Consider the following 48,900-nt stretch of genomic DNA (forward strand, 5'->3'; position numbering starts at 1 on the left):
GGCAAGACGGTATCTACAAGGTCTCGGGTGGGAGGTCAGAACAACCAGCGATACAGCAGGTACGCAACCACCACCGCCAGCACCGGCCGCAAAATGCGGTAGGCCTTCGGGTTGCTGCGCTTGAACTGCTTCACCCGGCTGCTGATCACGTTGCTGAAGCGCTTGCTCCAGGCATACGCCTGGTTGATCCCGCCGACACGCTCATCATCGGTATTCTGCGGCGCAGTCGCCCGGCCGAGGAACGCACTGACCTTGCGGTTGATACGGGTCATCAACGGGCTGCTCAGCGGCCGCTCGATGTCACAGAACAGGATCACCCGGGTCACGTCGGTCTCGTTCTTCACCCAGTGCACGTAGGTTTCGTCGAACATCACGTCCTCACCGTCGCGCCACGCATACACCTGGCCATCGACATAGATGCGGCAATCGTCCGAATTCGGCGTCGACAACCCCAGGTGATAACGCAACGACCCGGCAAACGGGTCACGGTGCGGGTTCAGGTGGCTACCGCCAGGCAGCAGCGCGAACATTGCGCCCTTGACGTTGGGAATGCGGCTCACCAGCTCTACGGTCTTCGGGCACAGGGCCTCGGCCGAGGGCAGTGGCTTGTCGTACCACTTGAGGTAAAAGCGCTTCCAGCCCTTCTTGAAGAACGAACCGAAGCCGGCGTCGTTGTCCTTTTCGGCAGCGCGGATGTAGCCCTCGTCAAACAGGTGCATGGCCTCTTCGCGAATGACTTCCCAGTTGTCCTTGAGTACATCCAGCTCCGGGAACTTGCTGCGGTCCAGGTACGGCTTGGACGGCACCGCGGAAAACAGGTACATCAAGGCGTTATAGGGGGCAAACAGCGCCGAATGGTTGACGAATTGCCGCAACAGCGGCAACCGCGCCTTGCCGCGCAGGTGCACGTACAGCGTGCTGCCGATAAACAGCAGCAGGACACCCGCCTTGGCGACAAAGGAAAAGGTCATGCAACACTCCTTGAATTTCGACCTGGCCATCACTGCCAGATATAGAGTCGGCCATGATAAACCGAACAGGCCCCGGTAAAAACAACCGGGGCCTGACATTCAGTGTTGAAAATTGTGCAACAACCAACCCGCGCAGATATTGCTGCGGGTCAGGTAAACCGGCACTTGCCGGGGTTACTGGGTGGTTTCCTGCTCGGTGAACAGGCTGCTGAACAGCGGGCTCGACAGGTAACGCTCGCCCGAGTCCGGCATGATCACCACGATCGTCTTGCCCTGCATCTCCGGTTTTTCGGCCAGGCGCACGGCTGCCACCATCGCCGCACCGCAGGAAATCCCGCAGAGGATGCCTTCTTCCTGCATCAGGCGCAGGGCCATGGCCTTGGACTCTTCGTCACCAACCTGCTCGACCTGGTCAACCATCGACAGATCGAGGTTGTTTGGCACAAAACCGGCGCCAATGCCCTGGATCTGGTGGGAACCCGGCTTGATCTCCTGGCCGGCCAAGGTCTGGGAAATCACTGGCGAGAGCAGCGGCTCGACCGCCACCGAGAGAATCGACTTGCCCTGGGTGTTCTTGATGTAGCGCGACACGCCGGTGATGGTGCCACCGGTACCGACACCCGCCACCAGCACATCGACCGCGCCGTCGGTGTCGTTCCAGATTTCCGGGCCGGTGGTCTTCTCGTGGATCGCCGGGTTGGCCGGGTTGTCGAACTGCGCCGGCATGAAGTACTTGGCCGGGTCGCTGGCGAGGATCTCGCTGGCCTTCTCGATGGCGCCCTTCATGCCCTTGGCCGGCTCGGTGAGTACCAGCTCGGCACCCAGCGCCTTGAGCACCTTGCGCCGCTCGATGCTCATCGACGCCGACATGGTCAGCATCAGCTTGTAGCCGCGCGCGGCGGCAACAAACGCCAGGCCGATACCGGTATTGCCCGAGGTCGGCTCGATGATGGTCATGCCCGGCTTGAGCTTGCCGCTGCTTTCGGCGTCCCAGATCATGTTCGCGCCAATTCGGCATTTGACCGAATAACCCGGGTTGCGCCCTTCGATCTTGGCCAGGATGGTCACGCCGCGCGGGGCGATGCGGTTGATCTGCACCAGCGGCGTGTTGCCGATGGAGTGCGCGTTGTCAGCATAGATACGGCTCATGACGGGGTCCTTTTGGCACCAGGCGGAAAACCTCAAGGGTAAGCCTGCCCTGTGGGTGCGTCCACCCCGGACCAACGGTCGGAAACAAAACCTCACACGATCTGACCAGGTCACGCCGTGACGGCCCATTCAGAGACTGAATAGAGCGTCTGCGTTCCCAGTCATGCGGGGGCCGCGTTATAGTCGTGCATGACAATTTTTCCGCCGGGGCCACGTATCCCGGCGCATCGTACTGAGGATGGGCACATGAAGTTCGAAGGCACCCGCGCATACGTCGCCACCGACGACCTGAAACTGGCAGTCAACGCGGCGATCACCCTGGAGCGCCCGCTGCTGGTCAAGGGCGAACCCGGCACCGGCAAGACCATGCTCGCCGAGCAACTGGCCGAGTCCTTCGGCGCCAAGCTGATCACCTGGCACATCAAGTCCACCACCAAGGCCCACCAGGGCCTCTACGAGTACGATGCGGTCAGCCGCCTGCGCGACTCGCAGCTGGGCGTGGACAAGGTCCACGATGTGCGCAACTACCTGAAGAAAGGCAAGCTGTGGGAAGCCTTCGAGGCAGATGAGCGGGTCATCCTGCTGATCGACGAAATCGACAAGGCCGACATCGAGTTCCCCAACGACCTGTTGCAGGAACTCGACAAGATGGAGTTCTACGTTTACGAGACCGACGAGACGATCAAGGCCAGGCACCGCCCGATCATCATCATTACCTCGAACAACGAGAAGGAACTGCCGGACGCCTTCCTGCGCCGCTGCTTCTTCCACTACATCGCCTTCCCGGACCGCGACACCCTGCAGCAGATCGTCGACGTGCATTACCCGAACATCAAGAAGGACCTGGTCAGCGAAGCGCTCGACGTGTTCTTCGATGTGCGCAAGGTGCCGGGCCTGAAGAAGAAGCCGTCGACTTCCGAACTGGTCGACTGGCTGAAGCTGCTGATGGCCGACAATATCGGTGAAGCGGTGCTGCGCGAGCGCGATCCGACCAAGGCCATCCCGCCGCTGGCCGGCGCCCTGGTGAAGAACGAGCAGGACGTGCAGTTGCTTGAGCGCCTGGCGTTCATGAGCCGTCGCGGCAACCGCTGAGCCAACGAGGGCGATTGCCATGCTGCTCAACCTGTTCAATGAAATGCGCGCGGCCAAGGTGCCGGTGTCGGTGCGTGAGCTGCTCGACCTGCTCAATGCCCTGAAGCAGCGGGTCACCTTTGCCGACATGGACGAGTTCTACTACTTGTCGCGGGCGATCCTGGTCAAGGACGAACGGCATTTCGACAAGTTCGACCGGGCGTTCTCGGCCTACTTCAAGGGCCTGGAGAACCTCGACCGGCACCTGGAGGCGCTGATCCCGGAAGACTGGCTGCGCAAGGAGTTCGAGCGCTCGCTGAGCGATGAAGAGCGCGCGCAGATCCAGTCCCTGGGCGGGCTGGACAAGCTGATCGAAGAATTCAAGAAGCGCCTGGAAGAACAGAAGGAACGCCATGCCGGCGGCAACAAGTGGATCGGCACTGGCGGCACCAGCCCGTTCGGCTCGGGTGGTTTCAACCCGGAAGGGATTCGCGTCGGTGATGCCGGCAAGCGCCAGGGCAAGGCGGTGAAGGTCTGGGACCAGCGCGAGTACAAGAACCTCGATGATCAGGTCGAGCTGGGCACGCGCAACATCAAGCTGGCCTTGCGCCGGCTGCGCAAGTTTGCTCGCCAGGGCGCAGCGGACGAACTGGACATCGATGGCACCATCGACCATACCGCGCGTGATGCCGGGTTGCTCAATATCCAGATGCGTCCGGAGCGGCGCAACAGCGTGAAGTTGCTGTTGCTGTTCGACATCGGCGGTTCGATGGATGCGCACGTGAAAACCTGCGAGGAGCTGTTCTCGGCCTGCAAGACCGAATTCAAGCACCTGGAGTATTACTACTTCCACAACTGCGTGTACGAGTCGGTGTGGAAGAACAACATGCGCCGCACCTCGGAGCGCACCTCGACCATGGACCTGCTGCACAAGTACGGCGCGGACTACAAGGTGGTGTTCGTCGGTGATGCGGCAATGGCGCCTTATGAGATCACCCAGCCGGGGGGCAGTGTCGAGCACTGGAACGAAGAGGCCGGGTATGTGTGGATGCAGCGCTTCATGGAGAAGTACAAGAAGCTCATCTGGATCAACCCGTACCCGAAGGAGACCTGGGGTTATACCGCGTCGACCAATATCGTTCGTGAGCTGGTCGAGGACCGGATGTTCCCGCTGACCTTGCGTGGGCTGGAAGAAGGGATGCGCTTCCTGTCCAAGTAAGGCATCGCGGGACTAGCCCGCTCCCACAGAGATCGCTGCTAACCACCCAAATTGATGTAGAACACAATCCCTGTGGGAGCGGGCCTTGCCCGCGATCAGGCGCTAAAAATCAGCAAACCGCTGCAAATACTGCCGATGTTCTTCCCACGCCAATGCCTGTACCACCGCCCTGAACCGCACCTGCGCGCCTGGTAAACACTGCGCCAGGCGCGCCAGCGAAAGCGGCGTCAGCGCGCCTAGGCGTGGGTACCCGCCAATCGTCTGGCGATCGTTGAGCAGCACGATCGGCTGCCCATCCGGCGGCACCTGCACCGCCCCCAGCGGGATACCCTCGGAAATCATCGGCGCCCCCTGATACTTCAAGGCCGGGCCCAACAGGCGTATCCCCATGCGGTCCGCCCGACTGTCCAACGTGAATGCTCGGTTGAACGCCTCGAACAGGCTCTGCCCGGCAAAATCACCAATCTGCGCACCCACGATCAGGTCCAATACCCCATCGCCACACAGCGACGGTCGCAACGCTGGTGGCACCTCGCGCACGCCAGGCGCCGCCCCCGCCCAGCTCAAACGCTCGCCCTTGGCCAGCGCCTTGCCCTGCCCGTCCAGCCCGCCCAGTTCCTCGCGCACCACGCTGGCACAACTGCCCAGCACCTGTGGCGCATCAAACCCGCCCGGCGCCGCCAGATATGCACGCGCGCCTGACAACGGCTGGGACAACTGCAAGCGCTGGCCTTTGCGCAAAACGAAGCTGCGCCACGGCTTCAGCGGCTGCCCGTCTATTCGCGCATCCAGGTCGCCCCCCGCCAGCGCCAGCACGCAATCGGCCTCAGCTACCACGCCAAAACCACCCAGGGTGACCTCTACCACGGCCGCCCCCGGGGCATTGCCCAGCAGCCCGTTGGCCCAACGCATCGACACCCAGTCCAGCGCCCCACCCTGGGTCACGCCCAAATGGCGCACGCCAAAGCGCCCGGCATCCTGCAGCAGGCACAGCGGGTTGCTGGCCTCGATCAACAAGCCGCTCATGGCGGACACTCCAGCGGCGTATCGTCCCCGCCAAGGTTGACGAACGTCGCCCGGTCCACCGCGACAAACCGCACCCGGTCGCCAGGCTGCAGCAGGCTGAAGCCCTCGCGCTGGCGGTCAAACAGTGTGCTCGGCGTGCGCCCGATCAGGTTCCAGCCACCGGGCGAGGCAGCCGGATAGGCCGCCGTCTGGCGCTCGGCAATCCCCACGCTACCCGCCGCCACGCGCTTGCGCGGGGTGGCCAGGCGTGGTGCGGCCAACGACTCATCGACCAGCCCCATAAAGGCAAAACCGGGGGCAAAGCCCAGGGCAAACACCTGGTACTCGTGCGCGCAATGCCGACGGATCACCTCGGCCTGTGGCAGGCCACTGCGCCCGGCCAGCAAGGCCAGCTCCGGGCCGACGCTGAGGTCGTACCACACGGGGATTTCGTGGCTTTGGCCCGCGCCAGCGCTGTCTGGCTGCAAGTCAGTGAGCGCTTCGGCGATCAGCCCGCGTGCCTCGTTCGGCGACAAGACCAGCAGGTCGAATTGCACCATCAAGGTGGTGTAGGACGGCACCAGATCCACCAGATTCCCGGCAAATACGGCGCGCAAGCGCTGACTGGCAGCGAGCAGCCAAGGCATGTTGGATTCTTCGATCACCTCGAACAGGCGCACCATCAGGCAGTCGATGGCCACCACTTCGATGCGTGCATTCATGACCCTGGCAGCGCATCGAGCGCCTGGCGGATTTGCCGGACGGCAGCCACCGAGCTGGCGTTGTCACCGTGCACACACAGCGTATGCGCCTTCAGCCGCAAGGCACTGCCATCGCTGGCAATCAGCGCCTCGCCGCGCGCCAGGCGCAGGGCCTGCTCGACAATCTGTGCCGGGTCATGATGCACCGCGCCTGGCAAGCGCCGCGACAGCAAGCGCCCGGCGCCGTCATAGGCACGGTCGGCAAAGGCTTCGAACCACAGCGTCACGCCGAATTCATCGCCCAACGCCTGCGCGGCGCTGTCGTCTGCGGTGGCCATCAGCATCAAGGGCAGTTGTGGGTCGTACTCGGCCACCGCGCCCAACACCGCGCGCAGCTTCTGCGGGTCGGCCATCATGTCGTTGTACAGCGCACCATGGGGTTTGACGTAGGCCACGCGCGTGCCCTGGGTGCGGCAAATGCCATCCAGCGCGCCAATCTGGTAATGCAGCAGGTCGCGGATCTCTTCGTTGCTGCAGGCCATCGAGCGCCGGCCGAAACCGGCCAGGTCCTGATAGGCAGGGTGGGCACCCACCGTGACCCCGTGGGCCGATGCCAGCGCCACGGTATGGCGCATGATCCCTGGGTCACCGGCGTGAAAGCCGCAGGCAATGTTGGCGCAGTCGACAAAGGGCATGACCTCGGCATCCAGGCCCATGGTCCAGCTGCCAAAACTCTCACCCATGTCGCAGTTCAATAGCAGACGGCTCACGCGAGTCCCCTTGCGGTGTGCGGTATGACGATTCTAGCGCCAGCTGGGCGCAACCGGCTTGCGCCGCCCGCCGAGGATCACCCAACCGATCAGCAACAAGGCGCTTTCGACCAGCAGCGCCAGCAGCATCGCGCAGCCCAGGCCCCAGGCGACGGCTTCCGGGGCCAGGAGGATCTGGTAGCTGTAGCCCTTGAGGGTTTCCTCGCGCAGCGCCGGGTCGGCCGCCACCAGCACATGCCAGGTGCGGGTAGCCCAGGAACCCTGGAGCATCGCCCATTCGTGCTCGAACAGCGCATTGCGGATCTGCAGGCTTTCGATGCTGTTGGCATCGCTGTTGAACACCGGGTCGTCACTGGCGCGGTAATGCTTGACCAACGCCTGCAAATCGCCGTTGAAGAAACGCTGGGCGGTCTGGTTGAAGCCCTTGAGACCTTCGCGGGACTCCAGCAGGTGCGCTTCGACGCGCTGGCCATACGCATTGATCAGGCCAGGGACTTGCACCCCGACCAGCAAACCAAAGGTGAACAGCAACAACCGCAGGTAACTTCTGAACATGAAGCCGTTCCTTAGCGCAACTTAGCGTTCCTGACCCTGGGCAATGCACTCGCCACGTCGCCACAGGCCCCATTGGCCGGGCTGGTAACGCTGCCAGGTTTCGTTTTCGGTGAGGGCCTCGGTGGCGATCACCGTGACCACGTCGTTGGGCGTGGTCTCGGCCTGGAAGTCGACGATCATGTCGACGTCCTTGAGCCGGGCCGGGCCAAACGGCGCACGCCGGGTAATGTGTACCAGCTTGGTCGAACAGAAGCAGAACAGCCAGTCGCCATCGCTGAGCAGGCAGTTGAACACGCCCTTGCCGCGGTACTCGGCGCAGGCCTGAACCAGCACCGGCAGCAGCTCTTCAACGTCGACAGGCTCGGGGAACGCCGCCCGTATCCGATTGAGCAGGTCGCAGAACGCCGCTTCGCTGTCGGTATCGCCAACCGGCCGATAGAAACTGCGCAAGCCCTGCAAGTCAGCCAGTTGGCCATTGTGCGCAAAGCACCAGTTGCGGCCCCACAGTTCGCGTACAAACGGGTGGGTGTTGGTCAGGCAGACCTGGCCGACGTTGGCCTGACGGATATGGCCAATGACCACTTCACTCTTGATTGGGTAACGCTGCACCAGGTTGGCCACTTCCGACTCGCAGCTCGCGGCCGGGTCCTGGAACAGGCGCAGGCCGCGCCCTTCATAAAAGCCGATGCCCCAGCCATCGCGGTGCGGGCCGGTGCGCCCACCACGCTGCATCAGCCCGGTAAAGCTGAAAACGATGTCGGTTGGCACGTTGGCGCTCATGCCCAGCAATTCACACATGGTCGCTCTCTCGCTTCAGGGCAGGCTCGGGGTATTACAAACGGGGTTCGAGGCGCTCACGGCTGCCACCGGCCGGTGGCTCGGGCGGCTCGTTGCGGTAGCGGTCGCGGCTGTCGGCGGCAAACGGCTCGTCAGCCAGCACTTCTGCCGCTTCACGCTTATTGGCCGCATCGGCTTTTTCGCGGCGCTCGCGGGCGCGTTTTTCCAGCGGCCAGCGGATCAGCACGAACAACGCATACAGGGCGAAGGCGATGATCCCGTACATGACCAGGTCGGAGACGGCACGCCAGACATTACTGCCGACCTTGAACAACAGGTCCAGGGCAGTGATGGCGATGGCCGGGGCGAACTTGTCCTTGACCGGGTCGATGATGGTCGGGGTCAGCAGCAGCACGGCCATCACCACCCGCAGGGGTTCACGCAGCCAGCGCCACATCCAGCTGGTCAGGCGAAAGCCGACCCATAGGCAACCCAGGGCGGCCAGGGCATAGAGGCCCCAGGCGAGCAGATAGTCGTTCTCGGTCATGGTGTCCGTGGCAAGCTAGGCAAATAGGCGCTTATGATAACGACTTTTCAGCGCGCAGGCGCCCCCTAGCCAAGAGAACCCCGCATGTCCGCCACTGCCAACGCTCCCCGTGCCCCGATCGCCCGCCAGGATGCGGGCAGCGACCCGTATGCCTGGCTCCAGGAACGCGACGCGCCCGAGGTAATGGATTACCTGAAGGCGGAGAACGCTTATCAGGAAGCCCAGCTGGCCGACCAGGCCGAACTGCGCGAACAGCTGTTCCAGGAGATCAAGGGGCGCATCCTCGAGACCGACCTGTCGCTGGCCTCACCCTGGGGCCCGTACCTCTACTACCCCCGCACCACCGCCGGTGACGAATACCCGCGTCACTACCGCTGCCCGCGCCCGGCCGACGACTCGGCAACGGTCGACGAAAGCCACGAAGAGCTGCTGCTGGACCCGAACGTGCTGGCCAATGGGGGCTTCCTCAGCCTCGGCGCCTTCAACGTCAGCCCCGACCACCAGCGCCTGGCCTACAGCCTGGACACCAACGGCGACGAGATCTACACCCTGTTCGTCAAGGAACTGGCCAGCGGCGCAATCAGCGAACTGCCGTTCGAGGACTGCGACGGCAGCATGACCTGGGCCAACGACAGCCAGACGCTGTTCTTCGCCGAACTGGACGACACCCATCGCCCGCACAAGCTGCTGCGCCACCGCCTGGGCAGCGACACCGCCGAGCTGGTGTTCGAGGAGCCGGACGGGCGCTTCTTCCTGCATTGCTACCGCGCCAGCTCCGAGCGCCAGTTGATCCTGCTGCTCAACAGCAAGACCACCAGCGAAGCCTGGGTTCTGGATGCCGAGCACCCCGAGCAGGCCTTCACCTGCTTGGCGCCGCGCGTTGAAGACCATGAGTACTACCCAGACCACGGCCAGCTCGACGGCCAGTGGCGCTGGTTTATCCGCAGCAACCAGGACGGCATCAACTTCGCCCTGTATCACGCGCCATCCGATAGCGTGCCGCGCCGTGAGCAGTGGCAGGTGCTGGTGCCACACCGCGAGCAGATCATGCTCGAAGGCATGACCCTCAACGCGGCGGCACTGACCCTGAGCCTGCGCGAAGGCGGCCTGCCGATCATCGAAGTGCACCCGCAGGGGCTGGCGGCCTACCGCGTCGAGCTGCCCGATGCGGCCTACAGCCTGTATGTGTCGGACAGCCTGGAGTTCGTCAGCCAGCGCATCCGCCTGCGCTATGAAGCGCTGAATCGCCCGGCCCAGGTACGCCAGCTGGAGCTGCTGAACGGCGAGCAAAAGGTGCTCAAGCAGACCCCGGTACTTGGCCCGTTCGACGCCGACGCCTATGTCAGCCAGCGCCTGTGGGCGACGGCGGCCGATGGCACCCAGGTGCCGATCAGCCTGGTGCAGCGGCGTGAAGACCTGGGCAAGCCGGTGCCGCTGTACCTGTATGGCTACGGCGCTTATGGCGAAAGCCTCGACCCGTGGTTCTCGCATGCCCGCCTGAGCCTATTGGAGCGTGGCGTGGCGTTTGCCATTGCGCATGTGCGTGGCGGCGGCGAGCTGGGCGAGGCCTGGTACCGCGCCGGCAAGCAGGAACACAAGACCAACACCTTCGGCGACTTCATCGCCTGCGCCGAGCACTTGATCGCCAATGGCGTGACCCGCGCCGAGCAACTGGCGATCAGTGGCGGCAGTGCCGGTGGCCTGTTGATCGGCGCGGTGCTGAACCAGCGCCCGGACCTGTTCAAGGCGGCGATTGCCGAGGTGCCGTTCGTCGACGTGCTCAACACCATGCTCGACCCCGATCTGCCGCTGACCGTCACCGAGTACGACGAGTGGGGCAACCCGGCAGACCCCGAGGTGTATGCGCGGATCAAGGCCTATGCACCGTACGAGAACGTCAAGGCTCAGGCCTACCCTGCCCTGCTGGTAGTGGCCGGCTACAACGACAGCCGGGTGCAGTACTGGGAAGCGGCCAAGTGGGTAGCCAAGCTGCGAGTCACCAAGACCGACGACAACCTGCTGCTGCTCAAGACCGAGCTGGGTGCGGGCCATGGCGGCATGAGCGGGCGCTACCAGGGGCTCAAGGATGTGGCGCTGGAATACGGGTTCGTCTTTAAAGTGCTGGGGCTGGTGTAAATCGGGATTTTTGTTGTCTGATCCTTCGATTCGCCGGCAAGGCCGGCTCCCACAGGGATGTGTTATCCATCAAATCCTGTGGGAGCCGGCCTTGCCGGCGAAAAGCAGACACCACACTCTCAAAGAAAAAGACCGACCGCGATGCCCGACCCGAACCTGCTGAACAACGCCATCCGCGACATGCTCATGGACTGCGGCCTCTTCGACCAGCTCCAGCCCGGCGACTTCCAGGCGGCCGCCGGCTATTTCAGCATCAGCAACATGAGCGCCGGTGAGAGCATCTTCAGTGAAGGTGATGCCGGCACCTTCATGTGCATCCTGCACTCCGGGCAAGTCTCGGTACGCAAAAACAATCCGGACGACCAGCCGGTGGAAATCGCCGTCCTGCGCAAAGGCCGGGCCTTTGGCGAAATGGCCGTGCTTGACGGCGAACGGCGCTCGGCCAGTTGCATCGCCGCCACCGACTGCCAACTGCTGAACCTGGGCAAGGACTCCCTGGAGAAAATGCTCAACGACGCCCCGAAAATCGCCGCCAAGATCATCCGCGCCCTGGCCGTGGCGTTGTCGCGGCGATTGCGCATGCTGGACGGCCAGCGCCTGTCGCAGCAGGTCTAGCCTTCGCGCGGTTTGTCTCGGGTGGCGTCTGGCGTCAGCCCGGGCAATGGCTGGTCCTTCGGCGGGCTGGGCAACGGCATTGGCGGCAATAGCGGCGCGCCGGGTTTGCCGGCCCCGGCCTTGGGAATACTCGACGGGGCCACTTGCGGGTACGGGGTTGGCGTCGCGGTGCCGGGGGCGCCGGGGACGGGCGCAATCGGCCGGGGTTGCAGGTCGGCGGCCTGGGCCAAGCCCAGGTGGGCGACGAACAGCAAGGCAATACGGGCAGCACGCATAAGCAGGTTCCTCGAGGGTCCTGGCTACAGGCTACTCCCTGCGCCGGAGGTTTGCCTGTCCGAAGTGCCCATCATGGCGCTAAACTTCAGGGCATAACCGTAGCAAGCCCGAGAAAGGTAATCCCATGAGTTCGCCATCTTCCGCCGCCGCCACCGCGCGGCTCGACCGTATCCTTGCCGACGCCAAGCGCGACAAGGACATGGGCTATCGCGACAAGGCCCTGAGAATGTACCCGCACGTGTGCGGCCGCTGCGCCCGCGAGTTCGCCGGCAAGCGCCTGAGCGAGCTGACCGTGCACCACCGCGACCACAACCACGACAACAACCCCCAGGATGGCTCGAACTGGGAGCTGTTGTGCCTGTACTGCCATGACAACGAGCATTCGCGCTACACCGACCAGCAGTACTTCAGCGACGGCTCGCTGAGCACCCCAAGCATTGCCAAGGCCACGCACAACCCGTTCGCCGGGCTGTCGGGGTTGTTGAAGAAAGACTGATGTTGGCGCCGGCAATGCCGGCCCCCACAGATTCTGCCAAGCCCGTATAATCGCGCCCTTTACTTGCAAAGGGCCCCGGCACGTGGCGAACAAACGGTACAGCTGCATTGGTCTGTTCAACCCCAAGTCAGCAGAGAACGTCGGTTCCGTGATGCGCGCGGCGGGCTGTTATGGCGTCAACTCGGTGTTCTACACCGGCAAGCGTTATGAACGCGCACGTGACTTCGTCACCGACACCAAGCGCGTGCATTACGACATCCCGCTGATCGGCATCGAAGACCTGCAAAAGATCATCCCGCTGGGCTGCACCCCGGTCGCCGTGGAGCTGGTCGAGGGCGCCCGCCCCCTGCCCGAATACACCCACCCCGACCGCGCGATCTACATCTTCGGCCCCGAAGACGGCTCGCTCAGCGATGAAGTGCGCGCTTGGTGCGAAGAAACCATCTACATCCCGACCAACGGCTGCATGAACCTCGCGGCAACCGTCAACGTCGTGCTTTACGACCGTCTGGCCAAGGGCCTGAACACCCGCTCCGGGCCGAAATTCAAGTAAGGGCGGCACATCGCGGGGAACAGCCACGGCGCCACGACGGTCTGCTGACTAATATCGCCCCCAACAGGAGAACCACCATGCGCGAGAACAACACGTCGACCCAGGCTACTGCGCTGCAGCGTGACCCCGAGCACAACGTGCAAGGCTGGGAGCGCGCAGGCTCCGTCGCCACCGGGGTGATCATGGTCGGCAAAGGGCTGCGCAAGGGTGGGTTGTTCGGGCTGATCCAGGTCGCTATCGGCGGGGTTGCCCTGGCCCGTGGCATCACCGGCCACAGCTCGGCGAAAAGCCTGCTGGAGCGCGGTCGCCGCGACCTCGACCAGATCCGCACGAAGATCGAGCGCAGCGGCGAAGAGCTGCAAGCGCTCAAGGCCAGCGCCACGGCGGCAACGCGCACAGCCACGGTGACCGGCAACGACTCGCTGGAAACGCCCAAGCCCTAACGCAGCAGTTTGCTCTGCAGCACCTCGGACTCACGGCCCAGCACGTTTTCGCTGATCCGGATGAATTCGCTGGTACTGACCTGGTTCAGGCGCATTAGCGCCTGGGCCACGTCATCCAGCGAGCGCTGGTTCTTGGTGTGGATACGGATCTCCCGGTCCAGTGCCTGCAACAGCAGCACCGCCCGCGCCACCACCGCATCGTTGACCTGCTCACCACGCAGGCTGGTGACCTTGCCGGCCTGCTTGCCCAGCCGCGCCTGCACGCTCTTGTAGCGCTCGTCGGTCATGCCACCGGCGCGGTGCAACAGTTCGATCGCGTAATATTCGGCCAGCCCTTCACCGATCCAGTCGCTGCGCTCCTTGTCGTTGATCTGGGCAAAGACCCTGACCAGCTCGCGCAACACCGGGCTGCTGCCGGTCTCGCTGACCAACGGCCGCGCGCTATTGATAAAGATCGACTGGTTTGCCGCCCGTGCCCCTCGCCACATCTGCTCATGCGCGCCCACCAGCAGCAGCTTGGGCGGGTTGCGCGGGAACACCGCTTGCAGTTGCGGCCAGACGAACGTCAGCAGGGTCAGCGTGTCCATGCGGCGCAAGCCCTGGCCTTGCGGCCCGGCGACACTCACCTCGGTATCGCCCAGGCGCTCCCGGCGCGTGCCGATGGTGCCGGCGAGCATCCAGCCGGTCGGCCGGTCGAACAGCCGTGAAACGTTGTCGACCCGAAAACGCTGCTTGCCGATGCGCGGCCAGGCCGTCTCGACACTCTTCCAGCCCGTGGGCAACTCGAAGGCCAGGCGAGCAACCAGCTCGGTGCCGTCCTGCTGGTCCAGGCGCGTGGGGGGCACCAGGTCCTCGCCACGGAACAACGCCCAGGTCGGCGTGATGCGGCTGTCGTAGCTGCCGTTCTTGAGGCGATGGTTCAGTTGTACGCGATAGGTGAAGCTGGCCTTGCCCGCCGCCGGCTGCCAAACGCCGCGCTGGCCGTCGGCTTGCACTGCCCACGGGCCATCGGCGTGAAAATCGCCATAGAGACCGTCCTTGCCCAGGTCGAAGTCCAGGCTGCGCACCGCTGCACCGTCGGCCAGGGTCAGGCGCACCTCGGCCTGGCCGTTTTGCGGCAACAGGCGTACGTGGTAGTCCAGGTCGACTTTCTTGGCCCAGGCCGGGCTGCTGGCCAACACCAGCAACAGCCACGCCAGGTGGCGACGCGCACGCATAACCAAACTCCTTGTCCCCCGGTAAGCGCCAGCCGTGGAGGGCTTAGCTGGCGCGGAAAATCAGATAGTCTTCCCAGTCGTCTTCGTCGACGCTGTCTTCACTGAGCATGCGCCCGGACTGGGAAATACGCTGCTTGTGCACCTGCTCGCGATCGCCGCACATCAGGTGGTGCCAGCTTGGCAGGTCCTTGCCTTCACTGACCAGGCGATAGCCGCAGGTCGGTGGCAACCACTTGAATTGATCGGCCTTGCCCGGCGTCAGCTGGATGCAGTCAGGCACATGCTTGAAGCGATTGGGGTAGTCGCTGCACTGGCAGGTCTTGAGGTCCAGCAGTTTGCAGGCAATACGCGTGTAATAGATGCTGTTGTCGTCTTCATCTTCAAGCTTTTGCAGGCAGCACAGGCCGCAGCCGTCGCACAACGACTCCCACTCCTGACGGTCGAGCTGCTCGAGCGTCTTGCGGGTCCAGAAGTGGTCGGTGGTTGCGAGCATGTAACGGGTGTCCTGTTCCAATTCGAGTGTACCGGTGCGGCGGCGCCAGTCTAGGGCGTGTCAGCGGGCATTGCCAGACCGCTTGTCAGGGTTGGTGCGACACAGTAGTTTTGCACCTCTTGTATTCTTCCACCCCTCTCAGGAACACGCCATGAGCGCCAATCCTCGCGTTGCCGAATATGCCATCGACGATCAGTTCATCAAGCGCTGGTCGCCACGGGCATTTACCGCCGAGCCGATTTCCGAAGAAACCCTGCTGAGCTTCCTCGAAGCCGCACGCTGGGCGCCTTCGGCGTACAACTCGCAACCTTGGCGCTTCCTGTTCGCCCGCCGTGACACCCCGAACTGGGAGCGTTACCTGGGCCTGCTCAACGAGTTCAACCGCAGCTGGGCGCAGCATGCCTCGGCGCTGGTGATCATCGTGTCGAAAACCACCTTCACCGCACCAGGCGCCAGCGAAGAGACGCCAGCGCTGTGGCACACCTTCGACACCGGCTCGGCGTGGGGCCACCTGGCGCTGCAGGCAAGCCTGAGCGGCTGGCACACCCATGGCATGGCCGGCTTCGACCAGGAGCTGACCCGCAAGGAGCTGAAGATTCCTGAAGGCTACGCACTGCACGCCGCCGTGGCGATCGGCAAGCTGGGCGACAAGGCCAGCCTGGCCGAAGGCCTGCAAGCCCGCGAAGTGCCAAGCCCGCGTCGGCCGCTGAGCGAGCTGGCGGCTGAGGGTGATTTTACTTTGTAAGTGCTTTGGGGCCGCTGTCGCGGCCCATCGCCGGCAAGGCCGGCTCCCACAGGGGTTTACCCAGCTAGGTATAACCTCTGTGGGAGCCGGCCTTGCCGGCGAGAGGCCCCGGCGACGGGCTCAATAGCCGCGCAAAAAATCCACTTCCCCGCGCAACGCTTCACCCGCCTCAAACGCCCGCACATTCTCGACAAACAAGCGCACCATCGCCGCCGGCGAAGTTGGCGCCGAACTGTGCCCGGTCAGCAGCAAGCCCCAGGCCGTCCAGAACGGGTGGCGCTGCGGCAACGGTTCCTGGCGGCATACATCAATCACCGCCCCCGCCAGATGCCCGACCTTCAACGCCTCGACCAGGTCAGCATCAACCACTGCCACGCCACGCCCGGCATTGATGAACAAAGCCTCGGGGTTGAACCGTGCAAACATCGCCGCGTCGTACAGGTCATGGGTAGCCGGGGTATCCGGCAGCAGATTGACCACATAGTCCACCTCCCCGACCAGACGCCCCAGCTCAGACAACCCGGCAACCTCGATGAACGGCGCCTGCTCCCGCGCGTCGCTGGCAATGCCATACAACTTCACGCCAAACGGCTGCAAGAGCTCCGCGACGCGCTGGCCGATATCACCCGTGCCGACGATCAGCACCCGCCGCCCTTCCAGGCTGCGCCCCACGCGCCCGTCCCACTTGCGCTCGACCTGGCTGACCAGGCGCGCCAACACCTCGCGCTCATGATTGAACAGGTAGGTGAGCACATATTCGGCCATCACCTGGCCGAAAATCCCCACCGCACGGGTCAGGCGGTAATCCCTGGGCAGGCCGTCCGCCAGCAACGGCGTGATGCCCGCCCAGGTCGACTGCAACCAGCGGGCCTGGTGGCCCTGGCGCAACAATGTTGCCAGCAGGTCCGGCTGGCCCAGCCACACAGGGCAATCGGCCGCCAGGCGCGACAGCTCGGCGGAGTCACCGCTGGTCAACACCTCCAGCTCAGGCGCAGCCTCACGCAGCAGATTGGCGTAGAGGGCATGATCCTGTTCGGCGATCAAAACGCGCATGTTTTATACAACCTTGGCAAAAACGACGACGGCGGCCAGGTCAACACACTGGCCGCACGCGGGAACAACGGAGGGCGGATTACATCGCGTCGTTGCGGCGCAACAGCTCTTCAGGCAAATGCTCGATGTACTCGTCCTCGGCTGGCGGCATCTGCAGGTGATAACCCTGCTGCTCGAGGTTTTCCAACACCTTGGTGATGTCCTCGCGGGCCAGCACGCGTTCAGGCGTCAAGACCAGGTCAAAGGCATGCACCGGCTTGCCGAAGAACGGCAACAGGGCCTCTGGTACACGCTCCAGGCCATCGGCCTTGAGCACATAGAGGTACATTTCGTTCTTGCGTGGGCTCTTGTAGATCGAGCAGATTTTCTTCATGGCTGTTCTCCGGCACTGGCGAGACAGTCGAGCAGCGCCTGGCCCATCCGTTCGCGACGCCAGCCGCGCAACGATTCGGGCAGTTGATAAGGCCCGTTGGGATAACCGCTCTTGAGCAGCGCCTCTAGGGTTTTCTTGCGTAGCATCAGTTCCTGGGCGATGTTCAGGCGCTCGCCCTCGGCCTGGCCAATGGCGCGCAGTTGCTTGAGCACGGCCGACGCCTCGATCGGCAGCGGCTCCGGCAGCGCTTCTGGCCATTCGCTCGCTGGCAGGCTGCCAGCTTGCTTGATCATCTCCAGCAGGAACTCACCGTCCTGACGAATGGTACGCGGGTGCATATCCTCGATTTTCGCCAGTGCCGAAAGGTTGTTCGGCTGCGTGCGGGCCATGGGCCACAGGGCGTTCTCCCGCACGATACGGTTGCGTGGTACATCACGGCTGCGCGCTTCGCGCTCGCGCCAGGCGCACAGTTCGCGCAGTACGGCCAACTGGGCGCGGGACAGCTTCCAGGCCAGCTTGGCGTCGCGGTACAAGGCATAGGGGTCGATTTCGCGGCGCATCTGCGCGACCAGCTCGGCGCCATCGTCCAGCACCCAGTCGTTCTTCTCGTCGGACAACTGCGTGCGCAGGCGGCCATAGAGCTCGGCCAGGTGCACGGCATCTTCGGCGGCGTAGCTGACCTGGGTCTCCGACAGCGGGCGTTGCAGCCAGTCGGAACGGGTCTCGCCCTTGGGCAGGTCGATGTCCAGCACTTCCTGGACCAGACGCGAATAGCCCATGGAGAACCCGAGGTTCAGGTAGCCGGCGGCCAATTGGGTGTCGAACAGCGGCGCTGGCAGGCTGCCGGTCAGGCGCAGCAGCACTTCGAGGTCTTCGCTGCAGGCGTGCAGCACCTTGATCACGTTGCGGTCTTCGAGCAGTTCGGCCAGCGGTGCCCACTCGGTGACCTGCAATGGATCAATCAGGTAAGCCCGTACTCCGTCACCGACCTGGATCAAACCGGCTTTCGGATAAAAGGTGTCGACCCGCATGAACTCTGTGTCTAGCGCCACGTAAGGCAGTTGCCGCCACTGAGCACAGTGTTCGGCAAGGCTGCCATCGTCGCAAATCCAGTGTATTTCGATAGCCACAAGGCTCTCCCACAAACAATGGCGCGCAGTATATACGGCACAGGCCACCGTCGGGAAACCGCTCGACGGTGGCCTTGCATGCCTGTTTAGCGTGCTGCCTGGGCCGGATGACAGCCGGCGAACAGGTCCAGTTGCGGGTTGTAGACCTGAGTCTGGACCTGGAGCAGGCCCAGCATCGAGTGGAACAGGTTGTCCTGGCTCAACGGCTGGCTGGTCGACTGTTTCAGGCAGTCAGTATCCACAGCGTAGGCGCGTTTGTAGCCCTCGGAGAACCAGGTCACCAGCGGCACGTGCTTCTGCTGGTCGGGCGCCAACATGTATGGCGTGCCATGCAGGAACAGGTTGTACTCGCCCAGCGACTCGCCATGGTCGGACAGATACAGCATGGCGCTGTCCACCTGGCCCTGCTTGCTGCGTAGCACATCGATCAGCGACGACAGCACATGGTCGGTATAGAGCACGGTGTTGTCGTAGGCATTGATGATGCTTTGCTCGCTGCATTGGTTCAGCGCGTTGCTCTTGCACACCGGGGTGAAACGCTCAAAGGCCTTGGGGTAGCGCTTGTAGTACTCAGGGCCATGGCTGCCCATCTGGTGCAGGACCAGGACAGTGTCCTGCTGCAGGTTGTCGATCATCTCGCCCAGGCCCTGCAGCAGAATCTCGTCATGGCATTCGTTGTTGGCGCACAGCGCAGGGTCGGTCAGGTTGCTCACATCCACGAAGGTCACGCGGTCGCAGGTGCCCTTGCAGCCAGACTGGTTGTCCTTCCAGCGCACATCCAGGCTGGCACGCTTGAGCACGTCCAGCAGCCCTTCCTGGGTCTTGGCCTGGGTGGCGTCGTAGTTCTTGCGGGTGAGATTGGAGAACATGCACGGCACCGAGACGGCGGTTTCCGTGCCGCACGAGTGCACGTCGGAGAAGGCGATCACGCCGTCCTGCTTGCGCAGTTCGGGCGTGGTGTCACGCTCATAACCCAGCAGGCCGAAGTTCTGCGCACGCAGGCTCTCCCCCACCACCAGGACGGTCAGCGACTTGCGTGCATGCTGTTGCGCGGACTTTGCCCGCACCGCGTCTTCGCCAATCAGGCGCATCGGCATACTGGCCGAACCGATTTGCTCGCGGGCATAAGCAACCGTCGCGCCAATATAGTTGCTCGGCACGATCATCAAGCGCAGCTCGTGATGATTGCGAAACAGTGACGCCAGGCCCTGGTAGTTCACCAGGGCGACCCCGCCCAGGGTCGCCACGCAGGCCACGCTGACCACCAGCTTGCTCAGCAGCTCACGGTGCCAGGGGCGGTAGCTGATCGGCAACTTGTAGACAATCAACGCAGGCAGAACACCCAGGAGCAGAATATAAGCGCCCAGTTTAAAAGAGAGCAGGTCGCGCACTTCGGTGGCATTGGTTTCTGCGGTATTGCGCAACATGCCAACATCAATCATTACGCCATATTGGTTCATGAAGTAAGCCACACCGGCACTGACCATGAACAACGTGATCAATAACGGTTTCAATACGGGTTTGAATGCCAGCAAGGTCAGGATGAAGTTGAACGCGCACACCACCAGCAAGGCAAAGGCCAGGCGCAGCAGCAGGCCTTGGCCATCACCCGGAATGACCGAAAACACGTGCTGCCAGAGCACCTGGTTGAACCCGAGCAATAAAAACAGACTGGCAATCAACGTGACCCATTCGGCACGCAGCGGTTTTACCTTGAACATGGCGTTTGGCGTTCCCTGAACCCTGAGTAATGTCGTTGCGACACTTACTGAAAACAGGGCGAACTCTAGGCAGATAGCCATCAATTTTTCGTGAAAAGTTTGCTAACAAATAATTGTTCTGCGCTTGGGGAAATTAACAATGCTTCATGTTCAGCGAGTGTTCAGGAAGCCGGCTCGGTTGCCGCAGGGGAGCGGCTGACAGCCCTGCACTGCCCAAGCGCAGAAAGGCGACTATCCTCAAGGTTCACGAATCCCCGACCAGAACCCAGGAGAGGTGAAGAAATGCCGGTTAAGCACGATTTGCTCGCAGACTTGAACATGACCAGGGATGCGTTCGATGCGCACAAGAAAACCGATGCTCGCTTGAGTACGCTGCACGAACAATACAACGCCAAGGATGCCGAGGTGGTTGAAGCCGAGAATGCATCCGCCGATGACACACGGGTGACCTTGCTACGCAAGGAGCGCCTGAAGATCAAAGACGATATCGTCGCTCACGTGAAACGCTAAAACAGCATCGCCGGCAAGGCAGACTCCTACAGAACGCGATGTCAGCATGTGATGCCCGACACCTGTGGGAACCGACCTTGCCGGCGATGAGGCCAACGCAAAGACTACAACACCTGCCCCGCCCTCCAGGCCTCCAGGGCCTGATAAGGCTCACTGGCCCAATAAGCTATCCGCTCGAGCAGCAACGGCGTTGCTTCCAGATGCTTGCCTTGGCTATCCGGTACAAAGCGCTGCGCGGGCGACTTGGCGTGCTGGCTAGTCGCGGACATCGCCAGGGCGACTTCCTCTGCGCTCAACCCGAAGAACCGCGCCAGGGATCCACTCATTACCCCTGGCAATTCGATGTAGTTGACCGCCAGCGCCTCCTCCGCACGACAGTGCTCAAGCCCACCCTTAAGCAACTCACCCAGCCGTCGCGCGATGTCGTCCTCACGCCCATTGAACGGCTGCCCACCCTCAAGCCGAGCCAGCCCCAACATCCCCGGAATCATCTGCATGCCCGCCCGCCGCAAATGCGACACGGCAATTTCCAGCGGATCGCGATACAGGTACATCCACGGCACCTGCGGGAAGTACTCGCGCAACAACGGCCTGTCGAAGATGTTCCAGGCATCGAGCTTGATCACCAGGGCCCGCTCCGTGCCAGCGCGTACCTGCCCATAGGCAGACAACAGCCCCTCGATAGCGGCCCGACGTTCAACCTCCGGCAGATCGATGCGCAGCAGGGTATCGAGTGCCGGCGGCTCGGAAATCACCACATGGCTGTCGAGTTGCGCCAGCATCTGGCTGATCAGCGTCGAACCACAACGCGAGGCGTGATAGACGAAGGCGCTCGGTGCAATCCCCGGGCTCTGGCGCTGCCAATCGCTCAGTGCAGACAAGGGCGTTTCCCGGCGAAACGCCTGATTGAAAGGCAAGCGCAGCGCATCATCGACAGCATCGCGAAAGAACGGCTGCACCAGGCGCTGGGCACCGAACCAGCACCAGTCAACGCGCCACTGCGCGTTTTCCTGCCAGACGCTGATCGGCAACCAGCCGTGTAGATTCAGACTTTCCATTGGTCACTCCAGCGGCTACGGCCACGACGCATGGCGGCGCGCACCTGCTCCTGGCCAAAGTCCAGGCCCTGCGACGCCGCCAGTGCGACAACCCGCTCAATAAAGGTGTGTTGATCAGTCAGGGCCTGCAACTGCGTGCAGGCCTGCTGGTTGCGCTGCAACCACTGCTGAAAATCGGCGAAGGCCCTGGCCTTGCGCCCCTCGCCGCTTGCCGGGGTAGTGGCCTGGCCGTCAGCCACCGCCTTGAGCAAGGCCGGCGTCGGACGGCAATCGAGCACCAGGTGGATACGCGGGCTGGTGTCATGGTTGTCGACGCAGTGCGGCCGGGCAAGGTCAAGGAACCAGCACTCCCCCGCCTTCATCGGTATCCGCCGCCCCTCGAGCATGAAGTCGACCTGTTCCGGGCTGAGCAATGGAATATGCAGGCGCATGTCCGCATCGGGGCCGCCGAGGTCGTAGTCACGGTGCTCATGAATCTGTGCCCCCGCGCCCAGGCGTAGCAAGCGTGCGCTGCGGATATCCAGGCCCAATGCCTGCAAGCCCAATTGCCAACGGGCATCTTCAAGCCAGGGTTGGCGCAGGGTGGCTGGCCCCTGGCCGTGCGTCAGCTCGCCAATTGCATCTTCGGCCGAGATCAGCGCCACCCCGCTCCAGTCACCGTCGAAATAACGCTGATTGAAATGCGCCTGCCACTGGCTGCTCTCGATGGCCGCCAAGGCGGCCAGCAACGGTGCCAGGTCCACTTTCACCATCAACCGGGAACAGACCGGACGCGGCCCCTCCCCGCTGCAAACCCCTTGGGGCTGCTCGATCGACATGCTGCCTGCTCCCTGCTCGGGTGAACGGAATCAGGCCAGTCTAGGCAAGGCCGTTACGCCGTCAAGCGAAATGCCATCATTGCTCAGATGGCGCTGGCCACTTTCCCCGTTGAGGCCTGCAACAAGGTACGTGGCAAGGCGAACCCCTTGAACGGCTGTTGGGTAATCGGGTTCAACGCTTTCTCCGAAGTCAGTTGGTAACGCATCATGCCGTCGCCGGCCTTGAAGCTGAGGTCGACACCCGTTGCCGTACGGCTATTGAGGGTACCTCGGCTCAGCAGGCGGAACATCGACCAGGGGCCACGGAACTCCAGGCTGCTGTTCCCGCTCAGCCGGACCAGGGTCAGGTTGCTGCGTACCGGGCCGGCCAGGGTGTTTGGCCAGATCAGCCCGGTGACCACACTCGGCCCATGGGTGTAGGGGACAAGCTGGCCGTCGAGGTCCAGAACGCTGGTGCGCTGGTTGGCGCTCAACCCCAACGGGGCAATGCTGAACTGCACGCTGAGGTTGCCGCGGTTGTCGAAGAAGGTCTCGCGAATGCGCTCTGCCGCAGCCAACTGGTCGAGCAGGTCGGTGCGCACCAGATAACGGCCACGGCTTTGGGAATAGAGGGCTTCGAGGTTGTCCTTGAGGAACACCTTCAGGTACTGGTCCTGAAACTGCTGCAAGCGCCCGCTCGGGCCGAAGAACGCCTCGAAGTCGTCCAGCGAGGCATCGACCCCTTGCGGGTTGAACGGATAGCGACCCGCCAGGCGTTGCTGATAGAAGCTGAACACCTCCGTGTCCCAGCGTTTCTCCAGCTCACGCAGCGCCTCGATCACCAGTACTTGCGAGGTCTGCTCGGCAATGTGTTGCACATGTTGAGCGACAGGCTCTGGCAAGCCGCTGGCCATGCGTTGCAAGGTGCCAATCGGGTCGGGGCCGGTCATGGCAAAGCGGTTGAGTACCGCGCTCAGCGCCGCCTTGCCGCGATCGGGGCTGTCTTGCACGGTTTTGGCGTAGTCGTATACGGCGGTCAGTGCGCTGAGTGTTTCATCGTAATAACTGGGCTTCTCGCCCTTGCGGTCGAGCAGTTCGAACAACGACGCAAAGGCCCTGCGAATGCCTGTCGCCTGTTGCTGGTTCGACGTTTGGATGGCAACTGCCTCGCTGGCCTTGCCAAGCGGCTCGGGCGCTGGCGGATAGATCAGCGTGTTGTCGCGCACACTCTCCAGCAGCCGGCGCAGGGGCGCCGGCGGCCCGGTCATCTGCTCAAGTACCGACACGCCATGGGCAAGGTCGCGAAAATCCACGACCGCCAGTGCATTCAACGCACGGCGCCAGCTATCGATGTAGTCGGCACTGTAGAGCGTGCGAATGCGCTCGGTGAGCGCCTGCCTGTCAGCGTCGGAATAGTCCAGGTGCGCACGCTCGCCCAGTGCCCACTGATCCACCATGGCGAGGTCGGTGATGTGCTCGCTGTTGGGCTCGAAATACTCCCTGAAACCCTTGGCCGTCAGCAACGGTGCCAGCACCGTGACGGCCTCGGCTGGCGGCTGGTAGACAAGCGCGAACGCCGGCCCGACCTCGCGCCCCAGGTCGACCCCCGCATGCAATTGCTGTCGCGCCTGCTGCTTGAGTACCTGGTAGATACGCTGCTGCAAGGGCACCTTGCGCAGTATCTGCTGAACCTCGGCAATACGCTGACGGTACTGCGGCAAATCGGTGTCAGCATAGGCCAAGGCATATTGAAGGTGGCGCATCAACTGGCGTTGCACCTGGCCCTGTCCTGGATAAGTGGCCTGCCACTGCCGGGCCATCCACGCCTCGACCATTTTCGGCCGGCGATTGTCGCGATCCTCGATCATCCGGTACACCCGCAGCGCCGCCATTTGCGCCTCGCTGCCGTCAGGCGCGGCATTCATGGCATCCACCGCGCCACCTGCCAGCGCCGGCAGGAACCGACGGGAGAGCAGCGCCAGATACGCTTGGTCAACACTCGGCCCGATCGCCCGCCCCTGATACAGCCCCGCGTCGGCGAGCAACGGCCAGGCCGAGCGATAGTCGCCGAACACCGATACCGCATCACGGATCTGCTCCAGCGGCGCCAGCAGGTTGCGCCCGGTCGGGTCGACCCGCTCATCAATGTCACGCCTGCTGAACTCCTGGCTCTTGGCCAGAACGGCAACGGCCTTGTCACGGTTAGCGTCGAAGTAACGTTGCCATGTACCCAGGCCCACCGCCAGGGCCAGTAAGCCGACACCTGAACCAACCCAGAGCAACCGCCGCTTGCCCTGTGCCACCTTGACGTTGTCGCCTGCCAGACCGGCCTCCGGGTAGACCACCCGCTCAAAGACCTGTTGGGCGAAGTACACCAGCGGGTTGCCAAGCGGCTTGGCATCACCAAGCGGCGGGTGCACTTTGTAGGGCTGCGCGGCTGCTCGCACGAACGTATTGTGCGTTTCACCCTGCTGGTACACCGATGAGAAATACACCCCCCGCACCAATGCAGGCGTGGTGAAACGGTCACTGCCGAGCGTCTCGCTGAAGAAGCGCAGGATGATGGCGCGCAACCCGAACAACTGGGCAGGTAGCGAAACCAACAGCTGGCGCTGCTCCGCGCAGGTGATCGAGCCGACGTGATCGAGCACCTCTTCCTGCACGGCTTGCAGCAGGCGGTCATAGTGCTCGGCAAACGCCTCAAGCCAGGCATCGAACGATGTCACGCCATCGAGATTGAAGACACTGCCGATGATCCGCTCGCGCTGCGACAGCGGTAATTGCGCAAACAATTGCTCGAAGCCTTCGAGCAGATCGAACTTGCTCAGCACCACGTACAGCGGCAGACGCGACCCCAGTTGGCTGCTCAGTTCATGCAGGCGAGCCCGCAGCACATGGGCCAAGGCCATGCGTTGCTCTGGCTCGGCGTGCAACAGCGCCGGCAGGTCAACCACCAGCACCACACCATTGAGCGCGCGCCGACTGCGATGGCTCGAAAGCCAAGCCAGCAGATAGTTCCACAGCCTGGCTTGGGTCCCCGCCGGCAGCTCCGGGCGTTCCTTGTGCTGGCCTCGCTGCCCCACCCCCTGGATGGCCCCCTGGCTGATAAACTCCCCGGGCGGGTCGACAATCACGGCGTCATTGCCAATCCACCAGTCCACCGGGTAGGCCAGCCCATCATCTTCACGTCCACGGGCCTGAGCTTTGCTGACACGGGTCAGGGCAAAGCGCTGGTCAGAACGGGTGATGAAACTGGACTTGCCGACGTTTTCAGTGCCCAGTACCAGGTACCACGGCAACTGATAGAGCGCGCCCCGGCCTCCAGCGTTGTCGAGAAAGCGCGCAAGGTTCTGGTTCAGCGCCGCCTCCTGGGCGTGCACATAGGGCAGGCTGGGGTCGGCTTCGATGGCTGCATCCTGGCGCTGCGCTGCCTGCAGGCGACGGTAACGGGAACGCTGCCCCCACACCCAGAACAGCAACGGCAGAAGAAGGGCCAGCAGGCTGGCGAGAATCCGATGAGGCAGGCCCGCCAATGGCTGCTGCCCGCGCCAGTTCCACTGCGGGCCCAACCACCAAATCGCCACCAGCAACAGCAACGCCCCCAGCAGCAACAGCAACGGCATCGCCCGGCCGGCCCTGCTCAGCCCCGGCAGGCCCCAACGCTTGATATGACCCCAGTACTTCTCCATCGCGGACCCTTGCTCCCTGCTCTGCTAATCAATCAACCGTGACGGGTCGCCACACTGTTTGAGCTTGTGATAAACGTCAGGCTCCCACTGCTCGGCAGTGGTCGCCTGCATGGTCCGGGCGACCCCGGCACTCAGGTCGTCGGCCAACCAGGACAAGCCTCGCGAGGCCAGCAACTGGGCGGCAATGAGCGTGGCGTGGCAGCGCTCACGTGGTGAGCGGTACTCCGCCTGCAAGGCCTGCAATTTCAACAGCACCTGCTCGACTCCTTGCTGCTCAAGCTGGGCCACGAGTTCCTCGCGCAGGCCATGAAACCCATGACCCGCGCCGTCGCTGCCACTCACTTGGTCCGTGCCCTTGAGCCAGGCCAGGCATTGCGCATCGACGAACGCGCTGCCATCGCTGAAACACAACTGCTGCAACGCAGGCAGGCGCCGGACAAAGCGTTCAGTTGCCTGACGAATGGCTTCGGCCACTTCGCCCATGGCCAGGCGGCTGGCAATAGCGGAAGCCAGAAAGCTGCCGCGAATCCAGTACGGTGCGGCGGCCACGCTTTTTTCGATGCGCATCAACAATGCCGGCTCGACACTCGTGGCAGACAGCGCCTCCTGATACCCGGCGGCAATGTCGCCGGGTACCGCCATCAGTTCCGTGCGCTGTTCATGACGCGCCGACGGGGCGGCATGGATGTGCGCCCACAACCCGAATCGGCGAAGCTGATAGCCCGTCGGGTCGTACACGTCCTGTTGATTGATGAATTCGGCCATGCTCAGCAGGGCCTTGCGGGTTTCGCGCTCATTGCCGAGCGACAGGCTGCTTCGAGAGGGCAGTAACGCCTTCGTGAGAGACTCGCCACTGGGTGATTGGGCAACACTCAACGGCTCGTGCTCGGGCACCGCCACGGCCCTATCGCCATGACGAACCAGCAGCCGCTCCAGCTCCAGCAGCACCGGCTGGTCCAGTTGCGCACGCTCTGCCTGCTCTAGCAGGCGCGTCATTGCCTGTTTTGCGCGCTCCAGGCAGGCCGGTGAAAAGCTTGCGCGCTCAAGTATGGGCAGTGCATCGCCAAGGCGTTTGAGTAGCCCCGCCACCAATTTGCGTTTGGTCAGGAAACCGGTAGGGCCCGGCTTGGGATGCCCAGTTTCCCAATACTGTTCGACCATACCGGCAAGCAGCTCAAGCGCATCCCGCCATGCTCCCCAATGGCGCCTGCGCAGCCAAGCGGTGGTCAGGTGGCCGACGATGCGCAGCTGCTTGCAGCGGCTGCCCAGGTACTGCTGCGAGGCTTCTTCGATGTACGACCAGTCAATACTGGCTTCATGCAGGCCACCCAGCTTGACCATTTCCTGGTCGATGGCCTGGTAGGTTTCATCCTCGATATCGAACAATCCGGCGGGCATTTGTGGGTCGATGGCCAGCAACAGTGAAGCGGGCCGCTGATCCGGCGCAGTGTTTACCAACGACATGCTTTACGCGCCTGATCGATCATTGGCGCCAGCCCCTGCGCATCGAACACCAGGCCATCCAGCGCCGGATAGTCGCTGCTGACATGGATGCGCTGGGCGGCACGCAACACCTTGATTGCCTCGATGGCCACCAGGCCTCGCCCGGCATCGACCACATGACCGTCCTCCAGTACCTGCCAGGGCCTGCCTGGCAAGGGCTGTTCGCTCGCACTCAGTTGAACCTGCACACGATTGCGCGACACCGGCGCCAGTGTGAGCAGTTGCAGGCGAGAGATGTTCTGCACACAGCTGATGGCCAGGTACGGTTGCGGCGGCGCCCCCATGGCCGGTGCGGAAATCACGATGCGTTGCTGCCCGCCTTCTGAGCGCTCTGCCCCCACGCTGATGCGAAACCCAAGCTCATCTGGCCCCCGCAGGGCTTCATTGGCCATGACCATCGCCTGGCTCGGGGTACTCGGCCCATTGGCCTGCCTGACCCTGGTCGGCGGGACTACCGCTGGCGTTCGCGCAGCCCGGTCAAAACAGGCCAGGCGCTCCATGTTGGAAATGATCAAGGTGCAGTCGGCTGGCGAATTGGCCAGTGCCTGGTTCAGGCCAAGGCATACCGCACAACCGAGAATCCATTCACTCCGACTTGCCATTGCAACTTAACTCCCGTCTCGCCCGCACAGACTAGTACACGCTAGAAATGCACACTTCAAAGTATCCGTCACTCGCACACAATGGCGAAAAGCGGGCATATAAAACTCAACTTGCGAAGAAGCTTATGCCAGCCTTTCAAAAAACAACAAGTAAATATTTACTTACATCTTATTGCTCGACGATGATGCATTTCCCACTGCATCGTTTTTAAAGGCCAGGCAACAAAAGACCAGCCCACAGAAACCTCCTACATAAAACCAGAAACTTCCCACGCAAAATAAACAAACATCAACTAATTAAACATCAGAGCAAGTAGGAAGTTTCCTTGCACTCAAATAAACATCACAGCATGGAGCTCAATAAAACATGGCCAAACCCTCAAGTTCCGTCGCGCCAAAAGAGCGCATCAACATCAAGTATGTACCCGCCACTGGCGATCAGCAGGCAGAGATCGAGCTGCCGCACAAGATGCTGGTGACCGGTGATTTCGGCCTCGCCGAAACACGCACCCTGGAAGATCGTCAGCTCATGCGCCTGGACAAGCACAGCTTCAACAGCGTGCTCAGCGATGCCGAGGTCCGCCTGCAGATGAACGTGCCGTCGATGCTCAGCCCGACCGCCGATGCCGAGATGGCGCTGCACCTGCAATTCAAGTCGATCAATGATTTTGGCCCGGACTCGATTGCCCGGCAGGTCCCCGAACTGAACCAACTGCTGGCGCTGCGCGAGGCGCTGGTCGCGCTCAAAGGCCCGCTGGGCAACGTTCCGGCCTTTCGCAAGCAACTGCAGCAGTTGCTGAGCGACGATCAGGCCCGCCAGCAACTGGCCCAGGAACTCGATCTGGTTCTGGAAGCACCCCAAGCAGATTAAGGCACATGAAGAGCCCGGCCATGCCGGCCATTGCACAGACAACGGAGCGTCACCCATGCCCACCAAGACCACCCCGACAACATCGCCGGAAACGGCCCTGGACAACACCGGCCTGCTCGACCAACTGATGGCTGAAACCATGCTGCAACCGAGCCAGGAAGGTTATCTGGTTGCCAAGCAGGGCGTTGCCGCGTTCATCTCGGAAATACTGAAGAACGATGAGCGCGATCAACTGATCAACAAACACCGCGTCGATCAGATGATCAGTGAACTGGATCGGGCACTGAGTCGCCAGATGGACGTCATTTTGCACCAGCCCGCCTTCCAGGAACTTGAGTCTGCATGGCGCGGTCTGAAACTACTGGTCGACCGCACCGACTTTCGCGAAAACATCAAGCTCGAAGTCTTGCACATCAGCAAGGACGAACTACTGGAAGACTTCGAGAACGCTGGTGACATCACCAACAGCGGCCTTTAAAAACATGTCTACACCGCAGGCTTCGGCCAGTTTGGCGGCGAACCCGTGGCGGCCATGATCGGCAATTATTCATTCACGCCGGCTTCGAATGACATCAAACTTTTGAGTTACATCGCCTCTGTTTCGGCCATGTCTCACGCCCCGTTTATTTCCGCGCCGGGCCCGGAGTTTTTCAACCTCAACAGTTTCGAGGACTTGCCCAATCTCAAGGAGGTCAAGGACATCTTCGAAGGGCCACGCTTTGCCAAATGGCGTTCGCTGCGCAACTCGGAGGACTCCCGACATATCGGCCTGGTACTGCCACGTTTCATGCTGCGCCAGCCTTATGAGCGCAACGAACAGCCGATTGCCAGCTTCAACTACGACGAGAACATCGACGGCAGGCACGACCACTACCTGTGGGGCAATGCCGCGTTCCTGATGGCCAGCTGCATCAACGACAGCTTCGCCCGCTACCGCTGGTGCCCGAACATCATCGGCCCGCAATCCGGCGGTGCGGTCGATGATCTCCCCGTCCACCTGTACGAGTCCCTCGGCCAGTTGCAGGCCAAGATCCCCACTGAAGTGCTGATCTCCGATCGCAAGGAGTTCGAGCTGGCCGAGGAGGGCTTCATCGCCCTGACCATGCGCAAGGACAGCGACAACGCGGCGTTCTTCTCGGCCAACTCGGCACAACGGCCCAAAGTGTTCCCCAAGACGCCCGAAGGCCAGGAGGCGCAAACCAACTACAAGCTCGGCACGCAACTGCCCTACCTGTTCATCGTCAACCGCCTGGCCCACTACATCAAGGTACTGCAGCGAGAGCAGATCGGCAGCTGGAAGGAACGCCAGGACCTCGAAAGCGAGCTCAACCGCTGGATCAAGCAGTACGTGGCCGACCAGGAGAACCCCTCTGCCGATGTACGCAGCCGTCGCCCGCTGCGCGCGGCGCGGGTCGAGGTAGCGGATGTTGCCGGTGATCCGGGCTGGTACCAGGTCTCGCTCGCGGTGCGGCCGCACTTCAAGTACATGGGCGCGAACTTCGAGATCTCCCTGGTCGGGCGGCTCGACACCCAATGAGCAGCCTGCTCGACCGACTGGAACCGCCGGCAGCTGATCGACACCTCATGTCCAGGCAAGACCAGACCGGCCAGACCTTCGCGGCCATCAAGCGTCATCTGGAGCGCCTGCTCAACACTCGTCAGGGCTGCTCGCAAAGCAGCCCTGATCTTGGCCTGCGTGATTTCAATGGTCATGCCCTGAGTAGCGGCGACCTGCTCGCGCAGGTCAGCGCCGACATACGCCGGACCATCCGGCTGTATGAGCCGCGTATCAGGGTCTGCGGGTTGCAGTGCCAGCCTGACGTCGATGCCCCCCTGCAACTGCACTTTCGCCTCGACTGCGAGGTGATGGTGCAGCGCCAGGCGCAGCTGTTGCAGATCGAATTGCTGGTCAACGGCCAGAACCGCTACACCCGAGTGAGGTAAGCGCATGCCATTGAAAGATCGATTTCGCGAGGAACTCAGCTATTTGCGCGAACTGGGCGCCGAGTTCTCCCAGGACAACCCGCAACTGGCGCGGTTTCTGGGGGAGAAAGGCAGCGACCCGGATGTCGAGCGCCTGCTTGAAGGGTTTGCCTTTCTCACCGCAAAGCTGCGCCTCAAGCTGGATGACGACCTGCCCGAGCTTACCCACTCACTGCTGCAGATGCTCTGGCCCAACTACCTGCGCCCGCTTCCGAGCGCAACCATCGTGCAGTTCGCACCGCTGCCAGAATCAATTAGCGAACAGCAAACCATCCCCAAGGGTTCGCGGCTGTTTTCACACCCGGTGGACGGGGTGTCCTGCGAGTACCGGACCTGTACCGAGGTTCAGTTGCATCCGCTGGCAATCAACCAGGTCAGCACCTCGCTCAGCCGGGAACATTCAGTGGTGCGCATCGACCTGGACACCTTGGCGCGCAGGCCACTGGACAGCCTGGGCTGCGACCAGCTTGCGTTTCACCTGAGCGGCGACGACAGCTGCGCGCAGACCCTCTATCTGTGGTTGTCGCATTACCTCAAGGAGGTGCGGGTGATCATCGCGGGCGAAGTCACCTGCCTGCCTGCCAACGTACTGAGCTTCCCCGGTTTCAGCCCTGATGAAGCGCTGTTGCCGTATCCGCGCAACGTGTTTGATGGCTACCGGATCCTCCAGGAATACTTCGTTTTCCCGCAGCGCTTCTACTTCTTCAACCTGACGCAGTTGAGCCGCGCCTGGCCCGCTCGGGATTGCCCAGAGGTCGGTGTGGAGTTCCACTTTACCCGTCCCCTGCCCAGCACATTGCGCATCACGAAAAGTGATTTCAGCCTGTTCTGCGCACCCGCAGTCAACCTGTTCGAGCACAGTGCCGAGCCGATCGACCTCACCGGCCAGGTAGACGAGGTACGCCTGTCGCCCAGCAGCCAGCGCCCTGATGCCTACGAAATATTCAGTGTCGAGCAGGCCGCCAGCTGGCGCCTGGCCGCCGATGGCAGCCGGGGTGAGCAGTTGCGGGTGTTTCAACCGTTCGAGTCGTTCGCCCACGAGATCGAGACTGCGCAAGGTCGCACCGCCCTGTACTACCGCTGCAAGGTAGAGGAGTCCCTGCGTCTCGATGGCCTGGAACACCGCATCGCCTTTGTCCGGGGTGACGAGACGGCCTACATCGGCGGCCTGGAGACCGTGTCGGTGGACCTGATCTGTACCAACCGCGACCTGCCACGGTCATTGGGCATCGGCGACCTTTGCGTCACCACGCAAGCGACGCCACCCCTGGCGACCTACCACAACCTCAGTCGCCCAACCCGCCCTTACCGGCCGGTGCTGGATGGCCAGTTGCAATGGACGCTGATCTCCAACCTGTCACTCAACTACCTGTCACTGCTCTCGGCAGAACCGCTGAAGTCAGTGATTGCTGCCTATGACTTCGCCGCCCTGCATGACATTCAACAGGCCAGGGCCACGCGCAAGCGCCTCAACGGCATCACCGAGGCCAGCACCGCGCCACTGGACTGGATGGTCGAAGGCCTGCCCGTACGCGGGCTGCACACCCGCCTGCAACTCGATCAGGGCGCCTTTCTGTGCGAGGGCGACCTGTACCTGTTCGGCACCGTGCTTTCGCAGTTCTTCGCCCTGTACGCCAGCATCAATTCCTTCCATCAGTTGGAAGTGATCAATACCACCAACAACGAGCACTACACATGGCCTTTGCTGACCGGCAGACAACCCTTGATCTAGCAGACACGCTGCTCGCCGAGGCCCACCAGCACAATTTCTTCACCCTGCTGGAGCGCTTGCATGGCCTGCACGGCGACAACCTGGAAGCGCATCGCCCGCAGGCCCAGACACGTCAGCGCCTGCGCTTGCGCAGCGATGCGCGCCTGACGTTTCCGGCGGCCGATGTGCTCAAGGCCGAACGCACCAGCGCTGTCGGCAATGCCACGCAGTACAACGTCTGCGCGACTTTTTTCGGCTTGCACGGCACCGACTCGCCACTGCCGGACTACTACCTGGACCGGATGGCCTACGAGCAGGCGCAAGGGCATGGAATTCGCCCGGCGTTCCTGGACTTTTTCAATCATTACCTGCTCAGCCTGCTGCACCGGATCTGGCGCAAGTACCGCTACTACATCCGTTTCCAGGCCCAAGGCCGCGATCACTTTTCGCACTATGTGTTCGCCTTGGTCGGCTTGAACGATGAACAACTGCGGGGCAATACCGCATTGCCGTGGGGGCGCCTGCTGAGCTTTGCCGGGGTGATCGCCAGCCGCAGCCGGGCCCCGGGCACGGTAGCGGGAATCATTGCCCACTGCTTCGACCTTGCCCAGGTACGGATCCGCGAGTTCCAGCCGCGCTCGCTGACCCTCGACCCTCGGCAAAGGGTGAGCCTGGGCACGCGCAACGGCTGCCTGGCGAGCAACTTCATTGTCGGTTCACGGGTGCGTACCCGCAGCAGCAAGTTCGCCATTGTCATTGCCGAGCTGGATCAAGGGCGATTACGTGACTTTCTACCTAGCGGAAAAAGCTTCGACCAACTACGCGCGCTGATCGATTTTCTGTTGCGCGATGGGCTGGCCTACGACCTGGAGCTGATCCTGAAACAGGACGAAGTGCCGCCCTTCTGCCTCGATCGCGCCAAGGGCGCCCACCTGGGCTGGACCAGCTTCATCGACACGACGCGCGCGCAACGCGACGCGGCTGTCTGCATCAAGGTGCGCTCATGAACAGGTTGGCACTGACGGTATGCAACCCCGAGCAGCTTCAGCACGGCATGGATGGCTCTCACCAATTTGACCGACGCGGCGGCACGATCGGTAGCCAGCATACCGGCTGGCTTTTGCAAGACCGCGACCTGCGCGTGCAGGCGCTGCACTGCCAGATTCACTGGGCCGAAGGCAGCTTTTGCGTCATTGACCGCTGCACCCGGACCTACCTCAACGGCCACCAGCTGAGCCTCGATGCAGCCACACCTGTGCGCCTGAAAGACGGTGATGTGCTAAGCGTCGGCGCCTACCGCTTACAGGCACACCTGCTGCTCGACGATGGCAAGCCGCACTTCAGCCGGCGGTCGCTGGTAGAGCTGCTGCACCCTCACGATGGCGTGCTCGATGCCCTGCTCGCCGAGCTGCCCGCTGAAGCGCTGCCGGCTCCAGACGGACACGTGTCGCACCCGTCGTTCGAACTTGATCAGTTGCTGGCTGGCGAGGAAAGCCGGGATCCCCTGACGGCACTCGACGCCCTGGCAAGCCCCCAGCAAGTCGACGATCACTGGGTATTTTCCACCATTCTTCCGGAGCACTCATGAGCCCGCACCTGTACTGGTTCCTCCTGCCGCTGCTGGTAACGCTGGGCGGCTGCACAACGCTCGGCAAAATGAATCAGGTGCTGATGAACCCCTCGATTACCGTAGGTGAACCCAGCGACCAACCGACACAAATCGCCCTGAGCCTTTCTGCCAGTTCGCTGCTCAATGGCAATCCCAGCAGCGTGGTTGCACCGCTCTCAGTCAACCCGCTCGATACCCTGCCCACGCCTTACGCAGTGAGTATCAGCGCTACCGACCCGCACGCCTTGACCGGCAAGCTGCAAGCACTGCTGGGGTACCTGCAAGCCGAGTTCCCCGCCATGTCGCCGGTGCCGGCCGAGCCATCAGAAATCGTCGCGCAATCGCCCATCCCCCCAGGTGATCTCGGCGAGTACGAGGACGCTGGCGTGCAGCTCAGCCTGCCGGCGCCCACGCAAGCACCCAACGCTCAACTGGCCACGCCCATCGCGGTGAAAATCCTGCAATTGCGCGACGACTCGCTGTTGCTCAATGCCACTTTTGCCGCCCTCGAGCAGGCCCCGGACAAAGCCCTGCGCAGCACGTACGTGCGCGATGACGACTACCTGCTGACGCCAGGGCAATTCAAGTTCATTCCGTTCGAGGCCATCGATCCGAGCACTCGCTTCATAGCCGTGATTGCCGACTTCCACGACCAGCAGGATGCCATCTGGAAGCAATCACTGCGCATCGAGCCACGAGGCCGCAAGGTTGCCCTGGCCGTTCAGGTCGAAGAGAAACAGGTCCTGCTGAAGGAGGAAAGCTGATGCGTGACCAGCCTCTTTCACCCTCCCCCCATCGCCACCCGGACGTGCGCCCATGAGCTCTCGAAACCCTGTCATCTGGCGCGAAGGTTTGTTCGTCAAACCGCAGCACTTCCAACAACTGACCCGCGCCACTGAAGCGGCCATGCATCAGCGTTTCATCAGCCTGACCCCGTCGTTCTACGGGTTCAGTGATCTGGTACTGAACCAGGAATACCTGAGCTTCGGCAAGATCGCCGTCACCCATGCGCGCGGCATCCTGCCCGATGGCAGCGTCTTCGATATCCCTGGTGATCTGCCCCCACCACCGCCACTGGAAATCGACGCGCACGCGCTGACCCATCGCGAGGTCTACCTGTGCCTGCCCCTGCGCACCGAGGGCGGGCTGGAAGTGCGTTGGCAAGGCAGCACCAGCAACAGCCGCTACATCGCCCAGGCCCACGAGCTCAAGGACACCCATACCGACGATGGCGACCAGGTCCAGGTAGAGCTTGCCATGCCCAACCTGCAGCTTCGCCTCGACGGTGATGACCGCAGCGCCTACACCCGGCTGGCCCTGGGGCGCATCCTCGACAAGCGTCCCGATGGCAGCCTGCTGATGGACGAAAACTTCTACCCCACCAGCGTTTCAATCCAGGCTATACCGGCACTCAAGCGCTTTCTCGACGAGATCAGCGGCATGCTGCGCGAGCGTGCTCGCAATCTCGCAGCGCGCATCGGCTCGCCCGGTCAGTCAGGGGTCGCCGACGTCACCGACTTCAACCTGCTGCAAGCGCTGAACCGCTGGTTCCCCTACTTCCAGCACCTGGCGCGCCAACCCCATACCCACCCGGAGCAGTTGTACATCGTCTTGAGCCAGGCCTGCGGCGAACTGGTGACCTTCACCGACGAAGGACGTTTACCCCAGGAGTACCCGGCCTACCAGCACAGCGAGCTGCGCACCTCGTTCCGGCCGTTGCAAGAAACGCTGCGCCGGGCACTGAGCACCGTGCTGCAGCCACGGGCGATCTCCCTGCCGATTGTCGAGCAGCAGTACGGCGTGCTCAGCGCCACCCTCGAAGACAGCCGCCTGCTGGACAGCGCCGAGTTCGTGCTGGCAGTGCGCGCAAGCCTGCCGGCTGAAAGCCTGCGCCAGCAGTTCCTGCAAAAAGCCAAAGTCACCGCGCTGGAATCGCTGACTGACCTGGTGCAACTGCAACTCCCCGGCATCCCGCTGGTGCCGTTGCCGGTTGCACCGCGCGACCTGCCCTTCCACGCCGGCTTCAGCTATTTCGAGCTGGACCGACGCAGCCCGGCCTGGCAGGCGCTGAAGGAGAGTGGCGGCTTCGGTTTCCACATCGCCGGGGACTTCCCCGAGCTCGAGTTGCAATTCTGGGCCATCAGGAGCGAATGAAATGAGCGCGACCCCAAACACAGACAGCCCCAAGCCGACCAGCGAGGAGAGCGTGGTACTGGAGCAAACGGCCGGGGATGAGCAGACGGCCAAACCGCCCCCGTACGAAGGGTATGCCGCCGACCCTGATTTCAACTTGCGTGGCGGCTTCGTCAACCCGCTGGTCGATGCGGCCATGCCGCTGTTCGGCCTGGCGATGCGCCTGCGCAAGCTCGATGCCCCTGAAGACATCGCGGCCCTCTACCACGCGGTGCACAAGCAGGTCGGCAACGTCGTCGAAGAGGCCCGCCAGCGCGGGTACGAGCCCGCCCATCACCTGGCCTATTCCTACGCCTTGTGCCTGTACCTGGATGAAACCGCGCTGGCCACCGCCTGGGGCCAAAGCTCCATCTGGAGCCAGAAGCCGCTGCTCAGCGAGTACCACCATGAGACCTGGGGCGGGGAGAAATTCTTCACGCTGCTGTCGCGCATGATGATGGAGCCGGCGCGCTACCAGCAGGTCCTGGAGTTCATGTACCTGTGCCTGTGCATGGGCCTGCGCGGCAAGTACGGCATCCAGCCCAAGGGCGATGAAGCGCTGCAGGCAATCATCGTCAAGTTGCAGCGGATGATCCGGGAGTTGCGCGGCCCGAAACCGGACATGTTCTGCGACACGCTGAACAATGTTGCCCCGCGTGACTACCGCCTCAGCCGGCAATGGCCCTGGTGGAGCCCGCTGCTCATCGCCGCGATTGCGCTGGCCTCGATCTACGGCATCTACGCCTACCGCTTGCATCTGATCACCGCAGAAGTACTGCAGTCGCTGGACGGCATTCTGCGCTTGTAGAGCGCTCACGGCACAACGAGGTGCGGGCCCGGCCTACTGCCGGGCATGCCCTCTTTCCACCGCCATCAATCGATGGCCACGCCCGCAGGCAGTGGGCGTGTTTTCGCGTCAATGCAGGAGTCAATCATGCCAACACCCGCCTATATCTCGATCAACGGCGTCACCCAAGGTGCCATTACCAGTGGTGCTTCCACGTCTGATTCGGTTGGGAACGTGTTTGTCGAGGGTCACGAGGACGAAATCCTGATTCAGGAGGTCCTGCACCAGGTCACGGTGCCGACCGACCCGCAAAGTGGTCAGCCTTCAGGGCCGCGTGTACACAAGCCGTTCATTTTCACCAGCGCCATGAACAAGGCAACACCCTTGATGTACCAGGCGTTGGCTGCCGGGGAGATGCTCGACAGTGTGATGGTGCGCTGGTTCCGCACCTCCACCGAAGGCAAGCAGGAGCATTTCTTCAGCACGGCGTTTGAAGACGCCACCATCGTCGACATCGAGACCGTGCTGCCCCATGCGCAGGTTGCCAGCAACAAGGACTTCACCCAGCTGGTCAAGGTCAGCCTGGCCTACCGAAAAATCACCTGGACCCACGAAGCCTCCGGCACCGAAGGCTCGGATGACTGGCGCAAGCCCATCGAGGCCTGACCTGGTGATCGTCAGCCCGTTGGGCTGACGACGTCCTTGTGCTCCGGGCGGGTTGTTTCTGCCCGGGCACTGCACATGAATTCAGACGCCGACAAGGATTTCAATGTCTCGCCAATCTGACCTGCGTTACACCTTCAAACCTCTAGCCGGGGATGCCGCCTTTGAGGTGGTGTCGTTCGAGCTCAACGAGGGCTTGAGTCGCCCCTTCACCTTGAGCGTCGAGCTGTCCAGCGATGAGCCCGACGTTGACTTCGGCCAGTTGCTCGACTGCCCTGTTCTACTGACGATCTGGCGCGGCGAACGCCCCGTTCGCTACGTCCACGGCCTGGTCAGCAGCTTCACCCAGGGCGACACCGGCTTTCACCGCACCCGCTATCACGCGCTGATCGAGCCGCAACTGGCCCGCGCCCGCCTGCGTTCGAACTGGCGGATCTTCCAACACAAGAGCGTGCCGCAGATCTTCGAGATCCTGTTCAAGGCGCAACACCTGAGCAACGTGGAGCTGGTGGTCTGCTTCGACCACCAGGTGCGCGAATACTGCGTGCAGGCCGGGGAAACCGACCTGGCGTTCATCGAGCGCCTCGCCGCTGAAGAAGGCTTCATCTACGCCTTCGAGCACACCGCCAAGGGCCATCAGCTGATTCTTACGGACCGTTTGCTGGCGCTGGGCTTGATCACCCGCAGCGTGATCAAGCCAGACCCAGAGGACCAGGACTACGAACCAGAAGACGACGGTGGCGACCCTCTCGCCGTGCTCTACAACCCTGTCCCCGGTGGCGATCACCCCGAGCCTGCGCTGCACCACTTTCGCTATAGCGAGCAGGTACGCTCGGCCAAACAGGTGCAGCGCGACTACAGCTTCAAACACCCGGCCTACCGCCAGGAACACAGCGCTACCGCCAGAGACTTGCAGCACCAGTCCCACGACTACGAGCGCTTTGATTTCCCCGGCCGCTACAAACGCGACGAAGTCGGCAAGCCCTTCACCCAAACGCGCATGGCCGCCTTGCGCCACGACGCGCGCATCGCCGAGGTGCAAGGCGACGACACCCGCCTGCAACCGGGCCTGAGCTTCAACCTGATCGAGCATCCGCGCGAAGATTTGAACGTTCACTGGCGGGTGCTGCGCATCCAGCACATCGGCATTCAGCACGCCAGCCAGGAAGACGAAGCTGCGGGTGCCCATCAAGGTACTTCCTACGTGCAGCACGCCGTGCTGATCCCCGGCCGCATCGAGTGGAAGCCTGAATCACTGCCCAAACCGCGCATCGACGGCCCGCAGATGGCAACCGTGGTCGGGCCACCCACCGAGCAGATCTACTGCGATGAATGGGGCCGGGTAAAGCTCAGTTTCCCGTGGGACCGCGAGAGTCAAAGCAACGAGTTCAGCTCTTGCTGGGTGCGGGTATCCCAGGGCTGGGCAGGTGGCAACTGGGGCTCCATGGCGATACCCCGAATCGGTCAGGAAGTCATCGTCAACTACGAAAATTCGGACCCCGATTTACCGATCATCACGGGGCGCACTTATTGCGCCACCCAGCCCCCGCCCTATGAGTTGCCCAAACACAGAACCCGCATGACCATCAAAAGCCAGACCCACAAGGGCGTGGGCTTCAACGAGCTGCGCTTTGAGGATGAACTGGGGCATGAGGAGGTGTTCATCCATGCGCAGAAGGACCAGAACAACCACGTCAAACACGACGAGACCACCTTTGTCGGCAACGACCGCAGCGAGCGTGTCGAGCACGACGAAATCGTCCTGATCGGCCATGACCGCCGTGAGGAGGTGGGCCAGCACGAGTCTGTCAGCATCGGCCAGAACCGTGAGCATCACATCGGCAACGAAGACAGCCTGACCATCGGCCAGACCCACACCATCATCACCGGCCAGGATCGCATCGAGACGGTAGGCAATCACCGCCAGGACAAGACCACGGCCAACCACTGGGTGGAAATCGGCGGGCATCAGGAGCATATCGTTGCCGGGCACAGCTCCCTGCAAAGTGGCGAATTCATTCGTCACCAGACCAAAGTGTATGAAATAGAAGTCACCGACAGCCTGACCATCAAGAGCCCGGCGGGTGCGCTGCGCATCGATGGTGCGGGGGTCACACTGGACGGCGTGGCGCTCGCCTTCAAGGGCCCGATCAGCCAGCAACCCAAAGGCAGCACCCACACCACCTCCGCCTTCGGCGTACCCACGACCGGGGAGCCGATTTGCCTCAGTTGCCTGCTCAAGGCCATTGCCGAACAGCGCAACACCGTGCGAATGGAGGGGGCCGGAGCATGAGCAATCCTTTTCTCACGGCGGTGCTCAATACGCTTCGTGAATCCGGGCGCTATCGGCTGAGCGCCATAATTGAAATGGCTGCCCTCACCCCCACAGACCGCGACAGGCTCAGGGAAGCCTACGCCCAGCGCAGTTGGCCGCTGCTTCATCAAGCGCAATTCAGCAATCTGCGGGACCTGGGCCCTTGGCTGTTTGCCGCACGCCCGGGTGCCGAACTTAGCGGCCAATACGACTTCCAGTGCACCCTGGAGCGCAGTGCCGGCGATGCTGTATGCGGCTGGATCGTCAGTGCCATGCCCCCGGCGCAGTTGGCCAGGCACCTGGCCCAGGCCAACACGGTCATCGGCACCGATGGCCACCCTTACCTTCTGCGTTATCACACGACGTTTGCCCTCAGGGCCCTGCAGGCGCGCCGGGAGCTGCCCGGCATCAACGAGTGGCTGACGCCTATTCGCCACTGGTGGGTGCCGATCGCGTCAGCGAACAAACGGCTGTGGTCCCAGGTGTCCGGTTACGACCGCCCGGAAGCAATAGACATCCCGCCCCTCGAACTCGACCAGGCGTGCTGGGAAGCACTGGCAGGCGAGCCACTGAGCCATTACCTGGCCGAGTTGCTCGGCCGCGCGGAGGTAGGGGATCACTGCCATGGCACGCGCCTGGGCCTGGTTGAGCACTTCCTTGGTCGGGCCCGTGAAGCCGGCTTGAGTCAGCGTGACGACCTTATCCACTACGTATTGATGATGACGCAGGACGCGGCGCGACTCGGCAACGGGTCCGGTTGGGAGCAAGCGCTGGCGGCCACCCGGGACCAGGCCCTCCCCCTTTCGATTGCCGTGAAAACCCACCTGCAACCTTCCCGTTCCGAGGCATGAGCATGAGCGATCTTGAGTGGCTGGACCAACGCCTGGCGCAATGCAAAAAAGCCTGCGACGACTGCGGCCCCCTGCTGAACCACAGCCCGGCCGTCGAGTGCACGCGAGTGTTCGAATTGCTCCCGCTGCGCTACGCGGCGATCGGCGGCAATGCTGCCCAGCGGGCGCGCCTGCCGCAGTTGCCTGAACACCTGCGGCCCTTTCAGGATATCGGCGAGCTCAGCCAGTCGAGCTACGCCATCCGCCCGCTGCGTGAGGGTTTTCTCTATCTGCTGATCAAGCGCAGAAGCGAGCCGGAGTACCAGTGGCATAGCCAATTCCGCATCGCACCGACGGGCCTGCTGCACTACATCATTGCTGAGCAGCCCTGGGAGCCGACCCCTAGCATGAACAGGATCGATGCCATGCAGCTTGGTTTCGGCTGGACGATCACCCTGTTTGACCTTGACGACATCGCAGAGCTTCGACCGCTCTACAGCCCGGACCCGCTGACGCCGCAAATGCTCGACAAGTACCGATTGATTGACGCTGGGTACCGTGCCCAACTGCCGGTGATTGATATCAAGCATTTCATCGAACCCTCTGATGCCCCGCCGCAAGCGCATGTACTCAAATACGATCAGCTCGAGTGGGTCGCCGACTTCACTGCACTGCACGATCCGACGCTGAAGGCACTGCTCACCGCTCAGCCCTTCAACTACCGACAGCTGGTTTCGATGACCGCCTCATATCAGGCACTGATGCCTGATGGCGACCAGCGCAAACCCCGTGGTGCGGCCATCGTGATCGATGACGCCATTGGCATCACCCAGGAGCTCAATGCCTGGCGCAATGCGGCGATTGATGAACTGCGGACCCAGTGGTTGATACGCTCCGTCGAGGCGGACGTGGACAACGAGCGCAAGCTGCTGGTGGCGCAGTCCTTTCTGGAGGTGGAAAAACTCTACCCGCAGATGGTGGCCGACGAGTTGGTGAAGCGGGAGGTGACGGCCGAGAAGATTCGCACGCAGCTGCAGACACCGCCGGAGTTCTATGCCTTTTCCGAGCGGGCAAGACAGGACGCTGACGATCACGACGCACGCATGCAACCGCACCTGGAGCAATTCGAACGTGATGCGCGGGCCAGGGTGCAGGCAAGGCAGGACGCCGGCGAATTCAAGGCAAGGTTCGACAAGAAGTATGGCCCGCTGGTGGATCGCCAGGCCATGCGGGACCACCTTGAGAGTTTCGAGCACACCCTGCGCCAAGCCCAACTGGCATCCGAGGCCCGCGCTGAAGACCATGCGCGCTGGGCTTCCAGTGGGCACTTGCTCAGGGCGTTGGATCGCTATGACAACACAGACCTGATCAATGGTTTGGCCTTCGCCGAGCAGACCGGGCGTTGTGTGCTGGGCATGGAAGTGTGTGCCCCTGGCATGAAGCTGCTGGACCAGTGGTGGCGCAGCGATTCGGCAGCCCGTTCGAATCTGGCGATCCGCGGGGTCACTTACAACCAGGATGATATTCGCGCCGAGCTGACGGCCCTGCGCGACGCGGCACGAGTGCTGCAACCGGCCGACTCGCCCTTTGAGCTCCCCGAGTCACTGGCCAGGCAGGCTCATGCGGCGGCGAACGCCTTTGGCCGGGTCAATACGCTGTACGAACAGCTGCAAACCCACAGCGCCACGGCCAGTGTCGGCCTGTATGCCTGGTATGCGGCCTTGGGTCGCCAGGTGCTGCGAACTGCCACCCCGAACAGCCTGGACCGTGTCTTGCACCACGGCTTGCGTCTGTCGCTATTCGCTTCTGTTCATGAAACAGCGGTGGATGTGCGCATTACCGAAGCGGCCCGCAGTGGCCAGCCCCTGAACCCTAATCGCACCGGTGGCCAGGTGAGCCGCTATCTGGATAAAGCCTGGAGCGAAGGCTTGGTCCAAGCCAACAGGAGCGACTTCTACAAGGTGCGGGCGAGCGCCTTAGTGTGCCTGCTGGAAGGCATGCTGATGGCATTCAAAGCCCGGCAATTGCCGGACAGTAATTTACGCCAAAAAACCGAGCTATTGGCCGCCGCCATGACCACCGCAGCGGCCGGCTTTGAGTTGGGTGCCAGCTTTGTGGAGCAGGTGTTGACCCGGTTTGGCGGGAACAGTGTGACCGGTAAGGGTGCTTCGGTGGCATTGGGACGCTTGAAACTCTGGGGGGCGAGTTTGGCTGGAGTAGGTGGCATGGTAATGGCGTGGTGGGATTTTCAAGATGGGGCTCAGCATCGTAAAGGGGCACACGGCGCTGGTACTAACCAGTCCAAAAAGAAGTCCAATTTATTGGCGACTGCCTATTTCACGCGCGCGATAGCAACCGCAACGCTGGGTGCTGCTGAACTTGGGACTGCAATTGCTATTGCGAAACCCCTTTTTGATCACTTAGCAAAAAACAGAAAAAACACTGCGCTTCGCCTTATGGGCAAGATACTAGGAAAATTTGCGGGGCGACTAGGAACTCAAGCTGCTCGCTTGCTACTGGCCAGAGTAGTACTGGGTGCATTTTGGATTGGCCTGGCCATTACAATAGCAATAGTGATATTCGATGACGACGCACTGGAGAAATGGTGTAAACGATGCGTATACAGAATAAATAAAAGCACCGAACTATTTAGTGAAGAAAATGAGCTGCCTAGCCTATATTCAGCGCTCAGCGAGGTAGTCTAATGTACTTGATAGAATGGTGCTTGTGGCAAATGAACAAAGAGTCTGCGGCCAAACGCCAAGTGTTTGAGTCTCAGCAGACACGTGCTCAGCGGCGTTCCTTCAAGGACACCTACGAGGATGACCTAATCGCGGACGTCCATTTCAATTCGGTCAGTGAGAACCCGCGCCACCGTGGCCCCGTATTTGCCTTCAACGATACGTATCTTGAATTGCGCTGTGGCGGCTCAGAGGAAAAACGCGGGCTAATAACCCTCGCGACAGTTGGTTTCTTGCTGCCGATGTCGCAGGCCTGGGTAGATATAACGTTTGGCTTCTTCCAGATGATTGTTGCTGAGCTACCAAACTTCGACATCGTGACAAGCCTATTGTTCATATACATGCTGTCACTGGGGTCTGCCATCTATTACTTCTATGCTAGATATGGCTTTCGCTTCAGCCGTTTGGAGATGCTCACCAGTCGCCACCTGCTAATTCGCTTCAATCGAAAAACCCAGCAAGTTCACTTACATCGACCGAGTCACTGTGGTGGCATTGTCACCCTTCCCTGGCGGTCGACATGTAGCACCGCGATCGATCCCCGTGATGACACCTTGAGCATCGGCATGCGCCTTGGCCTGATTTGGCATCCTCGCCTCACCGGGCTGCCACACATCGAAATGGCAATGCTTGGCAAACAAGGCCAAGGCGGCAGCGAACTACGTGACGAATGGGAGTACATCCGCCGCTACATGGAAGAAGGCCCTGACTCAGTCCCACGCCCACGCCTGAGCACTCAACTACCCTCCCCCCTCCAGGCCTTTTCCGCCCAGTTCGAAGGCCTGGGCCGCTTCCTGCGCAAAAGCAGTTGGCTGATGAAAGTAGTGCTGCTGATGGTCTGGCCGGCCTTCGTCGTGGTCGGCGGCTCACACTGGCTCAGCCTGATGCTCTGCTGGCGCCCGCGCTGGCCCAAGGTCATCCGTGAAGCCGGGCAACCTGGCAAGCCGATTCCACCGCTGACCACTCTGGAAGACTACCCGCCGAAAGTCCGCGAACGGCTGCTCGCCAACGCCGACCGTTGGCACCTCAAACCGGGCAAGCGCCCCGAAAAAAAGCCTCGTGCGCCCTCTCGCCGCGCAAAAAAAATAGAAGAGACCCCAACTTCATGAAACTTACAGGGTATGGGCGAGCACCTGGATGTGCATACTGATGGCATTCAAAGCCCGGCATTTGCCGGACGGCGTTTTACGCCAGAGAACCGAGCTACTGGTCGCAGCCAGGAACGACCTTGCTGGAGCCATGGGGACGCAAACAGCCCGCTTACTCTTGGCACGCGTGGTACTTGGGGCATTCTGGATTGGATTGGCCATCACCATTTTAATCTTGACACTCGATGACGACGCACTTGAAAGATGGTGCAAGCACTGCACTTATCGCTTAGATAAGCAGCTCTCTCTCCTTGGAGATAAAGATGAACTGACCTTATTATTTAAATTTTTGTGCGAGGTAGTCTAATGTATCTCATCGAATGGGGGTGGTGGCAGATGCAAAAGATGTCTGCCAAAAAACGCAAAGAAATAGACTCATCCAAAACACCGGCACAACGCCGTGCAGCCACTGACTACTACGAAGGGGACTTTGACTCCGAAACTCACTTCAACACGGTAAGTGACAATCCTGCCCCAAGAGGCCCCATATACTCACTCAACAACACCTACATGGAAATGCGCTGTGGTGGGTCGGAGGAAAAGCGCGGACTGATAACGCTCATGACCATTGGCTTTTTACTCCCAATGACCAGTACCTGGATAGAAATAACATCTGGCTTTTTCTATGACATCGCCACACAGCTACCAGATTTCAGCGTCGTGACAATCCTATTAAGCATATATATGTTATCGCTCGGCATCACCTTCTATTATTTGTATGCCAAATATGGATTTCGCATTACTCGCTTGGAAATACTCACCAGTCGCCACCTGCTTATCCGCTTTAATCGAAAAACCCAGCAAGTTCACTTACACCGACCGAATTACTGCGGTGGCATTGTGACGTTCCCATGGAGGGCGACAGGCAGTACCGCGATAGATCCGGGTGAGGACCCTCTAAGCATGGGCATGCGGCTTTGCCTGCTTTGGCATCCGCGCTTCACCGGGCTGCCACACATCGAAATGGCAATGCTTGGCAAACAAGGCCAAGGCGGCAGCGAACTACGTGACGAATGGGAGTACATCCGCCGCTACATGGAGGAAGGCCCCGACTCAGTCCCGCGTCCACGCCTGAGCACTCAACTACCCTCCCCCCTCCAGGCCTTTTCCGCCCAGTTCGAAGGCCTGGGCCGCTTCCTGCGCAAAAGCAGCTGGCTGATGAAAGTGGTATTGCTGATGGTCTGGCCCGCCTTCGTCGTGGTCGGCGGCTCACACTGGCTCAGCCTGATGCTCTGTTGGCGCCCGCGCTGGCCCAAGGTCATCCGTGAAGCCGGACAGCCGGGCAAACCCACTCCACCGCTGACAACTCTGGATGACTACCCACCGAAAGTCCGCGAACGGCTGCTCGCCAACGCCGACCGTTGGCACCTCAAGCCGGGCAAGCGCCCCGAGAAAAAACCTCGCGCGCCCTCTCGCCGGCCCAAAAAAACAGAAGAGACCCCAGCCTCATGAAACCCACCGTACTTGTTGGTCACCAGAGACCAGGCGCTGCCACGCTCAACCGCAGAGCAACCCCCTCTGCAATCCATACGGACTTGAGGTACGACCATGGGCGATCTTGAGTGGCTGGACCAACGCCTGGCGCAATGCAAAAAAGCCTGCGACGACTGCGGCCCCCTGCTGAACCACAGCCCGACCGTTGAGTGCACGCGAGTTTTCGAATTGCTCCCGCTGCGCTACTCGGCGATAGGCGGCAATGCTGCCCAGCGGGCACGCCTGCCGCAGTTGCCTGAGCACCTGCGGCCCTTTCAGGATATTGGCGAACTCAACCAGTCGAGCTACGCCATCCGCCCGTTGCGTGAAGGCTTTCTCTATCTGCTGATCAAGCGCAAAAGACAGGAGGCATACCAATGGCATAGCCAATTTCGCATCGCACCGAATGGCTCGCTGCTGTACATCGATGCCGACATGCCGTGGGCACTAGCGCCCAGCCCTACCACCATCGACGACATGGTCCGCAGCTTCGGCTGGACGATCACGCTGCATGATCTGGACGATATCCAGGAACTGCGCCCGCTCTACAGCCCGGACCCGCTAACACCGCGCATGCTCGACAACTACCGGCTGCTCGACAATGAGTATCGGGCCAGCCTGCCAGCCATCGACATTGGCAATTTCATTCAACCTTCCGATAACGCACCGCAGCCCCATGTGCTCAAACATGACCAGCTCGAATGGGTCGCCGACTTCAAGGCGCAGCACGACCCAGCGTTGCTGTCGCTGCTGGATACCCAGCCGTTCAATATCGGTCAAATCATCTCCATGCCGGCCTCGCACCAGGCACTGAGCCCAGCAGCTGGCCAGATAAAGCCACGCGGTGCGGCCATCGTGATCGACGATGCCATTGGTATCACCCAGGAGCTCAATGCCTGGCGCAATGCGGCGATTGAGGACATACGCAACCAGTGGTTACAGCAGCCGGCCGAGCCAGGCGTCGACAATGAACGCAAGCTGCTGGTGGCGCAGTCGTTTCTGGAGGTGGAAAAACTTTATCCGCAGATGATGGCCGAACAGATCGTAAAGCGGGAGGTGATGCCCGAGAAAGTACGCACGCAAATGCCAAGGTCGATGGTCGCCTATGAGTTTTCCGAACAAGCGCGCAAGGCTGCTGACGACTACGACGCTCAAATGAAACCGCACCTTGACCAGTTCGAACGCGATACGCGAGCCAAGGTACAGACGCGACAGGATGCCGGTGAATTCAAGGCCAAGTTCGACAAGAAGTACGGACAACTGGTCAATCGCCAAGCCATGCACGATCAACTCGATAGTTTCGAGGCCACCTTGCGCCACGCTCAACTGGCGGCCAATGCGCGCGCAGAAGACCACGCACGCTGGGCTTCAAGCAAGCGCTTGCTGCAGGCGTTGGATCGCTATGACAACACAGACCTGGTCGATGGCTTGGCCTTTGCCGAGCAGACCGGGCGCTGCATATTCAGCATGGAGTTGTGCTCGCCGGGGGCAAAACTGCTGGATCAATGGTGGCGCAGTGATTTGGCTGCGCGCTCAAACCTGGCTGCCCGAGGGATCGCATTCAATCAGGACGATATCCGGGATGAACTGACAGCCCTGCGCGAAGCCGCACATGTGCTGCAACCGGCACACTCATTTCTGGAAATGCCTGAATCGCTCGCGCGCCAAGCGCTCGCTGCCGCCAATGCGTTTGCCCGGGTCAACGCGCTTTACGAGCACCTGCAAACCCAAGGTGCCACAGCCAACGTTGGCCTCTACGCATGGTATGCGGCGCTGGGGCGCCAGGTCATGCGTACGGCTGCCCCGAACAGCATGGACCGCGCCTTGCACCACGGGCTGCGCTTGACGCTGTTCGCGTCCGTTCATGAAACCGCTGTCAATGTACGACTCACCGAAGCCGCGCGCAGTGGTCAGGCGCTGGACCCGAATCGCAGCGGTGGCCAGATCACCCGCTATCTGGACAAGGCCTGGGCCGAGGGGCTGATGCAGGCCAACAAGAGCGATTTCTACAAGGTCCGTGCAGCTGGATTGGTGTGCCTGCTGGAAGGGATGTTGATGGCCTTCAAAGCGGGACAACTGCCGGACAGTGATGCGCGGCTGAAAACTGAGTTGTTGGCTGCCGCAATGACAACGGCAGCTGCGGGGTTCGAGATAGGCGCTAGCTATGTGGAGCAAGTGGTGACCCGGTATGGCGGGAAAAGTGTGACCGGTAAGGGCACAGCAGTAACCTTGGGGCGACTCAAGCTCTGGGGGGTCGGACTGGCCGGGATGGGTGGACTGGTCCTCGCTGGGGGGGTCAGAAATTTTGTGTTCGGGCATAAAATGAGCAAGAGGGGCATGTATGCCAACCAAAAAGAAACCCGCGCGCCAAGCGCCACGAGAATTACCGAAAATCCCGAAAGAGCTGCTTGAGCAGTTCGGGG

The 48,900-nt window shown here is 61.9% G+C and carries 45 protein-coding genes and 1 pseudogene; 26 read left to right on the top strand and 20 right to left on the bottom strand.

Annotated elements, in window-relative coordinates; all coding sequences use genetic code 11:
* Positions 1-35 precede the first annotated feature (35 nt).
* Together M5G11_RS25405 and cysK are read right to left on the bottom strand one after the other, a co-directional pair.
* Entirely contained in the window at positions 36-971 is a 936-nt protein-coding gene (locus M5G11_RS25405; protein WP_273909307.1) for an aspartyl/asparaginyl beta-hydroxylase domain-containing protein, read from the bottom strand.
* 174 nt (positions 972-1,145) lie between these two features.
* On the bottom strand, positions 1,146-2,120 hold the full coding sequence (gene cysK, locus M5G11_RS25410) for a cysteine synthase A (RefSeq protein WP_273909306.1): 975 nt from the start codon (positions 2,118-2,120) through the stop codon (positions 1,146-1,148).
* Positions 2,121-2,366: 246 nt separating this feature from the next.
* Here cysK and M5G11_RS25415 point away from each other — a divergent pair, with 246 nt between their 5' ends.
* A complete protein-coding gene (locus M5G11_RS25415; protein WP_273909305.1) occupies positions 2,367-3,212 on the top strand; it encodes an AAA family ATPase in 846 nt (281 codons plus the stop codon).
* 19 nt (positions 3,213-3,231) lie between these two features.
* Positions 3,232-4,410, top strand: a complete 1,179-nt coding sequence (locus tag M5G11_RS25420; RefSeq protein WP_273909304.1) for a vWA domain-containing protein — start codon at positions 3,232-3,234, stop codon at positions 4,408-4,410.
* A 102-nt stretch (positions 4,411-4,512) separates the two neighbouring features.
* Here the strand turns inward: M5G11_RS25420 and M5G11_RS25425 are convergent, their stop codons facing one another.
* Genes M5G11_RS25425 through M5G11_RS25450 form a run of 6 tightly spaced genes read right to left on the bottom strand, consistent with a single transcriptional unit; the run spans position 4,513 to position 8,765 of the window.
* Positions 4,513-5,436: a 5-oxoprolinase subunit C family protein gene (locus M5G11_RS25425; protein ID WP_273909303.1), complete on the bottom strand. Its 924-nt coding sequence runs from the start codon at positions 5,434-5,436 to the stop codon at positions 4,513-4,515.
* Positions 5,433-6,137 (bottom strand): 5-oxoprolinase subunit PxpB, encoded by a 705-nt coding sequence (gene pxpB, locus M5G11_RS25430; protein WP_273909302.1) that lies wholly within the window; start codon positions 6,135-6,137, stop codon positions 5,433-5,435. The genes M5G11_RS25425 and pxpB overlap by 4 nt, the downstream gene beginning before the upstream one ends.
* The gene (locus M5G11_RS25435; RefSeq protein WP_273909301.1) at positions 6,134-6,886 is read right to left on the bottom strand and encodes a 5-oxoprolinase subunit PxpA; all 753 of its coding nucleotides are present in this window, start codon (positions 6,884-6,886) and stop codon (positions 6,134-6,136) included. Before M5G11_RS25435 ends, pxpB begins: the two co-directional genes overlap by 4 nt.
* A gap of 33 nt (positions 6,887-6,919) precedes the next feature.
* On the bottom strand, positions 6,920-7,441 hold the full coding sequence (locus M5G11_RS25440) for a DUF2937 family protein (RefSeq protein ID WP_273909300.1): 522 nt from the start codon (positions 7,439-7,441) through the stop codon (positions 6,920-6,922).
* A gap of 21 nt (positions 7,442-7,462) precedes the next feature.
* A complete protein-coding gene (locus tag M5G11_RS25445; protein WP_273909299.1) occupies positions 7,463-8,239 on the bottom strand; it encodes a class II glutamine amidotransferase in 777 nt (258 codons plus the stop codon).
* A gap of 34 nt (positions 8,240-8,273) precedes the next feature.
* Positions 8,274-8,765, bottom strand: a complete 492-nt coding sequence (locus M5G11_RS25450; protein WP_273909298.1) for an MFS transporter — start codon at positions 8,763-8,765, stop codon at positions 8,274-8,276.
* Between the two features lie 84 nt (positions 8,766-8,849).
* Here M5G11_RS25450 and M5G11_RS25455 point away from each other — a divergent pair, with 84 nt between their 5' ends.
* Together M5G11_RS25455 and M5G11_RS25460 are read left to right on the top strand one after the other, a co-directional pair.
* Positions 8,850-10,901, top strand: coding sequence for a S9 family peptidase (locus M5G11_RS25455; protein ID WP_273925404.1), 2,052 nt, complete (start codon positions 8,850-8,852; stop codon positions 10,899-10,901).
* A 141-nt stretch (positions 10,902-11,042) separates the two neighbouring features.
* Positions 11,043-11,516, top strand: coding sequence for a cyclic nucleotide-binding domain-containing protein (locus M5G11_RS25460; RefSeq protein ID WP_273909296.1), 474 nt, complete (start codon positions 11,043-11,045; stop codon positions 11,514-11,516).
* Here the strand turns inward: M5G11_RS25460 and M5G11_RS25465 are convergent.
* The gene (locus tag M5G11_RS25465; protein WP_273909295.1) at positions 11,513-11,791 is read right to left on the bottom strand and encodes a hypothetical protein; all 279 of its coding nucleotides are present in this window, start codon (positions 11,789-11,791) and stop codon (positions 11,513-11,515) included. The two genes, M5G11_RS25460 and M5G11_RS25465, sit on opposite strands and share 4 nt — an antisense overlap.
* Positions 11,792-11,916: 125 nt before the next feature.
* On the opposite strand from M5G11_RS25465, the gene M5G11_RS25470 reads away from it, so the two are divergent.
* The 3 genes from M5G11_RS25470 (at position 11,917) to M5G11_RS25480 (ending at position 13,284) form a co-directional block, all read left to right on the top strand.
* Entirely contained in the window at positions 11,917-12,288 is a 372-nt protein-coding gene (locus M5G11_RS25470) for a YajD family HNH nuclease (protein ID WP_273909294.1), read from the top strand.
* An 82-nt stretch (positions 12,289-12,370) separates the two neighbouring features.
* Entirely contained in the window at positions 12,371-12,841 is a 471-nt protein-coding gene (locus M5G11_RS25475) for an RNA methyltransferase (protein WP_273909293.1), read from the top strand.
* Between the two features lie 77 nt (positions 12,842-12,918).
* Entirely contained in the window at positions 12,919-13,284 is a 366-nt protein-coding gene (locus M5G11_RS25480) for a YgaP family membrane protein (RefSeq protein ID WP_273909292.1), read from the top strand.
* Here M5G11_RS25480 and M5G11_RS25485 read toward each other — a convergent pair.
* Both M5G11_RS25485 and M5G11_RS25490 read right to left on the bottom strand, forming a co-directional pair.
* Positions 13,281-14,501 carry a hypothetical protein gene (locus M5G11_RS25485; protein ID WP_273909291.1) on the bottom strand — a complete coding sequence of 407 codons (1,221 nt, stop codon included), beginning with the start codon at positions 14,499-14,501 and terminating at the stop codon, positions 13,281-13,283. The two genes, M5G11_RS25480 and M5G11_RS25485, sit on opposite strands and share 4 nt — an antisense overlap.
* Positions 14,502-14,544: 43 nt before the next feature.
* Entirely contained in the window at positions 14,545-14,994 is a 450-nt protein-coding gene (locus M5G11_RS25490) for a YcgN family cysteine cluster protein (protein WP_273909290.1), read from the bottom strand.
* A gap of 151 nt (positions 14,995-15,145) precedes the next feature.
* On the opposite strand from M5G11_RS25490, the gene M5G11_RS25495 reads away from it, so the two are divergent.
* The gene (locus tag M5G11_RS25495) at positions 15,146-15,739 is read left to right on the top strand and encodes a nitroreductase family protein (RefSeq protein ID WP_273909289.1); all 594 of its coding nucleotides are present in this window, start codon (positions 15,146-15,148) and stop codon (positions 15,737-15,739) included.
* Positions 15,740-15,859: 120 nt separating this feature from the next.
* On the opposite strand, the gene M5G11_RS25500 is transcribed toward M5G11_RS25495, so the two are convergent.
* From M5G11_RS25500 to M5G11_RS25515, 4 genes are all read right to left on the bottom strand, one after another.
* Positions 15,860-16,792 (bottom strand): D-2-hydroxyacid dehydrogenase, encoded by a 933-nt coding sequence (locus tag M5G11_RS25500; RefSeq protein WP_273909288.1) that lies wholly within the window; start codon positions 16,790-16,792, stop codon positions 15,860-15,862.
* Between the two features lie 79 nt (positions 16,793-16,871).
* Positions 16,872-17,165 (bottom strand): YcgL domain-containing protein, encoded by a 294-nt coding sequence (locus M5G11_RS25505; protein WP_273909287.1) that lies wholly within the window; start codon positions 17,163-17,165, stop codon positions 16,872-16,874.
* Positions 17,162-18,295 carry a ribonuclease D gene (rnd, locus tag M5G11_RS25510; RefSeq protein ID WP_273909286.1) on the bottom strand — a complete coding sequence of 378 codons (1,134 nt, stop codon included), beginning with the start codon at positions 18,293-18,295 and terminating at the stop codon, positions 17,162-17,164. The genes M5G11_RS25505 and rnd overlap by 4 nt, the downstream gene beginning before the upstream one ends.
* 86 nt (positions 18,296-18,381) lie before the next feature.
* Positions 18,382-20,016, bottom strand: coding sequence for a phosphoethanolamine transferase (locus tag M5G11_RS25515; protein ID WP_273909285.1), 1,635 nt, complete (start codon positions 20,014-20,016; stop codon positions 18,382-18,384).
* Between the two features lie 282 nt (positions 20,017-20,298).
* Between M5G11_RS25515 and M5G11_RS25520 the strand changes: the two genes are divergently transcribed.
* A complete protein-coding gene (locus tag M5G11_RS25520; protein ID WP_273909284.1) occupies positions 20,299-20,526 on the top strand; it encodes a DUF465 domain-containing protein in 228 nt (75 codons plus the stop codon).
* Between the two features lie 104 nt (positions 20,527-20,630).
* On the opposite strand, the gene M5G11_RS25525 is transcribed toward M5G11_RS25520, so the two are convergent.
* The 5 genes from M5G11_RS25525 to vasI form a co-directional block, all read right to left on the bottom strand.
* Complete coding sequence (locus M5G11_RS25525) at positions 20,631-21,584, bottom strand: sulfotransferase family protein (RefSeq protein ID WP_273909283.1); 954 nt, start codon at positions 21,582-21,584, stop codon at positions 20,631-20,633.
* Positions 21,572-22,402, bottom strand: a complete 831-nt coding sequence (locus tag M5G11_RS25530; RefSeq protein ID WP_273909282.1) for an aspartyl/asparaginyl beta-hydroxylase domain-containing protein — start codon at positions 22,400-22,402, stop codon at positions 21,572-21,574. Before M5G11_RS25530 ends, M5G11_RS25525 begins: the two co-directional genes overlap by 13 nt.
* Before the next feature lie 83 nt (positions 22,403-22,485).
* A complete protein-coding gene (gene tssM / locus M5G11_RS25535; protein WP_273909281.1) occupies positions 22,486-26,070 on the bottom strand; it encodes a type VI secretion system membrane subunit TssM in 3,585 nt (1,194 codons plus the stop codon).
* 24 nt (positions 26,071-26,094) lie between these two features.
* On the bottom strand, positions 26,095-27,534 hold the full coding sequence (tssA, locus tag M5G11_RS25540) for a type VI secretion system protein TssA (protein WP_273909280.1): 1,440 nt from the start codon (positions 27,532-27,534) through the stop codon (positions 26,095-26,097).
* Positions 27,522-28,175, bottom strand: a complete 654-nt coding sequence (gene vasI, locus M5G11_RS25545) for a type VI secretion system-associated protein VasI (protein ID WP_273909279.1) — start codon at positions 28,173-28,175, stop codon at positions 27,522-27,524. The genes tssA and vasI overlap by 13 nt, the downstream gene beginning before the upstream one ends.
* 367 nt (positions 28,176-28,542) lie before the next feature.
* On the opposite strand from vasI, the gene tssB reads away from it, so the two are divergent.
* From tssB to M5G11_RS25630, 17 genes and pseudogenes are all read left to right on the top strand, one after another.
* Positions 28,543-29,046, top strand: coding sequence for a type VI secretion system contractile sheath small subunit (gene tssB / locus M5G11_RS25550; RefSeq protein WP_273909278.1), 504 nt, complete (start codon positions 28,543-28,545; stop codon positions 29,044-29,046).
* A gap of 55 nt (positions 29,047-29,101) precedes the next feature.
* A pseudogene (gene tssC / locus M5G11_RS25555) lies at positions 29,102-30,583 on the top strand (type VI secretion system contractile sheath large subunit).
* Positions 30,580-30,990, top strand: coding sequence for a type VI secretion system baseplate subunit TssE (gene tssE / locus M5G11_RS25560; protein WP_273909277.1), 411 nt, complete (start codon positions 30,580-30,582; stop codon positions 30,988-30,990). Before tssC ends, tssE begins: the two are co-directional and overlap by 4 nt.
* 4 nt (positions 30,991-30,994) lie before the next feature.
* Entirely contained in the window at positions 30,995-32,761 is a 1,767-nt protein-coding gene (tssF, locus tag M5G11_RS25565) for a type VI secretion system baseplate subunit TssF (RefSeq protein ID WP_273909276.1), read from the top strand.
* Positions 32,725-33,747: a type VI secretion system baseplate subunit TssG gene (tssG, locus tag M5G11_RS25570; protein ID WP_273909275.1), complete on the top strand. Its 1,023-nt coding sequence runs from the start codon at positions 32,725-32,727 to the stop codon at positions 33,745-33,747. The genes tssF and tssG overlap by 37 nt, the downstream gene beginning before the upstream one ends.
* The gene (locus M5G11_RS25575) at positions 33,744-34,328 is read left to right on the top strand and encodes an FHA domain-containing protein (RefSeq protein ID WP_273909274.1); all 585 of its coding nucleotides are present in this window, start codon (positions 33,744-33,746) and stop codon (positions 34,326-34,328) included. The genes tssG and M5G11_RS25575 overlap by 4 nt, the downstream gene beginning before the upstream one ends.
* Positions 34,325-35,113 (top strand): type VI secretion system lipoprotein TssJ, encoded by a 789-nt coding sequence (gene tssJ, locus M5G11_RS25580; protein ID WP_273909273.1) that lies wholly within the window; start codon positions 34,325-34,327, stop codon positions 35,111-35,113. The genes M5G11_RS25575 and tssJ overlap by 4 nt, the downstream gene beginning before the upstream one ends.
* Positions 35,114-35,165: 52 nt before the next feature.
* Entirely contained in the window at positions 35,166-36,503 is a 1,338-nt protein-coding gene (tssK, locus tag M5G11_RS25585; protein WP_273909272.1) for a type VI secretion system baseplate subunit TssK, read from the top strand.
* Between the two features lies 1 nt (position 36,504).
* Entirely contained in the window at positions 36,505-37,329 is an 825-nt protein-coding gene (icmH, locus tag M5G11_RS25590; RefSeq protein WP_273909271.1) for a type IVB secretion system protein IcmH/DotU, read from the top strand.
* A 126-nt stretch (positions 37,330-37,455) separates the two neighbouring features.
* Positions 37,456-37,974: an Hcp family type VI secretion system effector gene (locus M5G11_RS25595; protein WP_273909270.1), complete on the top strand. Its 519-nt coding sequence runs from the start codon at positions 37,456-37,458 to the stop codon at positions 37,972-37,974.
* Between the two features lie 103 nt (positions 37,975-38,077).
* Positions 38,078-40,264: a type VI secretion system Vgr family protein gene (locus tag M5G11_RS25600; RefSeq protein ID WP_273909269.1), complete on the top strand. Its 2,187-nt coding sequence runs from the start codon at positions 38,078-38,080 to the stop codon at positions 40,262-40,264.
* Positions 40,261-41,136: a DUF4123 domain-containing protein gene (locus M5G11_RS25605; RefSeq protein WP_273909268.1), complete on the top strand. Its 876-nt coding sequence runs from the start codon at positions 40,261-40,263 to the stop codon at positions 41,134-41,136. Before M5G11_RS25600 ends, M5G11_RS25605 begins: the two co-directional genes overlap by 4 nt.
* A 2-nt stretch (positions 41,137-41,138) precedes the next feature.
* Positions 41,139-43,820, top strand: coding sequence for a T6SS effector BTH_I2691 family protein (locus M5G11_RS25610; protein WP_273909267.1), 2,682 nt, complete (start codon positions 41,139-41,141; stop codon positions 43,818-43,820).
* Positions 43,820-44,965 carry a DUF6708 domain-containing protein gene (locus M5G11_RS25615; RefSeq protein ID WP_273909266.1) on the top strand — a complete coding sequence of 382 codons (1,146 nt, stop codon included), beginning with the start codon at positions 43,820-43,822 and terminating at the stop codon, positions 44,963-44,965. Before M5G11_RS25610 ends, M5G11_RS25615 begins: the two co-directional genes overlap by 1 nt.
* Before the next feature lie 40 nt (positions 44,966-45,005).
* Entirely contained in the window at positions 45,006-45,311 is a 306-nt protein-coding gene (locus M5G11_RS25620; protein ID WP_273909265.1) for a hypothetical protein, read from the top strand.
* On the top strand, positions 45,311-46,456 hold the full coding sequence (locus M5G11_RS25625; protein WP_273909264.1) for a DUF6708 domain-containing protein: 1,146 nt from the start codon (positions 45,311-45,313) through the stop codon (positions 46,454-46,456). The genes M5G11_RS25620 and M5G11_RS25625 overlap by 1 nt, the downstream gene beginning before the upstream one ends.
* Before the next feature lie 96 nt (positions 46,457-46,552).
* Complete coding sequence (locus M5G11_RS25630) at positions 46,553-48,889, top strand: T6SS effector BTH_I2691 family protein (RefSeq protein WP_273925406.1); 2,337 nt, start codon at positions 46,553-46,555, stop codon at positions 48,887-48,889.
* Positions 48,890-48,900: the final 11 nt, after the last annotated feature.

Origin of the sequence: Pseudomonas fontis (genome assembly GCF_028656955.1) — a bacterium.
Classification (GTDB): domain Bacteria; phylum Pseudomonadota; class Gammaproteobacteria; order Pseudomonadales; family Pseudomonadaceae; genus Aquipseudomonas; species Aquipseudomonas fontis.

Bases quoted from the DNA above. Each gene is read 5' to 3' on its own strand.
- tssE (WP_273909277.1), top strand. From the start codon at position 30,580: ATGAGCAGCCTGCTCGACCGACTGGAACCGCCGGCAGCTGATCGACAC.
- tssA (WP_273909280.1), bottom strand. From the start codon at position 27,534: ATGTCGTTGGTAAACACTGCGCCGGATCAGCGGCCCGCTTCACTGTTG.
- M5G11_RS25415 (WP_273909305.1), top strand. From the start codon at position 2,367: ATGAAGTTCGAAGGCACCCGCGCATACGTCGCCACCGACGACCTGAAA.
- M5G11_RS25495 (WP_273909289.1), top strand. From the start codon at position 15,146: ATGAGCGCCAATCCTCGCGTTGCCGAATATGCCATCGACGATCAGTTC.
- M5G11_RS25470 (WP_273909294.1), top strand. From the start codon at position 11,917: ATGAGTTCGCCATCTTCCGCCGCCGCCACCGCGCGGCTCGACCGTATC.
- M5G11_RS25525 (WP_273909283.1), bottom strand. From the start codon at position 21,584: ATGGAAAGTCTGAATCTACACGGCTGGTTGCCGATCAGCGTCTGGCAG.
- M5G11_RS25465 (WP_273909295.1), bottom strand. From the start codon at position 11,791: ATGCGTGCTGCCCGTATTGCCTTGCTGTTCGTCGCCCACCTGGGCTTG.
- M5G11_RS25600 (WP_273909269.1), top strand. From the start codon at position 38,078: ATGTCTCGCCAATCTGACCTGCGTTACACCTTCAAACCTCTAGCCGGG.
- tssK (WP_273909272.1), top strand. From the start codon at position 35,166: ATGAGCTCTCGAAACCCTGTCATCTGGCGCGAAGGTTTGTTCGTCAAA.
- tssM (WP_273909281.1), bottom strand. From the start codon at position 26,070: ATGGAGAAGTACTGGGGTCATATCAAGCGTTGGGGCCTGCCGGGGCTG.
- M5G11_RS25460 (WP_273909296.1), top strand. From the start codon at position 11,043: ATGCCCGACCCGAACCTGCTGAACAACGCCATCCGCGACATGCTCATG.
- M5G11_RS25515 (WP_273909285.1), bottom strand. From the start codon at position 20,016: ATGTTCAAGGTAAAACCGCTGCGTGCCGAATGGGTCACGTTGATTGCC.
- M5G11_RS25595 (WP_273909270.1), top strand. From the start codon at position 37,456: ATGCCAACACCCGCCTATATCTCGATCAACGGCGTCACCCAAGGTGCC.
- M5G11_RS25440 (WP_273909300.1), bottom strand. From the start codon at position 7,441: ATGTTCAGAAGTTACCTGCGGTTGTTGCTGTTCACCTTTGGTTTGCTG.
- M5G11_RS25405 (WP_273909307.1), bottom strand. From the start codon at position 971: ATGACCTTTTCCTTTGTCGCCAAGGCGGGTGTCCTGCTGCTGTTTATC.
- tssG (WP_273909275.1), top strand. From the start codon at position 32,725: ATGGCCTTTGCTGACCGGCAGACAACCCTTGATCTAGCAGACACGCTG.
- pxpB (WP_273909302.1), bottom strand. From the start codon at position 6,137: ATGAATGCACGCATCGAAGTGGTGGCCATCGACTGCCTGATGGTGCGC.
- tssB (WP_273909278.1), top strand. From the start codon at position 28,543: ATGGCCAAACCCTCAAGTTCCGTCGCGCCAAAAGAGCGCATCAACATC.
- tssF (WP_273909276.1), top strand. From the start codon at position 30,995: ATGCCATTGAAAGATCGATTTCGCGAGGAACTCAGCTATTTGCGCGAA.
- M5G11_RS25485 (WP_273909291.1), bottom strand. From the start codon at position 14,501: ATGCGTGCGCGTCGCCACCTGGCGTGGCTGTTGCTGGTGTTGGCCAGC.
- M5G11_RS25605 (WP_273909268.1), top strand. From the start codon at position 40,261: ATGAGCAATCCTTTTCTCACGGCGGTGCTCAATACGCTTCGTGAATCC.
- M5G11_RS25505 (WP_273909287.1), bottom strand. From the start codon at position 17,165: ATGAAGAAAATCTGCTCGATCTACAAGAGCCCACGCAAGAACGAAATG.
- M5G11_RS25625 (WP_273909264.1), top strand. From the start codon at position 45,311: ATGTATCTCATCGAATGGGGGTGGTGGCAGATGCAAAAGATGTCTGCC.
- M5G11_RS25530 (WP_273909282.1), bottom strand. From the start codon at position 22,402: ATGTCGATCGAGCAGCCCCAAGGGGTTTGCAGCGGGGAGGGGCCGCGT.
- M5G11_RS25575 (WP_273909274.1), top strand. From the start codon at position 33,744: ATGAACAGGTTGGCACTGACGGTATGCAACCCCGAGCAGCTTCAGCAC.
- M5G11_RS25445 (WP_273909299.1), bottom strand. From the start codon at position 8,239: ATGTGTGAATTGCTGGGCATGAGCGCCAACGTGCCAACCGACATCGTT.
- M5G11_RS25620 (WP_273909265.1), top strand. From the start codon at position 45,006: ATGGCATTCAAAGCCCGGCATTTGCCGGACGGCGTTTTACGCCAGAGA.
- M5G11_RS25450 (WP_273909298.1), bottom strand. From the start codon at position 8,765: ATGACCGAGAACGACTATCTGCTCGCCTGGGGCCTCTATGCCCTGGCC.
- M5G11_RS25610 (WP_273909267.1), top strand. From the start codon at position 41,139: ATGAGCGATCTTGAGTGGCTGGACCAACGCCTGGCGCAATGCAAAAAA.
- M5G11_RS25455 (WP_273925404.1), top strand. From the start codon at position 8,850: ATGTCCGCCACTGCCAACGCTCCCCGTGCCCCGATCGCCCGCCAGGAT.
- cysK (WP_273909306.1), bottom strand. From the start codon at position 2,120: ATGAGCCGTATCTATGCTGACAACGCGCACTCCATCGGCAACACGCCG.
- vasI (WP_273909279.1), bottom strand. From the start codon at position 28,175: ATGGCAAGTCGGAGTGAATGGATTCTCGGTTGTGCGGTATGCCTTGGC.
- tssJ (WP_273909273.1), top strand. From the start codon at position 34,325: ATGAGCCCGCACCTGTACTGGTTCCTCCTGCCGCTGCTGGTAACGCTG.
- M5G11_RS25420 (WP_273909304.1), top strand. From the start codon at position 3,232: ATGCTGCTCAACCTGTTCAATGAAATGCGCGCGGCCAAGGTGCCGGTG.
- M5G11_RS25520 (WP_273909284.1), top strand. From the start codon at position 20,299: ATGCCGGTTAAGCACGATTTGCTCGCAGACTTGAACATGACCAGGGAT.
- M5G11_RS25630 (WP_273925406.1), top strand. From the start codon at position 46,553: ATGGGCGATCTTGAGTGGCTGGACCAACGCCTGGCGCAATGCAAAAAA.
- M5G11_RS25615 (WP_273909266.1), top strand. From the start codon at position 43,820: ATGTACTTGATAGAATGGTGCTTGTGGCAAATGAACAAAGAGTCTGCG.
- M5G11_RS25500 (WP_273909288.1), bottom strand. From the start codon at position 16,792: ATGCGCGTTTTGATCGCCGAACAGGATCATGCCCTCTACGCCAATCTG.
- M5G11_RS25425 (WP_273909303.1), bottom strand. From the start codon at position 5,436: ATGAGCGGCTTGTTGATCGAGGCCAGCAACCCGCTGTGCCTGCTGCAG.
- icmH (WP_273909271.1), top strand. From the start codon at position 36,505: ATGAGCGCGACCCCAAACACAGACAGCCCCAAGCCGACCAGCGAGGAG.
- M5G11_RS25490 (WP_273909290.1), bottom strand. From the start codon at position 14,994: ATGCTCGCAACCACCGACCACTTCTGGACCCGCAAGACGCTCGAGCAG.
- M5G11_RS25480 (WP_273909292.1), top strand. From the start codon at position 12,919: ATGCGCGAGAACAACACGTCGACCCAGGCTACTGCGCTGCAGCGTGAC.